At 70.3% G+C, this 56,379-nt stretch carries 49 protein-coding genes and 2 pseudogenes (2 of these 51 running past the window's edge); 27 read left to right on the top strand and 24 right to left on the bottom strand.

Translation table 11 applies throughout. From position 1 onward, the window contains the following. A protein-coding gene (locus LJ657_RS11855) for an arabinofuranosidase catalytic domain-containing protein (protein WP_232648406.1) crosses the window boundary here: on the bottom strand, window positions 1-1,053 show its 5' portion. 405 nt of this gene lie to the left of the window's left edge; only the first 1,053 of its 1,458 coding nucleotides appear in the window; the start codon lies at window positions 1,051-1,053; its stop codon lies beyond the left edge, outside the window. 646 nt (window positions 1,054-1,699) lie between these two features. Here LJ657_RS11855 and LJ657_RS11850 point away from each other — a divergent pair. The 7 genes from LJ657_RS11850 (at window position 1,700) to araD (ending at window position 11,040) form a co-directional block, all read left to right on the top strand. Further along, window positions 1,700-2,713 (top strand): LacI family DNA-binding transcriptional regulator, encoded by a 1,014-nt coding sequence (locus LJ657_RS11850; RefSeq protein WP_232648432.1) that lies wholly within the window; start codon window positions 1,700-1,702, stop codon window positions 2,711-2,713. Window positions 2,714-3,113: 400 nt separating this feature from the next. Beyond that, window positions 3,114-4,229 (top strand): substrate-binding domain-containing protein, encoded by a 1,116-nt coding sequence (locus LJ657_RS11845; RefSeq protein WP_232648405.1) that lies wholly within the window; start codon window positions 3,114-3,116, stop codon window positions 4,227-4,229. Window positions 4,230-4,231: 2 nt separating this feature from the next. Next, complete coding sequence (locus tag LJ657_RS11840; RefSeq protein WP_232648404.1) at window positions 4,232-5,827, top strand: sugar ABC transporter ATP-binding protein; 1,596 nt, start codon at window positions 4,232-4,234, stop codon at window positions 5,825-5,827. Further along, a complete protein-coding gene (locus tag LJ657_RS11835; RefSeq protein WP_232648403.1) occupies window positions 5,824-6,843 on the top strand; it encodes an ABC transporter permease in 1,020 nt (339 codons plus the stop codon). The genes LJ657_RS11840 and LJ657_RS11835 overlap by 4 nt, the downstream gene beginning before the upstream one ends. A 210-nt stretch (window positions 6,844-7,053) precedes the next feature. Next, window positions 7,054-8,736: a ribulokinase gene (araB, locus tag LJ657_RS11830; RefSeq protein WP_232648402.1), complete on the top strand. Its 1,683-nt coding sequence runs from the start codon at window positions 7,054-7,056 to the stop codon at window positions 8,734-8,736. A 26-nt stretch (window positions 8,737-8,762) separates the two neighbouring features. Beyond that, window positions 8,763-10,280: an L-arabinose isomerase gene (gene araA, locus LJ657_RS11825; RefSeq protein WP_232648401.1), complete on the top strand. Its 1,518-nt coding sequence runs from the start codon at window positions 8,763-8,765 to the stop codon at window positions 10,278-10,280. Window positions 10,281-10,311: 31 nt separating this feature from the next. Continuing rightward, complete coding sequence (gene araD, locus LJ657_RS11820; RefSeq protein ID WP_232648400.1) at window positions 10,312-11,040, top strand: L-ribulose-5-phosphate 4-epimerase AraD; 729 nt, start codon at window positions 10,312-10,314, stop codon at window positions 11,038-11,040. 559 nt (window positions 11,041-11,599) lie between these two features. Here the strand turns inward: araD and LJ657_RS11815 are convergent. The 3 genes from LJ657_RS11815 to LJ657_RS11805 form a co-directional block, all read right to left on the bottom strand. After that, a complete protein-coding gene (locus tag LJ657_RS11815; protein WP_232648399.1) occupies window positions 11,600-13,198 on the bottom strand; it encodes an AMP-binding protein in 1,599 nt (532 codons plus the stop codon). Between the two features lie 127 nt (window positions 13,199-13,325). Continuing rightward, the gene (locus tag LJ657_RS11810) at window positions 13,326-13,700 is read right to left on the bottom strand and encodes a MazG-like family protein (protein WP_232648398.1); all 375 of its coding nucleotides are present in this window, start codon (window positions 13,698-13,700) and stop codon (window positions 13,326-13,328) included. A gap of 22 nt (window positions 13,701-13,722) precedes the next feature. Continuing rightward, window positions 13,723-14,289, bottom strand: a complete 567-nt coding sequence (locus LJ657_RS11805; RefSeq protein WP_232648397.1) for a DoxX family membrane protein — start codon at window positions 14,287-14,289, stop codon at window positions 13,723-13,725. 157 nt (window positions 14,290-14,446) lie between these two features. Between LJ657_RS11805 and LJ657_RS11800 the strand changes: the two genes are divergently transcribed. The 3 genes from LJ657_RS11800 to LJ657_RS11790 all read left to right on the top strand — a co-directional run bounded on the left by LJ657_RS11800 (window position 14,447) and on the right by LJ657_RS11790 (window position 17,228). Further along, window positions 14,447-14,773 carry a nuclear transport factor 2-like protein gene (locus LJ657_RS11800; protein ID WP_232648396.1) on the top strand — a complete coding sequence of 109 codons (327 nt, stop codon included), beginning with the start codon at window positions 14,447-14,449 and terminating at the stop codon, window positions 14,771-14,773. Window positions 14,774-14,829: 56 nt separating this feature from the next. Continuing rightward, on the top strand, window positions 14,830-15,810 hold the full coding sequence (locus LJ657_RS11795) for an aldo/keto reductase (RefSeq protein ID WP_232648395.1): 981 nt from the start codon (window positions 14,830-14,832) through the stop codon (window positions 15,808-15,810). 269 nt (window positions 15,811-16,079) lie between these two features. After that, on the top strand, window positions 16,080-17,228 hold the full coding sequence (locus LJ657_RS11790; RefSeq protein WP_232648394.1) for a D-alanyl-D-alanine carboxypeptidase family protein: 1,149 nt from the start codon (window positions 16,080-16,082) through the stop codon (window positions 17,226-17,228). A 248-nt stretch (window positions 17,229-17,476) separates the two neighbouring features. Here LJ657_RS11790 and LJ657_RS11785 read toward each other — a convergent pair whose 3' ends face one another. Next, window positions 17,477-18,253, bottom strand: coding sequence for an SDR family oxidoreductase (locus tag LJ657_RS11785; RefSeq protein ID WP_372487901.1), 777 nt, complete (start codon window positions 18,251-18,253; stop codon window positions 17,477-17,479). A 151-nt stretch (window positions 18,254-18,404) separates the two neighbouring features. Between LJ657_RS11785 and LJ657_RS11780 the strand changes: the two genes are divergently transcribed. From LJ657_RS11780 to LJ657_RS11765, 4 genes are all read left to right on the top strand, one after another. Then, on the top strand, window positions 18,405-19,703 hold the full coding sequence (locus LJ657_RS11780; RefSeq protein ID WP_232648392.1) for a multidrug effflux MFS transporter: 1,299 nt from the start codon (window positions 18,405-18,407) through the stop codon (window positions 19,701-19,703). Continuing rightward, entirely contained in the window at window positions 19,655-20,842 is a 1,188-nt protein-coding gene (locus LJ657_RS11775) for a serine hydrolase domain-containing protein (RefSeq protein ID WP_232648391.1), read from the top strand. The genes LJ657_RS11780 and LJ657_RS11775 overlap by 49 nt, the downstream gene beginning before the upstream one ends. A 149-nt stretch (window positions 20,843-20,991) precedes the next feature. Then, window positions 20,992-21,987: a small ribosomal subunit Rsm22 family protein gene (locus LJ657_RS11770; protein WP_232648390.1), complete on the top strand. Its 996-nt coding sequence runs from the start codon at window positions 20,992-20,994 to the stop codon at window positions 21,985-21,987. A gap of 146 nt (window positions 21,988-22,133) precedes the next feature. After that, window positions 22,134-22,868 (top strand): bifunctional DNA primase/polymerase, encoded by a 735-nt coding sequence (locus LJ657_RS11765; protein ID WP_232648389.1) that lies wholly within the window; start codon window positions 22,134-22,136, stop codon window positions 22,866-22,868. A 125-nt stretch (window positions 22,869-22,993) separates the two neighbouring features. Here the strand turns inward: LJ657_RS11765 and LJ657_RS11760 are convergent, their stop codons facing one another. Genes LJ657_RS11760 through efeO form a run of 4 tightly spaced genes read right to left on the bottom strand, consistent with a single transcriptional unit; the run spans window position 22,994 to window position 27,263 of the window. Next, window positions 22,994-23,995 (bottom strand): SCO2278 family lipoprotein, encoded by a 1,002-nt coding sequence (locus LJ657_RS11760; protein WP_232648388.1) that lies wholly within the window; start codon window positions 23,993-23,995, stop codon window positions 22,994-22,996. Next, complete coding sequence (gene efeU / locus LJ657_RS11755) at window positions 23,955-24,827, bottom strand: iron uptake transporter permease EfeU (protein ID WP_232648387.1); 873 nt, start codon at window positions 24,825-24,827, stop codon at window positions 23,955-23,957. The genes LJ657_RS11760 and efeU overlap by 41 nt, the downstream gene beginning before the upstream one ends. A 3-nt stretch (window positions 24,828-24,830) precedes the next feature. Continuing rightward, the gene (gene efeB / locus LJ657_RS11750) at window positions 24,831-26,108 is read right to left on the bottom strand and encodes an iron uptake transporter deferrochelatase/peroxidase subunit (RefSeq protein ID WP_232648386.1); all 1,278 of its coding nucleotides are present in this window, start codon (window positions 26,106-26,108) and stop codon (window positions 24,831-24,833) included. 15 nt (window positions 26,109-26,123) lie between these two features. After that, window positions 26,124-27,263, bottom strand: coding sequence for an iron uptake system protein EfeO (efeO, locus tag LJ657_RS11745; protein WP_232648385.1), 1,140 nt, complete (start codon window positions 27,261-27,263; stop codon window positions 26,124-26,126). A 363-nt stretch (window positions 27,264-27,626) separates the two neighbouring features. Here efeO and LJ657_RS11740 point away from each other — a divergent pair, with 363 nt between their 5' ends. Beyond that, the gene (locus tag LJ657_RS11740) at window positions 27,627-28,283 is read left to right on the top strand and encodes a PhzF family phenazine biosynthesis protein (protein ID WP_232648384.1); all 657 of its coding nucleotides are present in this window, start codon (window positions 27,627-27,629) and stop codon (window positions 28,281-28,283) included. A gap of 98 nt (window positions 28,284-28,381) precedes the next feature. On the opposite strand, the gene LJ657_RS11735 is transcribed toward LJ657_RS11740, so the two are convergent. Together LJ657_RS11735 and map are read right to left on the bottom strand one after the other, a co-directional pair. Next, window positions 28,382-29,029 carry a biliverdin-producing heme oxygenase gene (locus LJ657_RS11735; RefSeq protein WP_232648383.1) on the bottom strand — a complete coding sequence of 216 codons (648 nt, stop codon included), beginning with the start codon at window positions 29,027-29,029 and terminating at the stop codon, window positions 28,382-28,384. Window positions 29,030-29,171: 142 nt separating this feature from the next. Continuing rightward, window positions 29,172-30,029, bottom strand: coding sequence for a type I methionyl aminopeptidase (gene map, locus LJ657_RS11730; RefSeq protein WP_232648382.1), 858 nt, complete (start codon window positions 30,027-30,029; stop codon window positions 29,172-29,174). Between the two features lie 58 nt (window positions 30,030-30,087). Between map and LJ657_RS11725 the strand changes: the two genes are divergently transcribed. Beyond that, on the top strand, window positions 30,088-30,318 hold the full coding sequence (locus LJ657_RS11725; RefSeq protein ID WP_232648381.1) for a hypothetical protein: 231 nt from the start codon (window positions 30,088-30,090) through the stop codon (window positions 30,316-30,318). Here LJ657_RS11725 and LJ657_RS11720 read toward each other — a convergent pair. Then, window positions 30,319-31,676 (bottom strand): annotated as a pseudogene (locus LJ657_RS11720) (MFS transporter). 268 nt (window positions 31,677-31,944) lie between these two features. Continuing rightward, entirely contained in the window at window positions 31,945-32,547 is a 603-nt protein-coding gene (locus LJ657_RS11715; protein ID WP_232648380.1) for a hypothetical protein, read from the bottom strand. A gap of 79 nt (window positions 32,548-32,626) precedes the next feature. Here LJ657_RS11715 and LJ657_RS11710 point away from each other — a divergent pair. The 3 genes and pseudogenes from LJ657_RS11710 (at window position 32,627) to LJ657_RS11700 (ending at window position 34,675) form a co-directional block, all read left to right on the top strand. Next, a pseudogene (locus LJ657_RS11710) lies at window positions 32,627-33,681 on the top strand (sialidase family protein). 37 nt (window positions 33,682-33,718) lie between these two features. Further along, window positions 33,719-34,435 (top strand): NADPH-dependent F420 reductase, encoded by a 717-nt coding sequence (gene npdG / locus LJ657_RS11705; protein WP_232648379.1) that lies wholly within the window; start codon window positions 33,719-33,721, stop codon window positions 34,433-34,435. Between the two features lie 54 nt (window positions 34,436-34,489). After that, a complete protein-coding gene (locus LJ657_RS11700; RefSeq protein WP_232648378.1) occupies window positions 34,490-34,675 on the top strand; it encodes a hypothetical protein in 186 nt (61 codons plus the stop codon). On the opposite strand, the gene LJ657_RS11695 is transcribed toward LJ657_RS11700, so the two are convergent. Together LJ657_RS11695 and LJ657_RS11690 are read right to left on the bottom strand one after the other, a co-directional pair. Further along, on the bottom strand, window positions 34,665-35,462 hold the full coding sequence (locus LJ657_RS11695) for a site-2 protease family protein (protein WP_232648377.1): 798 nt from the start codon (window positions 35,460-35,462) through the stop codon (window positions 34,665-34,667). The two genes, LJ657_RS11700 and LJ657_RS11695, sit on opposite strands and share 11 nt — an antisense overlap. A gap of 141 nt (window positions 35,463-35,603) precedes the next feature. Further along, on the bottom strand, window positions 35,604-37,007 hold the full coding sequence (locus tag LJ657_RS11690; protein ID WP_232648376.1) for a recombinase family protein: 1,404 nt from the start codon (window positions 37,005-37,007) through the stop codon (window positions 35,604-35,606). A 175-nt stretch (window positions 37,008-37,182) separates the two neighbouring features. Here LJ657_RS11690 and LJ657_RS11685 point away from each other — a divergent pair, with 175 nt between their 5' ends. Together LJ657_RS11685 and LJ657_RS11680 are read left to right on the top strand one after the other, a co-directional pair. After that, window positions 37,183-37,623, top strand: coding sequence for a DUF6578 domain-containing protein (locus LJ657_RS11685; RefSeq protein ID WP_232648375.1), 441 nt, complete (start codon window positions 37,183-37,185; stop codon window positions 37,621-37,623). Between the two features lie 14 nt (window positions 37,624-37,637). Beyond that, entirely contained in the window at window positions 37,638-41,558 is a 3,921-nt protein-coding gene (locus tag LJ657_RS11680; RefSeq protein ID WP_232648374.1) for an AfsR/SARP family transcriptional regulator, read from the top strand. Window positions 41,559-41,585: 27 nt separating this feature from the next. Here LJ657_RS11680 and LJ657_RS11675 read toward each other — a convergent pair whose 3' ends face one another. The 3 genes from LJ657_RS11675 to panB form a co-directional block, all read right to left on the bottom strand. Further along, complete coding sequence (locus LJ657_RS11675) at window positions 41,586-42,401, bottom strand: ABC transporter permease (RefSeq protein ID WP_232648373.1); 816 nt, start codon at window positions 42,399-42,401, stop codon at window positions 41,586-41,588. Continuing rightward, the gene (locus LJ657_RS11670) at window positions 42,398-43,423 is read right to left on the bottom strand and encodes an ATP-binding cassette domain-containing protein (RefSeq protein WP_232648372.1); all 1,026 of its coding nucleotides are present in this window, start codon (window positions 43,421-43,423) and stop codon (window positions 42,398-42,400) included. The genes LJ657_RS11675 and LJ657_RS11670 overlap by 4 nt, the downstream gene beginning before the upstream one ends. 250 nt (window positions 43,424-43,673) lie before the next feature. Further along, window positions 43,674-44,549: a 3-methyl-2-oxobutanoate hydroxymethyltransferase gene (gene panB / locus LJ657_RS11665; protein ID WP_232648371.1), complete on the bottom strand. Its 876-nt coding sequence runs from the start codon at window positions 44,547-44,549 to the stop codon at window positions 43,674-43,676. 190 nt (window positions 44,550-44,739) lie between these two features. Between panB and LJ657_RS11660 the strand changes: the two genes are divergently transcribed. The 4 genes from LJ657_RS11660 to LJ657_RS11645 all read left to right on the top strand — a co-directional run bounded on the left by LJ657_RS11660 (window position 44,740) and on the right by LJ657_RS11645 (window position 49,591). Next, window positions 44,740-46,329, top strand: a complete 1,590-nt coding sequence (locus tag LJ657_RS11660) for an MFS transporter (protein WP_232648370.1) — start codon at window positions 44,740-44,742, stop codon at window positions 46,327-46,329. Window positions 46,330-46,392: 63 nt separating this feature from the next. Next, window positions 46,393-47,034: a TetR/AcrR family transcriptional regulator gene (locus LJ657_RS11655; RefSeq protein ID WP_232648369.1), complete on the top strand. Its 642-nt coding sequence runs from the start codon at window positions 46,393-46,395 to the stop codon at window positions 47,032-47,034. Between the two features lie 187 nt (window positions 47,035-47,221). After that, window positions 47,222-48,271 carry an endonuclease/exonuclease/phosphatase family protein gene (locus LJ657_RS11650; RefSeq protein ID WP_232648368.1) on the top strand — a complete coding sequence of 350 codons (1,050 nt, stop codon included), beginning with the start codon at window positions 47,222-47,224 and terminating at the stop codon, window positions 48,269-48,271. Window positions 48,272-48,373: 102 nt separating this feature from the next. Further along, window positions 48,374-49,591 (top strand): MFS transporter, encoded by a 1,218-nt coding sequence (locus LJ657_RS11645; protein ID WP_232648367.1) that lies wholly within the window; start codon window positions 48,374-48,376, stop codon window positions 49,589-49,591. A 136-nt stretch (window positions 49,592-49,727) separates the two neighbouring features. On the opposite strand, the gene LJ657_RS11640 is transcribed toward LJ657_RS11645, so the two are convergent. From LJ657_RS11640 to LJ657_RS11620, 5 genes are all read right to left on the bottom strand, one after another. After that, window positions 49,728-50,411 carry a hypothetical protein gene (locus LJ657_RS11640; protein ID WP_232648366.1) on the bottom strand — a complete coding sequence of 228 codons (684 nt, stop codon included), beginning with the start codon at window positions 50,409-50,411 and terminating at the stop codon, window positions 49,728-49,730. A 10-nt stretch (window positions 50,412-50,421) separates the two neighbouring features. Next, window positions 50,422-51,051, bottom strand: a complete 630-nt coding sequence (locus LJ657_RS11635; protein ID WP_232648365.1) for an HINT domain-containing protein — start codon at window positions 51,049-51,051, stop codon at window positions 50,422-50,424. Then, complete coding sequence (locus LJ657_RS11630; RefSeq protein WP_232648364.1) at window positions 51,051-52,238, bottom strand: ricin-type beta-trefoil lectin domain protein; 1,188 nt, start codon at window positions 52,236-52,238, stop codon at window positions 51,051-51,053. Before LJ657_RS11630 ends, LJ657_RS11635 begins: the two co-directional genes overlap by 1 nt. A 298-nt stretch (window positions 52,239-52,536) precedes the next feature. Beyond that, window positions 52,537-52,896: an ATP-binding protein gene (locus LJ657_RS11625; protein ID WP_232648363.1), complete on the bottom strand. Its 360-nt coding sequence runs from the start codon at window positions 52,894-52,896 to the stop codon at window positions 52,537-52,539. Next, window positions 52,893-53,117, bottom strand: coding sequence for a hypothetical protein (locus tag LJ657_RS11620; protein ID WP_232648362.1), 225 nt, complete (start codon window positions 53,115-53,117; stop codon window positions 52,893-52,895). The genes LJ657_RS11625 and LJ657_RS11620 overlap by 4 nt, the downstream gene beginning before the upstream one ends. 116 nt (window positions 53,118-53,233) lie before the next feature. Here LJ657_RS11620 and LJ657_RS11615 point away from each other — a divergent pair, with 116 nt between their 5' ends. Together LJ657_RS11615 and LJ657_RS11610 are read left to right on the top strand one after the other, a co-directional pair. Continuing rightward, window positions 53,234-54,097 (top strand): helix-turn-helix domain-containing protein, encoded by an 864-nt coding sequence (locus LJ657_RS11615; protein ID WP_232648361.1) that lies wholly within the window; start codon window positions 53,234-53,236, stop codon window positions 54,095-54,097. After that, a complete protein-coding gene (locus tag LJ657_RS11610; RefSeq protein WP_232648360.1) occupies window positions 54,069-54,347 on the top strand; it encodes a DUF397 domain-containing protein in 279 nt (92 codons plus the stop codon). The genes LJ657_RS11615 and LJ657_RS11610 overlap by 29 nt, the downstream gene beginning before the upstream one ends. Window positions 54,348-54,482: 135 nt before the next feature. Here LJ657_RS11610 and LJ657_RS11605 read toward each other — a convergent pair whose 3' ends face one another. Beyond that, on the bottom strand, window positions 54,483-56,379 hold the 3' portion of the coding sequence (locus tag LJ657_RS11605) for an NAD(+) synthase (protein WP_232648431.1). Its footprint extends 116 nt past the window's final position; only the last 1,897 of its 2,013 coding nucleotides appear in the window; the start codon falls outside the window, past its right edge; the stop codon is at window positions 54,483-54,485.

The following is a 56,379-nucleotide window of genomic DNA, read 5'->3' as shown; positions in this document are numbered from 1 at the left end:
GTAGGCGGTGCCGGTGACCGGGAAGGTCTGGGCGGCCTGGGTGTAGCCGACCGAGACGATGTTGGACTGCACGGCGTTGTCCGCCGCGTCGGTCGGGTAGCCCGCGGTCATGACGCCCTCGAAGAACGAGCCGTCGGACCAGTTGCTGTCGTCACCACCGGTGCCCAGGACGATGGCGCCCTCCTTGGACATCGGGATGTAGCCGCCGGTGGTCGGCAGGCTGCCGTTGTAGTCGGTCTTGAGGGAGCCCGACTGGGCGTTGCCGTCCTTGATGGCGTAGGTGCTGGTGCCGTTGTTCTTCAGCAGCGCCGTGACGAACGCGCTGGAGTTGCCCGTGTTGTTGCTGTTGGTGCCGTTGCCGCCGGCGAACAGGCCGTTCTCCAGGTCGCCCATGACCCAGGGGCCGGAGCCGGAGCAGGGCGAGAACCAGCACTCGGTGCCGAAGTTGACGGCGTCCATGTGGCCGTTGCCGGTGTCCTTGCTGTTGGTCTCGGCGTTGCCGTAGTCGAAGCAGCAGTTGCCGTCGACGTGGTGGCCGCTGGTGACCATGTAGGTGCCCTCCGGCTGGCTGCCGGTGGCGACGCCGTTGGTGCTGTTGTCGCGGTAGCCGACGCCCGCCTGGACGGAGACGCCGTAGACCTTGTGGCCGCCGGCCGTCACGGGCAGGGCGTTGGCGATGGCACCGACGTCCTGCCCGCCGTTGCCGCCCGGACCCTCGACGGTGAGGTGGTTGCCCTTGCCGCTCTGGTCGAAGATCTCGGTGATGACGCACTCGGTGCCGGAGCAGAAGGAGTCCTGGGCCGCGGCGTTGGCGTAGCCGCCGGCGCTGAGCGTCCCGATGTTCGTCGTGGCGTTGTCGGAGAGGCGCTTGACCTGGTAGAGCGCTCCGCTGTACGAGGCGAGCAGCGCCCGCGTGGTGCTGTGCGCGGCGACACAGGGCGTGCCCGCGGCGGCGTAGACGTCACACGGGAGGGACGAGGCGGCCTGGGCCGTGCCCGCGGTGCCGATGGTCGCGGCCAGAATGCCGGCGACGAGTGCGAGAACCGCACCCACCACCCTCAGGCGGAGACCTGCCAGGTGTCTGACTATCACTGTGAACCTCTTCCGTCTTGCGTTCTTCGCCGGCCCGGCGTCACGTGCGCAGGGAATTGTGGGCGCTAACAATCGAGGCTGTCGGATGCCACCGCTCATCCGAACTGTCTGGGGATGGAGAGGGGAGGCGAGATGGGCGGAGCGCTTGCTGCTCTGATCGAGCCGTGTCGCCGGGCGTGATTCCGCAGGTGAGAGGGGTGGTCTCCATCGGGGCGTTGCGCACGTGGCGTTCTGGGGCGGTGGGGGTGATCGCCCGGTCTCGCGACTCCGTCTTTTTACGCCGGGATGAACAGCAGGTCAACTCTGTTGAGCAGTCAAGAAAGTGGAAACAGTAGGTGTGAACTCCGTCTGTTTCGGCATCCGTGCTTGGCCCGGTGGATCTCCTTCTGAGGTCGAATCCGCTGGTCACCGTGCCATTGGCGCTCTGGTGGCTCCGTCGGTACGCCGAGAACGAGCCGTTCGGAAGCCTTGACCCCGGCGGATTGTGTGCGCTAACAATTCCTCCGCAGCGGGTCGACTCTCACTCGGAGGAGCACCCGATCGGAAACATCGGAAACAATGGCAGCGACGAAGGGGGTGGATCGTGGACACGGAACGCGCACCGGTGATGTCGGACGTGGCCCGGCTCGCGGGCGTCTCGCACCAGACCGTCTCGCGGGTCCTCCATGACCACCCGAACGTGCGGTCCGCCACCAGGGACAGGGTGCTCGCCGCGGTCCGCGAACTCGGCTACCGCCCCAACGCCGCCGCCCGCACCCTGGCGACCCGCCGCACCCGCACCCTGGGTGTCATCAGCTTCAACACCACGCTGTATGGCCCGGCCTGCATGCTCTACGGCATCGAACAGGCGGCCAGGCAGCACGAGTACTTCGTCACCGTGGCCGCCGTCGGCGCTCTCGACCGGCGTTCGGTACTGGACGCCGTCGACCGGCTTCGGGGCCAGGGCGTGGAGGGCATCGTCGTGATCGCGCCGCAGACCGCCGCGGTCGGCGCGCTGGCGAACGTACCGCCGGACGTGCCCCTGCTCGCGGTCGGCTGTGGCACCCACACCGAACTGGCCTCGGTCGCCGTGGACAACGAAGCGGGCGCCGAGCTCGCCACCAACTACCTGCTCGACCTCGGCCATCGCACGGTGCACCACCTGGTCGGGCCGCGTTCCTGGCTCGACGCGCAGGAGCGAGAGGCCGGATGGCGCAGCGCCCTGGAAAAGAGGGGCGTTCCGGTGACCGAACCGCTGGCCGGCGCCGACTGGACGGCCGGCACCGGATACGAACTCGGTCGACGGATCGCCGCCGACCCCGAGGTCACGGCGGTGTTCTGCGCCAACGACCACATGGCCCTCGGTCTGCTGCGGGCCCTCCAGCAGGCGGGGCGCAGAGTGCCCGAGGACATCAGCGTCGTCGGGTTCGACAACATGCCGGAGACCGAGTACTTCGGCCCCTCGCTGACCAGCGTCCACCAGGATTTCGACGAACTCGGCCGACGTGCCGTACGCGCGCTGATCGAGACCGTCGGCGCCCCCGAGGCAGGGCTCCCGGCGGCTGACGAGACACCTCACATCGTCATCCCGCCCACGCTCGTGGTGCGCACCTCGGCGACCCGCCCCCGCGCCCGCCCCTGAAAGGGAGGTCCGAAATGGGCCGTTACCGGTCGGCATGACCGCCCGCGCATCCGGCAGTGATCACATCACACGCCGGGACGTCCACCCGACGTCAGCCACGGACCAGCTGCAACTCGGCCACCAACCAGTGTAGTTGGGCACGTTCCTGACTCGCTGTCAGTCATTCACGCATCGCCGTCCGCCCGACTGCACCTCGATCAGCACGGCGACAACCGCTCCGTCGGCGCCACCGGCATGCCTCGACCGGTCTCCGGACGGGGCGCGACCCGTCAGCCACTTTCAGCCCGCACCGTCAGCCGCTTTCCGCCCGCATCCGCTCCCGGCCGTGGGCCCTCTCCCTACCCCGACACGCCTAGAAGGGCGCTGATCAGCCATGCTCCGTACCAGAAGGTCCCGCACCGTGGCCGCCGCGACCGCGGTCCTCATCTCGCTCGCCGCGGCGGGCTGCTCGAAGAACGCCAGCGGCTCCGACGCCTCCAGCCCGGCCGCCGGCAAGGCCGCCGCCCCGGTCACGCTGGCCGGTTCGGTCACCTTCAACCAGACGAGCCTCGCCAAGCTCGACGCGGCGCTGAAGGCCGATCTGGCCGGCAAGGACCTGTCCAAGGTCGACATCGCGATGGTCGTGAACGTGGCCGCCGACTACTGGAAGGCCGGTCAGGTCGGCTTCCTCAAGGGCTGTTCCGACCTCGGCATAGCGAAGAGCAAGTGCACCTACTTCGCCCCGCCCAACGGCAAGTTGACCGAGCAGAACTCGGAGCTGGAGACCCTGCGCTCGCAGGGCGTCACCGGGTACTCGATCTCGGCCATCGACCCGACCTCGGCCGCCGGCACCATCCACACCGACGTCCAGAAGGGCATCGGCGTCCTGGCGATCGACTCGCCGCTGCCGGGCACCGACGCCGCCTCGCTGTACCTGGGCACCCCGAACTACACCGCGGGCTTCCAGGCGGGCACCGCGATGAAGCAGGTGCTGGGCGGCAAGGGCAAGGTGGCCATCCTGGTCGGCTCGCTCACCGCGTCGAACGCCACCCAGCGCATCGCGGGCTTCGAGGCCGCGCTCAAGGGCACCAAGATCACTGTCGCCCAGAAGGTCAACGACAACCTCCAGGCCAGCACCGCGACCTCGGACGCCGAGACCATCCTCGCCAACAACCCCGACGTCAACGGCCTGTACGGCGTCTACTCCTACGACGGCCCCGCGCTGGCGCAGGCGGTGACCTCGGCGGGCAAGACGGGCTCGGTGCACATCGTCTCCGACGACTCCGACGCCCAGACGCTGAAGTTCATCAAGTCCGGCGTGATCTCCGGCACCGTCGTGCAGATGCCGTACCAGCAGGGCTACACCGGGGCGTACCTCCTGGCCGCGGAGAAGGTGCTGGGCAAGGCCAAGACGATGGAGATCGTCAAGCCCTACCTGGAGAAGGACGGTTCGACCCTGAGCTCCGGCGTGGGCCTGGTCACCCAGTCCGACCTGAGCGCGTACCAGTCCCTCGAGTCGCAGCTCGGGATCGGCTGAGCATGACGGCCACGAAGAACGCCCCGGACCGCGCGGTCACCGCGCGGCTGCGGGGAGTGCACAAGTCGTACGGGCCGGTACGCGTCCTGGACCTTCCGGAGCTGGACCTGTACGCCGGGCAGGTGATCGGTGTGGTCGGCGAGAACGGTGCCGGAAAATCCACACTGATGGGCACGTTGGCCGGCTCGGTCCACCGGGACGGCGGCGAGATCCTGGTCGACGGCGAGCCCCTCGTCGCGGGGTCCACGGAGGCGGCCGGGCAGCTCGGCATCGCCATGGTCTCCCAGGAGTTCCCGCTGGTCGGGCAGCTCTCGGTGGCGGAGAACCTGCTGCTGGGCCGCCGCCCGCGCCAGTCCCGGCGGCGGTTCCTGGTGGACGGTGCCGCGCAACGGGCCGAGGCGAAGGCGATGCTGGCGGAGATCGGCCTGTCGGCGGAGACGATCCCGGTGGGCCGGGAGGTACGCACCCTTCCGGTGCCGACCCGCCAGATGATCGAGATCGCCAAGGCCTGGGGCCGCGAGCCCAAGCTGCTGATCCTGGACGAGCCGACCTCCTCCCTGGGGCCGGTCGAGGCCGAGATGGTGCTGGGCCTGGCCCGGCAACTGGCCGAACGCGGCGGCACGGTGCTGTTCATCGGGCACCGTCTCGACGAGGTGCGGGACATCAGCGACCGCGTCCTGGTGCTGCGCAACGGCAGGCTGGTGGCCGACCTCGAACCGGCCGAGGCCACCGAGGAACGGCTGATCCAGGAGATGGTCGGTGGTGAGGTCGCCCAGGGTGAGCCGAAGGCACCGCCGGCCACGAGCCCGGTCCTGCTGCAGGTCGAGGGCCTGACCGCGGACGGTCTCGGACCGGTCGACCTGGAGGTGCGCGAGGGCGAGATCCTGGGCGTGGCAGGGCTGATGGGCTCGGGCCGCAGCCGCCTGGTCCACACGATCGCCGGCGCGCAGCCCTCGACGGGTGGCCGGATGCGGCTGGGCGGCGAGGCATACCACCCCAAGGGCGCGGGCGACGGCGTGGCCGCCGGGATCGCGCTGATCCCCGAGGACCGTAAAGAACAGTCACTGGTCCTTTTCGCGTCGATCCGGTCCAACGTCGTCGTCTCGGTGCTCAAGCGGATCAGCACCCGCGGCCTGCTCGGGCCGGGCCGGGAGCGCGCCGAGGCGCGGAAGATCACCGAGAACGTCAACGTGCGGATGCAGTCGGTGGAGCAGCCGATCGGCTCGCTGTCCGGCGGCAACCAGCAACGCGCCATCTTCGGCCGGGCGTTCGCCGCCGAGCCGCGTCTGCTGCTGCTCGACGAGCCGACCCGTGGCGTCGACGTCGGCGCCAAGGCGGAGATCTACAAGCTGATCGACCGCGCGGCGGACCAGGGCATGGCGGTGGTGGTCGCCTCCTCCGAGCTGGAGGAACTGCTGTGGATCTGTCACCGCATCGCGGTGATGAACCACGGGCGGGTCGCCACGGTCATCGACCGGGCGGACGCCACGAAGGAACGGATCATGACGGCTGCGGCAGGCACCTCCCCCCTCGACCGGGCGGGGCCCGAACAGACCGAGCCCGACCAGGAACAACTGACGAACGGAGCCACAGCATGAGCGCGCAGAGCACGCTCGCCCCCGACGAGGTCGCGCCGCGTTCCCGTCCGGCCGTGTCGAGCCTCGCCCGTAAGCTCGCCGCCTCGCCGGAGGCCGGCGTCATCATCGCCTGCGTGCTGGTGTTCGCCGGGATCGCCGCCAACGCGGAGACGTACACCGCGGTGGGCAACCTCCAGGTGATGGGCCGCGACCTGTCACAGGTCGGCATCCTGGCGATCGGCGAGTCGCTGGTCATCCTGACCGGTGGCATCGACCTCTCGGTGGGCGCGCTGGCCGGCCTGGCGGGCATCCTGGCCGGCTGGATGAACGTCAACGAGGGCCTGCCCGCGCCCCTCGCGATCCTGCTCACGCTGGTCATCTGCGCCGGGGTCGGCCTCTGGCACGGCATCATGGTCACCCGCCTGAACGTGCCGCCCTTCGTGATCACCCTGGTCACCTACACCGTCGCGCAGGGCACGGCGCTCGCGATCACCAGCGGCTCGCCCATCAACAACCTCGACCCCATGTTCAGCAACCTGAGCCAGTACTACATCGGTCAAGTGCCGGTCCCCGCACTGTTCTTCGTCGGCGCGGCCGCCATCGCCTGGTTCGTGCTGGAGCGCACCTACGTGGGCCGGCAGATCTACGCCGTCGGCGGCAACAAGGAAGCCGCCCGGCTCGCCGGGATCCCGACCGCCCGCCGGATCACCTCCACCTACGTCGCCAGCGCCGCGCTGGCCGGTGTGGTCGGCATCATGGTGATCGGCCGTATGAACGTGGCCGACCCCTCGGTCGGCGCGGGCTGGGAACTGACCGCGATCGCCGCCGCGGTGGTCGGCGGGATGTCGCTCTCCGGCGGCGAGGGCCGCATCGCCGGCATCGCGGCCGGTGCGATCCTTCTGGAGTTCATCACCAATGGTCTGCTCGCGCTGAAGGTCAGTCCGTACGATCAGCAGGTGGTGCAGGGAGCGGTGCTCGGCATCGCCATTCTGCTCGACCGGGCGCGGGCGCGGTACTTCGGCAGGAGCCGGGGCTAGGCGCTCCGCTGGTCGCGCCGAAGTGCGGTGACCGCCGCGGGCCGCGATGCCGTGGTCCTTCTGCGGCGCCGTCGTGGCTGGTCGCGCCCACGCGACGGAGTCGCGAATCGGTGCAGTCCCGCGCCCCGTCAGGGCGCGGCTGCCGATCCGTTGTCTTCGGAAGATCGAACAGTGGTCGAGATATCGAAAATCTCTATGTGGAGGAGGCTGATGGTGAACGTCGGAGACGAGACGGTCGGGAACGCGGAACCCTGCGTCGTGGGCGTCGACTTCGGGACGCTGTCCGGGCGGGCCGTGGTGGTCCGGATGCGCGACGGAGCGGAGTTGGGGACGGCCGAGCACGCCTACCGGCATGCGGTCCTCGACCGGGAGCTTCCGGACGGTACCCGGCTGCCCCCGGACTGGGCCCTTCAGGTGCCGTCGGACTACGTCGACGTGTTGCGCCACGCCGTACCGGCGGCGCTCGAGGCCGCCGGTGTGCGGCCGGAGCAGGTGGTCGGCATCGGCACGGACTTCACCGCCTGTACGGTCCTGCCGACGCTCGCGGACGGTACCCCGCTGTGCGAACTGCCCGAGTACACGGCCCGTCCGCACGCCTACGTCAAGCTGTGGCGCCACCACGCCGCCCAGGGCCAGGCCGACCGGATCAACGCGCTGGCCGCCGAACGCAAGGAGTCGTGGCTGGGGCGGTACGGCGGGAAGATCTCCTCGGAGTGGGAGTTCGCCAAGGCGCTCCAGATGCTGGAGGAGGACCCCGAGATCTACCACCGTACGGAGCGGTGGGTGGAGGCGGCGGACTGGATCGTGTGGCGGCTGTGCGGCAGGTATCTGCGCAACGCCTGCACCGCCGGTTACAAGGGCCAGCTCCAGGACGGCGCCTACCCCTCCCGCGCCTACCTGGAAGCGCTCAACCCCGGGTTCGCCGACTTCGTGACGGAGAAACTGGAGCAGGAGATCGGCCAGTTGGGCGCGGAGGCCGGACGGTTGACGGCCGAGGCGGCGGCGTGGACGGGTCTGCCCGAGGGCATCGCCGTGTGCGTGGGCAACGTCGACGCCCATGTGACCGCACCCGCGGCCGGAGCGGTGGAGCCGGGGCAGATGGTGGCCATCATGGGCACCTCGACCTGCCATGTGATGAGCTCCGACCGCAACGAGACGGTGCCGGGCATGTGCGGCGTGGTCGACGGCGGCATCCTGCCGGGGCTGTGGGGCTATGAGGCGGGGCAGAGCGGCGTCGGCGACATCTTCGCCTGGTTCGTGCGCACCGGCTTCCCCGCCGAGTACGCCGAACAGGCCGCCGCCCTCGGCCGCGACGCGCACGAGCACCTGACCGCGCTCGCGGCCGGGCAGAAGGTGGGCGAGCACGGTCTGGTCGCACTGGACTGGCACAGCGGCAACCGCTCCGTGCTCGTCGACCACGAGCTGAGCGGTGTGGTCGTGGGACTGACCCTGTCCACCCGGCCGGAGGACGTCTACCGGGCGCTGCTGGAGGCCACCGCCTTCGGCACCCGCACCATCATCGAGGCCTTCGAGACGTCCGGGGTGCCGGTCGACGAGCTGATCATCGCGGGCGGTCTGACGAAGAACGCGCTGCTCATGCAGATCTACGCGGATGTCACCCGCCGTCCCCTCGGCGTCATCGGCTCGACGCAGGGGCCTGCTCTCGGCGCGGCGATGCACGCGGCGGTGGCGGCCGGGGCGTACCCCGACATCCAGGCCGCCGCGCGGTGCATGGGCAAGGCCGACCGGGGCGTGTACCAGCCCGACCCGGAACGCGCCGCGGCTTACGACTCGCTCTACGCGGAGTACCGGCTGCTGCACGACTACTTCGGCCGGGGCGTCAACGACGTCATGCACCGCCTGCGCCGTATCCGCGCCGAAGCGTCCGCGTGACCAGACCCGATGTGAAAGGAACTTCCATGACGAGCACAGCCCAGCCGTACGACAGCCACGAGGTCTGGTTCCTGACGGGCAGTCAGGGCCTGTACGGCGAGGAGACCCTGGCTCAGGTCGCCCACCAGTCCCAGCAGATCGCCGAACGCCTCGACGGGTCGAGCAGGATACCGCTGCGGATCGTGTGGAAGCCGGTCCTCACCGACGCCGACTCGATCCGCAGACTGTGCCTGGAGGCCAACGCCGCCGACCACTGCGTGGGCGTGATCGTGTGGATGCACACCTTCTCCCCGGCCAAGATGTGGATCGCCGGCCTGAGCGCCCTGGACCGGCCCGTGCTGCACCTGCACACCCAGTACAACCTGTCACTGCCCTGGTCCAGCATCGACATGCACTTCATGAACCTCAACCAGGCCGCCCACGGCGACCGCGAGTTCGCCCACATCGAGGCCCGTCTCGGCGTCAACCGCAAGATCGTCGCCGGGCACGCCACCGACGCCCGGGTCGTGGGCCGCATCGCCGCCTGGGCCCGGGCCGCGGCCGGCCGGCAGGCCGCCCGCACCCTGCGCCTGGCCCGCTTCGGCGACAACATGCGCGAGGTCGCCGTCACCGAGGGCGACAAGGTCGAGGCACAACTGCGGTTCGGCTTCTCGGTCAACACCTACGGTGTCAACGACCTGGTCGCCGTCGTCGACCAGGTCGAGGACAAGGCAGCCGCCCAACTCGCCGCCGAATACGTCGAGTCGTACGACGTCGTCCCGGCCCTGCGCCCCGGCGGCGTGCGCCACGACTCCCTGCTCTACGCCGCCCGCCAGGAACTCGGCCTGCGCACCTTCCTCACCGAGGGCGGCTTCACCGCCTTCACCACCAACTTCGAGGACCTCGGCGGCCTGCGCCAACTGCCCGGTCTGGCCGTGCAGCGGCTGATGGCCGACGGCTACGGCTTCGGCGGCGAGGGCGACTGGAAGACCTCCGCCCTGCTGCGCACCATGAAGGTCATGGGCACCGGCCTGCCCGGCGGCACCACCTTCATGGAGGACTACACCTACCACCTCGGCCCCGGCACCCCCCGGATCCTGGGCGCCCACATGCTGGAGGTCTGCCCCTCGGTGGCCGCCGAGCGCCCCCGCTGCGAGATCCACGCCCTGTCCATCGGCAACCGCGAGGACCCCGTCCGTCTGGTCTTCGACGCCGCCGAGGGCCCCGCCGTCGTCGTCGGCCTGTGCGACCTCGGCGACCGCTTCCGGCTGACCGCCAACGCCGTCGACGTCGTCGCCCCCAGCCAGCCACTGCCCCAGCTCCCGGTCGCCCGGGCCGTGTGGCAGCCACGCCCCTCGCTCGCCGAATCCGCCGAGAGCTGGCTGCTGGCAGGCGCACCCCACCACACCGTCCTCAGCTCGGCCGTCGACCTCGAGACCCTCAGCGACTACGCCGCCATGGCCGACGTCGAACTGCTCACCATCGACCAGGACACCACCTCGGACCAGCTCGCCAAGGAAATCCGCTGGAACGCCGCCTACCACCGCCTCGCCCAGGCCCTGTGAACAGGCAGGCCCCGTGAACAGGGAAGGGATCATGCCCACAGCCGTCCAAGAGAGCCTGCGCCAGGAGGTACTGGAGGCGAACCTCGCCATCCCCCAGGTCGGCCTGGCCACGCTGACCTGGGGAAACGTCAGCGGAGTCGACCGTGAGGCGGGGGTGTTCGTCATCAAGCCCTCCGGAGTCCGCTACGAGGACCTGACCGCCGACCACCTGGTGACGGTACGCCTGTCCGACGGCGCCGTCGTCGACGGCGACCTGCGCCCCTCCACCGACACCGAGACCCACCGCTGCCTCTACCTCGCCTTCCCCTCCATCGGCGGCATCACCCACACCCACTCCACCCACGCCGTGGCCTTCGCCCAGGCCGGACGCGACATCCCGGTCCTGGGCACCACCCACGCCGACACCTTCAACGGGCCGGTGTCCGTCACCCGCAACCTCACCGAGGAGGAGTGCCTGAGGGACTACGAGTACAACACCGGCCGCGTCATCGTGGACCTGCTCGACGGCGACGACCAGCGGGCCGTCGAGGTCCCCGCCGCCCTCGTCGCAGGCCACGGCCCCTTCACCTGGGGCGCCACCGCCCGCAAGTCCCTGGAACACGCGATCATCTGCGAGGCCGTCGCCGACATCGCCCTGCACACCCTCTCCCTCAACCCGTCCGGCCCGCCCCCACCCCACCTCCTGAACCGCCACTACACCCGCAAACACGGCCCCGACGCCTACTACGGCAACCCGGACATGACGCCGACCTCCAGCTGACCGGCGTACTTCACCGTCGGCGCGGTCGGGCTGTACTGCGCGTACAGCCCGACCGGCCCGGTCCCGCCGCAGCGGCGGCCCCACCGCCGCCTCCAGATACCCCGCAAACCCCTCCGCCGACGGCAGCACGGACGGGCACCGCATGCCCCAGCCGGCTGTGCCCCGGACAGAAGCCGTACGCCATCAGGCCCGGCTCACCCGCCTCGTCCTCCGCCAAGCCCAAGTCGGTGAAGAGGCCGGTCAGATAGGTGATCCGGCGCTCGGTGACCTGGCGCAGCGCGGCCGCGACCTGGGGTGGTCGGTGCTGGCCAGGAGTGAGAGTTCGAGGGGGTCGGCCGTACCCGGCCCGGTGACCCGCCGGAACAGGGCGCGCAGGCGGTGCTCTAAGGGCCGACGCCTTCCCGGTTGCCGCTCGCGAGGACGGCGAGGTGCTCATGGAGGTGAGCGCGGGCGGGCTGGATGCCTGGGCGTCGATCGTCGTGGATGGCGAGCACGTGCTGCTGTGCAGCTCCGGGAGGACTCCGCACCCACCGCAGGCTCGCCCTAGCGGCCCGGAACGTCAGCCAGGCAGTCGCCCCGCGACGTAGTCCTCCCGGAGCGCGTTCTTGCGGATCTTGCCGGAACCGGTCAGTGGGAAGCCGTCGACGAAGACCCAGGTGCGGGGCGTCTTGTGCGGGGCCAGATGGGCGCGGACGTGGTCGAAGAGCTCCTTCTCGCCCACCGTGTGATCCGAGTTGAGGCGGATGAAGGCCGCGACGCGTTCGCCCCAGACCGGATCGGGCACGCCCACCACCGCGGCCTCCCCGACGGCGGGATGCTCGGCCAGCACCTGCTCGATCTCGCGCGGGTAGATGTTCTCGCCACCGCGGATGATCATGTCCTTCAGCCGGCCGTCTATACGGCAGTAGCCGCGCTCGTCCATCGAGGCCAGGTCGCCGGTGTGCAGCCAGCCGTCGGCGTCGACGGCGGCGGCCGTCGCGTCCGGGGCGTCGAGGTAGCCGGTCATGACGTGGTAGCCGCGGGTGCAGAGTTCGCCGGTGACGCCTGGCGGTACGACCGTTCCCGCCGCGTCCACGATTTTCACCTCGGTCAGGGGGAGGGGCCTGCCGACCGTGTGGGCGCGGTCGTCCGGGGTGTCGTCGAGGCGGGTGATGGTGATGCCCGGGGAGGCCTCGGTCTGGGCGTAGATGATGGCCATCGGCACACCGAAGGCCTGCTCGATCCGGCGGACCAGCTCGGGCGGGACGGAGGCGCCGCCGGACAGCATGTACCGAAGGGACGAGAGGTCGGTGCGGGGGAGCGCCGGGTGTTCGAGCATGGCGATGAGCATCGTCGGCACGCCTCCCATCACCACACAGCTCTCGGACTCGGTGAGTTCGAGCATCAGGCCCGGCTCGAAGTGCGGGGGCAGGACATGGGTGCCCAGGCTGATGATCGAGGCGAGGGTGGCCAGCACGCAGCCCGCGGTGTGGAACAGCGGCATCGGGTTGAGCGCGGCCTCGCCCGGCCGCAGCCCGAAGGTGCGGACGTAGGCCAGTCGCGCGTTGTTGGTGATGCCGCGGTGGTGCAGGACCACGCCCTTCGGGACGCCGGTCGTGCCCGAGGTGTACTGGATCTGGGCCGGTGACGAGGCGTCGACCTCGGGCAGCGCGCGGTCGGGGGAGCCCTCGGCGCAGAACTCCGCCCAGTCCTCGAACAGGACGTTCGTGCGCAGGTCGGGCAGGTCGGCGCGGATGCCGGCCAGGGTGCGGGCCATCGGGTTGCCGCGGTACTCCCGGCGCAGGAAGACGCCGGCCGCGCGGGAATGGCCGAGCACGTGCCGCAACTCCGCCTCGCGCAGGGCCGGGTTGACGGTCACCAGGGTGATGTCCGCGAGAGCGGCGGCGAGTTCGAGGATCACCCACTCCGGGATGTTGTTCGCCCACACCGCCACGCGCTCGCCCGCCGAGAAGTGTCCGAGCAGGGCCCGCGCCGCGCGCTCGGCCTCGTCGAGCAGTCCGGCGTACGTCCACCGGCGGCGCCCGGCGGGGTCCGGCACGCCCTCGACCAGGGCGACCGTATCCGGGGCGAGCCGGGCGGCGCGGCGCAGCAGTGATCCGACGGTCTCGTCCAGGAGTTCCTCGCCGGGCTCGCCCGCCCGGTATGACGTCGCCACCATGTCAGCCCCCTGGTCCGGTATGCCGTGGCCGGCCGGCCACCGCGCCAGTATTCAGGACCCGGGGCTGTGTGAAGCAACCGGTGCGGGCCAAGTCCCGTACCGGGCACGACAGTTGCGCGGGATCCTGCTACTGCCGGGCCTCACCGGCCGCGGACGGACCGAGGGAGCGTGCGGTGACCTTCGCCAGATGCCGGGTGAACACCTCCCGGGTGTCGGGCGTCAGCGTGCGCAGCGCCACCAGAGCCGTGATGACGACATCGCAGAGCTCACCCTGGACCTCCTCCCAGGTGTGGGTGACCCCTTTGCGCGGGTTCTGGCCGGTGGCGCCGATCACCGCCTGCGCCACCTCGCCGACCTCCTCCGACAGCTTGAGCATGCGCAGCAGCAGGCCCTCCTGGCCGCCGTGCGCACGGTTCGCGTCGAGCCAGGTCCACAGGTCGTCGACGGCTGTCCAGAGGTCGGGGGAGGCCGGAGTCTCGGAGGGAGGGGGCTGATCAGTCATGGGCCCAGCCTGCCCGCCCGGGTCACTCCCTGAACAGCGCCTCCTCCTCCGCGAACAGGGCCTCCTGCTCGTCCGGCTTCTTGTCCCGCAGCCGCTTGTTCCGCGTTCCCACGACCAGCGCCGTGGCCGCCGCGGTCACGCCGAGTGCCGTCGGGACCATCCAGCCGCGGTCGAAGACATGGCCGAGTGCGTGGTCGAGGGAGAGACGGCCGGGGCCGGCGACCGCGAGGCCGGTGGCGGCCAGGGCAAGGGTGGCCGCGTACTCGTAGCCGCCCTCCGCGTTGAAGAAGCCGTTGGGGGCGTGCACCGCGGACGCCCCGGCCATCGCGCCGGCCGCCGCCGCACCCGCCGCCGGGGTCGCCAGGCCCAGCGCCAGCAGCGTGCCCCCGCCGGCCTCCGCCAGACCCGCCGCCGTCGCGCTCGCCTTGCCGGGCGTGTAGCCGACCGACTCCATGAACTGGCCGGTCCCCTCGATGCCGTGTCCGCCGAACCAGCCGAACAGCTTCTGCGTGCCGTGCGCCGCCAGCACACCGCCGGCACCCAGCCGGAGCAGCAGCAGACCCAGATCACGCCGGTCGTAAGAGCTCATGATTTCTCCCGGAACAGACAGCGGGGACGTACAACAGGGACGGACGAACAGGACCACTCCCCTCCGCGTGTCCACCGTCGCACTCCTCACACCTCGCGGACCCGTCCGCGCAGCCGTTCGGGTGGCGGGTCCCGGCGGCCGGTGTGACTCTGCTGGCATGACGATTCAGCCAGCCAAACTCAGCGATCCGGCCGTCCGCGCGTTCGTCACCGCCGTCAACGCCCACGACCGCGACGCCTTCCTGTCCCTCCTCACCGAGGACGCGACCATGGCGGACGACGGCTCCGACCGCGACCTCGCCGACTGGATCGACCGGGAGATCTTCGCCTCCAACGGCCACCTGGACGTCGACAACGAGTCCCAGGGCGGTCGCGCCCTCCTCGCCCACTACCGCAACGACGCCTGGGGCGAGATGCGCACCCGCTGGAACTTCACCATCGAGGACGACGGTCGCATCTCCCGCTTCGAGACCGGCCAGGCGTAAGTCACGCGCACCACCCCTTGCCTTCGTGTGCGCTCCAACTCCTACCGTTCTCGGTCATGGAGACGAACAGGACCCTCGGTCGCAGCGGCATCGTGGTAAGCGCTCTCGGCTTCGGCTGCTGGGCCATCGGAGGCGAGTGGCAGAACACCGAAGGGCAGCCCCTCGGCTGGGGCAGGGTCGACGACGACGAGTCCGTACGGGCGATCCGGCGCGCCCTGGACCTCGGCGTGAGCTTCTTCGACACCGCTGACACCTACGGCACCGGACACAGCGAGCGCATCCTCGGCCGGGCCCTGGGCAAGCACCGCGCCGACGTGGTCGTGGCCACCAAGTGGGGCAACGTCTTCGACGAGGAGACCCGAACCCTCATCGGCCGCGACGACTCCCCGGCGCACGCCCGCCGCGCGCTGACCGCGTCGCTGAAGCGGCTGGAGACCGACTACGTCGACCTCTACCAGCTGCACATCTCCGACGCCGAGCCCGAGCGGGCCGCCGAACTCCGGGACCTGTGCGAGGAGTTCGTACGGGAGGGGCTGATCCGCGCCTACGCCTGGAGCACCGACGACCCGGCCCGCGCCGCCGTGTTCGCCGAGGGGGAGCACTGTGCGGCCGTGCAGCATGCGGCCAACGTGCTGCAGGACGCGCCCGAGATGTTCGCGCTGTGCGAGGAGTCGGGGCTCGCGAGCATCAACCGCAGCCCGCTGGCCATGGGATTGCTGGCGGGGAGGCGTCAAGGCGCCCTGGAGGCGGGCGACATCCGAAGCAAGCCGCCGGCCTGGCTCGAGGGCTTCAGCCAGGGCGCCGGAGCCGACCCGGACTGGGTCGCCCGTATCGACGCGCTCCGGGAGATCCTCACCAGCGGCGGCCGTACCGTCGCCCAGGGCGCTCTCGCCTGGCTGTGGGCGCGCAGTCCGCGCACCGTCCCGATCCCCGGCTTCCGTTCGGTCGCGCAGGCGGAGCAGAACGCCGGCGCGATCGCGAAGGGACCGCTCACCGACCGGCAGCTGGCCGAGGTCGACCGGATTCTCGGACGGTGAACGGCCCACGAACCCACCCGCAGCGGGCGGCCCTCACCCACGAGGGCCACCCACAGCGGAGAATCCTCGCCCCTCAGGGCGACGGAGGAGGTCAAAAGCCGGGGAGAAACCCTTTCCCCGGTCTTTCCCTTTGTGGTGGCCCGAGTAAAGGATGTACCAGACCTGAGCAAGTGGGGTGCCAGGTCAGAATTCCGTAAGACGGCTAATTCCTATGCCGTAGACGGCGTACTGCCAGGAAACTGCTGTTGAGTGGGTGTTACCGTCCCGGGATGCACGGTTCTTCTCCGCTGTCCCGGCGTGCTGCTCTCGGCCTGGCCGCAGCCGCGATTCCGCTTGCCGCCGCGACTCCCGCTTCCGCTGTCGGCACCGTCGTCGGCGGTGAGCGACTCGCCCGTAAGGGAATTCAGGTGAGCGGCGCCACAGGGCTGCCCGGTAAGCTCACCGCGAGTGCCTGGATCGTCGCCGACGGCGAGAGCGGAGAGGTACTCGCTTCGTTCGCCGCGCACCGGCGCCTTCCGCCCGCGTCCACGCTGAAGATGCTGTTCGCCGACACGGTGCTGAAGAAGTTCCAGCGGAGCGAGCGGTACAAGGTGATCGACGCCGACCTGGCCGACATCCCGGCCGGCTCCAGCCTGGTCGGGGTCAAGCCCGGGATCACGTACACCGTCGAGCAGCTGTGGCAGGGCGTCTTCCTCCGCTCCGGCAACGACGCCGTGCATGTGCTCGCCCATATGAACGGGGGAGTGGCGAAGACGGTCGCCGAGATGCAGGCCAAGGCCGAGGACCTGCAGGCCCTGGACACCCATGTGGTCAGCCCCGACGGCTTCGACCACAAGGGCCAGCTCTCCTCCGCCTACGACCTCACCCTCTTCGCCCGGCACGGACTGAAGAACGCCGACTTCCGCGAGTACTGCCACACCAGGACCGCCGACTTCCCGGCCGGCGGAAAGAAGACCTTCCAGATCCAGAACACCGACCGTCTGCTCACCGGCGCGTGGGGCTTGAAGACGTACGACGGACTGATCGGCGTCAAGAACGGTTACACCAGCAACGCCGGCAACACCTTCACCGGTGCCGCCACCCGCGGCGGCCGGACCCTGCTGGCCACCGTGATGCACCCGAAGAGCGGCTCCAACGCCGTCTACGAGGAGACGGCCGCGCTGCTCGACTGGGGCTTCACGCACGGCGGTTCGGCCGAACCGGTCGGCACGCTGGTCGAGCCGATCAGCGAGGGCGGAGCGAGGGTGACCCCCACCCGGAAGTCGGCCCAGGCGGCGGCCGGCGCCCCGGGCGCGGGGGCCGTGGACCCCTCGGCCTGGCGGTTGCTGGAGGGTGCGGGCGGCACGGTCGCCCTGCTGGCGGGCGGTGTGTGGGCGCTGCGCAGGCGCGGGAAGCGCGGCGGCAAGCACGCCAACTGACGTTGTGTGGCAGCCGTTCCACCCACCGGTGCGTACCTCGCGGTCCCACGCGAGATCCACCCCCACCCGGTGCGGTGGAACGGCTGCCATCCCCCCTCGGCATGGTCTGCCGTCCTACGGAACTGCACTCCCCCAAGTGTGAAGCTCTTGTGTAGGAGATTTGAGCATAAGTCCACGACCGGCTGCATTGGTGCGGACGCTCAAATTCCGGTTGTGCAAGTTGACGAGTTGAGGACCTGCCGGGTCGGTCAGCCGCGGCCCACGTACGGCATCGCGGTCGCCAGCACCGTCGCGAACTGCACGTTCGCCTCCAGCGGCAGCTCGGCCATGTGTCGCACCGTGCGCGCCACGTCGGCGACGTCCATCACGGGCTCGGGTGCGATCTCGCCGTTGGCCTGCAGCGCTCCGGTCTGCATCCGCGCGGTCATGTCGGTCGCCGCGTTGCCGATGTCGATCTGCCCGACCGCGATGCCGTACGGCCGTCCGTCCAGCGAGAGCGACTTGGTGAGGCCGGTGAGCGCGTGCTTGGTCGCCGTGTAGGCGACGGAGTTCGGCCGCGGCACATGGGCGGAGATGGAACCGTTGTTGATGATCCGTCCGCCCTGCGGGTCCTGCTCCTTCATCTGCCGGTACGCCGCCTGTGCGCACAGGAACGCCCCGTTGAGATTGGTGTCCACCACATGCCGCCAGGCGTCGTACTCCAGCTCCTCGACCGGCACCCCGCCGGGACCGAACGTCCCCGCGTTGTTGAACAGCAGGTCCACCCGCCCGAACCGCTCGACGGCGGCGGCGAACAGCGCGGCCACCTCCTCCGGCTGCGAGACGTCGGTCCGTACGGCGAGACTGGCGCCGCCCGGCACCAGCGCCGCCGTCTCCTCCAGCGTCCCGGGCCGCCGCCCCGCCAGCGCCACCGACCAGCCCGCGCGCAGCAGCTCCACGGCAACCGCCCGTCCGATGCCGGAGCCGGCGCCGGTCACCACCGCGATCCTCGGCTGCCCGCCCGTCCCCCGCTTCTCAGTCTCCATGGCATTCATGGGCCCGCAGCGTAGGCGAGGGTCCGGCATACGGGACGAGACCGTCCGCCATCCGGGTCGAGCGGTCTGACGGGCACGTGATATTCGGCACTGTGTGCGAGCTGAGATCATAGGGGCGTAGCACTCGGAGAGGGAGGGGCACATGCCCGAGCAGGGGGCGTCGAAACCGCACATAGAACAGGCGGCCGGACCGGGAGCGGAACCGGCCGCCGCCCGTACCGTTCCCCGTACCGGGCTGCTCGTCACCCTGATCCTCGGCGGCCTCACGGCGACACCGCCACTGGCCATGGACATGTATCTCCCCTCGCTCCCGGAGGTCACGAACTCCCTGCACGCACCCGCGGCCACCGTCCAGCTCACGCTCACCGCCTGTCTGCTCGGGATGGCGCTCGGACAGCTGGTGGCCGGCCCGATGAGCGACCGGTGGGGCCGCCGGCGCCCCCTGCTGATCGGCCTGGTCGCCTACGTCGTCTCGACCGTCCTGTGCGCGTTCGCGCCGACCGTCGAGCTCCTGGTCGCGTTCCGGCTCGCGCAGGGGCTGGCGGGCGCGGCGGGGATCGTCATCGCGCGAGCCGTGGTCCGCGACCTGTACGACGGCGTGGCGATGGCCCGCTTCTTCTCCACCCTCATGCTGATCGGCGGGGTCGCCCCGATCGTCGCGCCGCTGATCGGCGGGCAGATCCTGCGGGTGACGGACTGGCGGGGCGTGTTCGTGGTGCTCACGGTCGTGGGCACGGTGCTGACCGGGTTCGTCTGGGCGAAGCTCCCCGAGACCCTTCCCGCGGCCGAGCGGCACGGCGGGGGAGTCGGCGAGGCCCTGCACTCGATGCGCCGCCTCCTCGCCGACCTGCCCTTCACCGGTTTCATGCTGGCGGGCGGTTTCGCGTTCGCGGCCCTCTTCGCCTACATATCGGCCTCGCCCTACGTGATCCAGGAGATCTACGGCGCCTCCCCGCAGACGTTCAGCCTGCTGTTCGGCCTGAACTCGGTGGGGCTGGTGACCGTGGGCCAGATCAACGGAAAGCTGCTGGTCGGAAGGGTCCGGCTGGACCGGGCGCTGGGCGCGGGACTGCTCGCCGTCATCACCGCCGCGACCGCCCTCCTGCTGATGTCCACCGGTGTCTTCGGCAAGGTCGGCCTGGCGCCGGTCGCCGCGGCCCTCTTCGTCCTGATGTCCGCGATGGGCGTGACCCTGCCGAACGCCCAGGCCCTCGCCCTCATGCGCACCAAGCACGCAGCCGGTTCGGCGTCCGCGCTGCTCGGCACGTCCTCGTTCCTCATCGGCGCCGTCGCCTCTCCGCTCGTCGGGATCGCCGGAGAGCACACCGCCGTCCCGATGGCCGTCGTCCAACTGGCCGCAGCGCTGGTGGCACTGGCCTGCTTCGTGGGAATGTGCCGACCTCGGAACGGGCGTACCACCGCGGAAGGAGCGGGCAGCTGAGCGCACCGAGACTGCGTGGGGACAGTCCCGAACGGGCCGGACTCGACCCCGGCGAACTCCGCCGCCTCGTCCAGGAGGTCCACGACCTCACCACCGGGGACCGCCCCTGGGCCGCGGGCACCGTCGTCGTCGCAGGCCGCGGGCCGGTGATGGCGGTCGAGGAGGCTGCGGGCTGGGCCGTCAGATACTCGGCCTACGACCCCGACACCGACCGTGGCGTCGAACTGCCGCCCGAGGCCCGGGTCCCGATGACCGTCGACACACCCGTCGACCTGGCCTCCCTCACCAAGCTGTTCACCGCGGTCGCCGCCGTGCAGCAGATCGAGCGCGGCACGCTCGGCATCGACGCCCGGGTCGGCGCGTACCTCCCCGAGTTCCGCGCGGCCGTCCGGCACGGCATCACCGTACGGGAGCTGCTCACCCATACCTCCGGGCTGCGCCCCGAACTCCCGCTGTACGACTGCGCGGACGACACGGAGCGGCTGGCGAGGCTGCGGGCGGAGGCGCCGATCGGCGTGCCCGGCACGTACACGTACTCCGACCTCAACTTCCTCCTGCTCCAGTTCGTGCTGGAACGGATCACCGGCCGCACCCTGGACGTCCTGGTCCGTGAGGGGATCACCCGTCCACTGGGCATGCTGTCTACCGACTTCGGCCCCTGCCCCGGCGCGGCGGCGACGGAGGACCAGCGGCGGCCGTGGGCCAAGGCGGACCGGGGGATGGTGCGGGGGGTCGTCCACGACGAGAACGCCTGGGCGCTGGGCGGCATCGCGGGCCACGCCGGTCTCTTCTCGACCGCCCGCGACCTGGCGGTCTTCTCCCACACCCTTCTCGCGGGCGGCTCCTACGGCCCCGCCCGCATCCTGGGCACCGACTTCGTCGAGCTGCTGCTGACCCCGCCGGGTCTGGGGTTCGCCGTGGACCAGCCCTGGTTCATGGGCGAGCTGGCGGGGCGGGGAGCGGCGGGGCACACGGGCTTCACGGGGACGTCGCTCGTACTCGATCCGGCGACGGACACGTTTCTCGTTCTGCTGGCGAACACGGTGCATCCGCGGCGACGGGACCCCGACAGCCGCCCGAGAGCAGCGGCCGCGACCCGCCTCGCGAGGGCGGTGTACCGCAGCCCGTCCAGGGCTTGACCCTGGGCTGAAAGACCAAGCGCCGACGGGCGAAGATCAGCCCCGGCCGGTGAAAATTCAGCCCCTCCGGCGTTTGAGGAGCGGGGGTCCGGGGGCCGGCCCCCGGACCGGGACGGGTAGGGGCGGCGGGGGCGAAATAGAATCGTCGGGTGAACGACCCCGCACCCCCGGCCGAAACCCTGCGCCGCAGCCTGGCCACCCTCCTCGACGGCCTCCCGCCCAAGCAGGCCACGCAGGCAGTCGACCGCCTCATCGCCAACTACCGCGGGGCCACCCCGACCGACGCCCCCATCCTCCGAGACCGCGCGGACGTGGCCGCCTACGCCGCCTACCGGATGCCCGCCACCTTCGAGGCGGTGCACGCCGCACTGGCGGCGTTCGCCGACGCCACGCCCGGATGGACGCCCGGCAGCCACACCGACGTCGGCGGCGGCACCGGCGCCGCGACCTGGGCCGTCACCGCCACCTGGGACGGCATCCGCCCCGTCACCGTCCTCGACTGGGCCGAACCCGCCCTGACCCTCGGCAAGGAACTCGCCACCGCCAACCCGGCGCTCCAGCAGGCCAGTTGGCGACGCGCCCGCATCGGTGCCGCCCTCACCCTCGAAGCCACGGACCTCCTCACCGTCTCCTACGTCCTCAACGAGCTGACCGGAGCCGACCGCGCCGCCCTCGTCGACGCCGCCGCGGCCGCCGCCCAGGCCGTCGTGATCGTCGAGGCCGGCACCCCCGCCGGCTACGCCCGCGTCATCGAGGCCCGCGACCGCCTGATCGCCGCCGGCTTCCACGTCGCCGCGCCCTGCCCGCACAGCGCCGGCTGCCCGATCGTCCCCGGCGAGGACTGGTGCCACTTCGCGGCCCGGGTCAGCCGTTCCTCCCTGCACCGCCAGGTCAAGGGCGGCTCCCTGCCGTACGAGGACGAGAAGTTCGGCTACGTCGCCGCGGCCCGCTTCCCGGTGTCCCCGGCGACCAACCGCGTCGTACGCAAGCCCCAGATCCGCAAGGGCCAGGTCCTCCTGGACCTGTGCGAGACCGAACCGTCCCTCGGCCGCACCACGGTCACCAAACGCCACGGAGACCTGTACAAGGAGGCCCGGGACGCGGCCTGGGGCGACTCCTGGCCGCCGCACACCCCTCAGCCGTAGCACCTCGACCTCACGGACACAGTCGTCAGTACGCACTGCACGGTCTTGCCCCTCGTACCCCGGATGTCCCTTCTGGTACCCCGGAGCACGGTGCGGTGGGACCATAGGGCATGCTGGTCCGCACGACAGCAAGGCGAGGGTGATAGATGAGCGCGGAGTCGGACGGCCGGAACGGCCGGCAGGGCAAACTCTCCCAGTGGCTGCGTGGCCGCCGCCCGAAGGAGACCGGCGCCGACGACGCCCGCCGTGAGGCCCTGCTGCTCGCCGCCGCCGGAGCGGGCCTGCCGCTCGCCCCCGCCGCGCACCCCGCCCCCGGCTACCGCTGCTCCTGCGACCGTGTGGGCTGTCCCACCCCGGCCCGGCACCCCGTGTCGTTCGCCTGGCAGACGCAGTCCACCACCGACCGCGCCCAGATCGAGCGCTGGGCCCGCCACCAGCCGCAGGCCAACTTCATCACCGCCACCGGCATGGTGCACGACGTCCTCGACCTGCCCCTGGAGGTGGGCCGCGAGGCCCTGGAGCGGCTGCTCGCCGCCGGTATCGAGGTCGGACCCGTCGCCGAGAGCGACGACGGCCGGCTGCTCTTCTTCACCCTCACCCGCGGCACCCCCGAGGACGAGGACGAGTGGTGGCCGTGCGAGCTGGACTGCCACCCCGAGACGGTGGACGAGCACCCCGGACTGCGCTGGCACTGCCGCGGCTCCTACGTCCTCGTACCGCCCGCCCGGCTGCCCGGCGACCAGAGCGTGCACTGGGTACGCGGCCTGGAGCACCCGCTGCCGGATCCTCTGAGCCTGCTCGAGATTCTCACCGACGCCGGTGCGCGTTACGCGGGCGAGGAGCCCGACCACGCGAGCGCGGCCTGGCCCCTGCGCCAGTAGGCGCTCCGCGATGGGCCGTTGTTCGTCTGCGGCGCCGTTGGGGGCGGTCGCGCCCACGCGGCGGTAGCCGCAGATCCAACACGGCCCCGCGCCCCTTTCGGGGCGCTACCGAACCGCTCGGCGTCCTACGACCCCTGTGCGGACGTCAGTCCCTCCAGTCGGGACAGGATCGACACCTGGCCGCTGCCCGAGCCCTGTCCCGGGTCCAGGGCCACTGCGTTGGACATGTACTCCAGCGTCAGCGACTGCTTGGTCTCGCCGGTCGTCAGCGCCTTCACGCTCGCGGTCTGGGTGGGGATCGAGGTGCCCTCGAAGGCGGTCTGCTTCTCGTAGCGGCGGTTGGTGAAGAACACCAGCGCACCACCGTCCACCGTGCGCAGCGCCAGCGGGGCGTAGTCGCCGCTGATCAGCGGCTCGTCGATGAACTGCGTGACCAGGCCCGGCTTCTTCTCCTGCTTCTTGCGCTGCGCGCGCCACTGGTCGGTGTGCTCACCCGAAGCGAAGGTCTTCCCGCCGCTCTTCAGGTATGCCGCGTAGTCCTTGCTCAAGTCCCCGGGCGGGACGGCGAATCGGGTGGAGTTCGCCGGTACGGCCTCGGCCCAGCCGTCCGCGTCCTTCTTCACCTTCGGCAGCGTGCCCGGGCGGATGAGCGTCAGATACGCCACCTTCCACGGCCGCCCCAGACCGTCGCGGTTGAACACCAGCAGCCAGTGCAGGGTGCCGCCCTTGTTGCCCTGCGCCTCCGCGACGAACCAGCGGGGCCAGCCCGCCTTCTTGGGGATCGTGTACGTCACGTCGGTCAGCTTCAGCGGCGTGTGCGCCGGATTGCCGGACGGGCTGAGCGCGTGACCGGCCTTGAGACGGGCCGCGTCGATGTCGCCCAGGGCGCCCGTGACATGGTCGGCGTCGAGCGAACCGTCGTACGCCTTGTCCGCCTTGTTGTACGCGGACGTGAACTGTTCGAGCGCCTTGGCCGCCTCGGCGCGGGTGGTGGAGGGGAGCACCTCGCGCTCCCCGTGCACCACCACGCAACCACTCGCCGTCAACGACAAAGCGGTCAGCGAGGCCGCAAACAGTGCGCTTCGCTCAAGCCTGCGGAGCCTTCGAGGGCCGCGATCCCTGCTCATCAGGTGTCTTCACCTTCCCCTTCCCGGAGGCGAACCCTACCGGGGCGAAGAACAGCGCGAGTGTCGGGATCAGGTACAGCAGCCACACCGTGACCTGGAGGACGGTCGGGTCCGGCTGGAAGTTGAAGACGCCCTTGAGGAGGGTGCCGTACCAGCTGTCCGGCGGGATGGTGTCGCTGATGTCGAAGGCCAGGTGCGTCAGACCGGGGATCCAGTCGGCCTCCTGCAGGTCGTGGAAGCCGTACGCCAGCACACCCGCGGCCACCACGACGAGCATGCCGCCGGTCCAGGTGAAGAACTTCGCGAGGTTGATCTTCAGGGCGCCGCGGTAGAACAGCCAGCCCAGGAAGACCGCGGTGGCGAGGCCCAGTGCCACGCCGACCAGCGGGCGCGGGGTACCGTCGCTGGCCGCGTGCACCGAGGCCCACACGAACAGGGCGGTCTCCAGGCCCTCACGGCCGACGGCGAGGAACGCGGTGGCGACCAGCGCGCCCGTGCCCATCGCGAGGGCCGCGTCCAGCCTGCCGTGCAGCTCCGACTTCAGATGCCGGGCGGTGCGCCGCATCCAGAAGACCATCCACGTCACCAGGCCGACGGCGACGACGGAGAGCGAGCCGCCGAGGGCCTCCTGCGCCTCGAAGGTCAGCTCCTGGGAGCCGAATTCGAGGACGCAGCCGAAGGCCATCGCGATCAGCACGGCGATGGAGATGCCGATCCAGATGGGCCGGATGGCGTCCCGGCGGCCCGTCTTGACCAGGTAGGCGATGAGGATGCAGACGACCAGGCTGGCTTCGAGCCCCTCGCGCAGGCCGATCAGGTAGTTGGAGAACACGTCTCACGCCTCCTTGGAGAACAGCGTGCTGCCCCACCAGTCGTCCTTGTCACGGACGCCGGGCGGAACGGCGAACACGGCCGAACCCACGTGCTGGATGTACTCGTTGAGGGCGTCGGTCGCCGAGAGCCTGCGCTGCAACGGGATGAACCCCTTGCGTACGTCCCGCTGGTAGGCGAGGAAGAACAGGCCCGCGTCGAGGCGACCGAGGCCGTCGGTGCCGTCGGTGAAGGAGTAGCCGCGGCGCAGGATCGTGATCCCGTCGTTGGAGTCGGGGTGCGCGAGACGCACATGCGCGGTCGGCTTCATCGCCTTCAGGAACGGCTTGTCGTGCTCCTTGGCCTTGCCGACCGGAGCGCCCTCGCCCTTGTCCCGGCCGAAGACGTCCTCCTGCTCCTGCAGCGAGGTGCGGTCCCAGGTCTCGATGTGCATCCGGATGCGCCGCGCGACAAGATACGACCCGCCGGCCATCCAGTCGGGACCGTCCTTCTCACCGACCCACACGAACTTCTTCAGCCGGTCCGTCTCCGTGCCCGCGATGTTGCGGGTGCCGTCCTTGAAGCCCATCAGGTTGCGCGGGGTCTGCGCGTCCGGGGTCGTCGACGAGGTCTTGCCGAAGCCGAGCTGCGACCAGCGGATGTTGACCTTGCCGAAGCCGATGCGGGCCAGGTTGCGGATCGCGTGCACGGCGACCTGCGGGTCGTCCGCGCAGGCCTGGATGCACAGGTCGCCGCCGGTGCGGTTCCTGTCGAGGTTCTCGCCGGGGAACTGCGGCAGGTCCACCAGCGCCTCGGGCCGCTGGTCCTTCAGCCCGAACTTCTCGAACAGCGACGGCCCGAAGCCGATGGTCAGCGTCAGCCGCGAGGGCTTGAGGCCCAGCGCCTCACCCGTGTCGTCCGGCGGGGCCTCGGCGAGACCGCCGTACGCGCCCTCTCCGACGGCCTTCCCGCCGGTCATCCGGCGCGCTGCCGCCGTCCAGTCCTTCAGCATCTGCACGAACTCGGCGCGGTCGTCCGTCTGTACGTCGAACGCGGCGAAGTGCAGCCTGTCCTGTACGGGCGTGGCGATGCCGGCCTGGTTGGCGCCGTGGAAGGCGACCGCGGCCCCGGCCTCGGCGGCCGTCGGGTCCACGTCGTTGCCGGCGCTGGTCATCGCGACCGCGCCCCCGGCCGCGGCGGCACCGAGCGCGAGCCCGGCACCGCCCCAGCCGATCAGCGAACGCCGGGAGGGCGCCTGGGAGTTGCCGGCCTCGGTGGCGGCGGCTTGCTGGATCTCCGTCATGGTGTTGTCCGTCCCCTACTTCACGACGGCGGCGGCGAGCTTGGACAGCGGCTCCGCGAGCGCGTTCACCGCGTCCGAGAGCTCCTTGCGCTGCTCCTCGGTGACCTTGTCGTACGACACGAAGCCGTCCGAGGTCTTGTCGGTGCGGTACTTGTCGAGCAGCGTGTTCAACGTGGCGAACTGCTTGTCGAGCTCGGTGGCCAGCGCCTTGTCGCTCTTCTGCGCGACCGGCTTGAGCAGTTCGTACGCCTGCTGCGCGCCCTCGACGTTGGCCTTGAAGTCGCTCAGGTCCGTGTGCGAGTAGCGGTCCTCCTCGCCGGTGACCTTGCCGGTGGCGACCTCGTCGAGGAGCTCCTTGGCGCCGTTGGCCATGGAGGTGGGGGTGATCACGGCCTTGCCGACCCGCTGCTGCCAGTCCAACAGATCGGTGACCAGCTGGTCGGCGAGGGTCTTCTGCTCGGCGCCGATCTTCTTGTCCTGCCACAGCGCCTTCTCCAGCGCGTGCCAGCCCGTCCACTTCTGGCCCTTCTCCAGGCCGTCGGCGCGGGTGTCGGTCTTCGGGTCGATGTTGCCGAAGGACTCGGCGATCGGCTCGGTGCGCTCCCAGCCGACCCGGGAGGGGGCGTAGGCGTCCTGGGCGGCCTTGAGGTCGCCGGCCTTGATGGCCTTGGCGAAGACCTCCACCTTCGGGAGCGTCGCGTCGGCCTGCTCCTGCGCCCACTCGCGGTAGTCGGCAACGGCCTTGTCCAGCTTGGGGTTCCGCTTGGCGGTGGCGCCGGAACCGGTGACGGTCAGCTTCTGCCGGACGCCATGGCCCTTCATACCGGGCCGGCAGGCGATCTCGTACTCGCCCGCCTTCACCTCCGCGGTCAGCGTGTACTTCGTACCGGACCCGATGTTCTCCTTCTCGGAGACGATCCGGTCGTCCGGGAAGAGGATCTCGACCTCGGTCGCCTTGGAGCCCTTGTTCTCGATCTTCAGCGTGACCTGTCCGGCCGGCACCGACTTGGTGGAGGTGTCGCACTTGGAGTCGGCGGCGGTCACCTGGACCGCGGCGTCCCCGTCGCCCTTGCTCTTCTCCGTGCACCCGGTGACGGCGGTCAGCGCCGCCGCGGTGGCGACGGCGGTGACGACGGAGAGTCTGGCGGCTCGCATGCAGGCTCCTGAGGCTGGCGAAAATCGCGTGTCGAGGCTCACGCAGGGATGGTGAGGCTCACCTAACTTATCTAAGGCTTGCCTGCGCGATACCCGGCCATGCGGTGATTCAGCTCTCATGGACGCCGTATGGGCACGGCCCGATCACGGTGGCCTAAAGCGCATCCCAAGTAACAGTCAAGGAAACTTCTAGGAATCCGCTTCGGTGCCTGCTCGGCGAAGTCCCCCGGCCGCCGACCGTCGGCCGTGACACGGTCGGCGCACGGAATCGCGCCCCGGTGCGCGCAGGCGGAGCCGAGCCCCTGATCGTGCAACGCGACGGCGAGCGCATCCCCTTGACGCGCCCAGTGTTTCAATTCCCCCGTGACCGACTACGACGTGCTCCGCGTCTTCTGCGCCCCGAACGGCGGCTACGGCAACGAACTCGGCGTCGTCCGCGAGGGATCCGTCATGCCCGACCGGACGGAACGACAGACGTTCGCCGCGAAGCTCGGGTTCAGCGAGACCGTGTTCGTCGACGACCCCGAGCGCGGCGTCATCGACATCTACACCCCGACCCTGCGCCTGCCCTTCGCCGGCCATCCCTGCGTCGGCGCGGCCTGGCTCCTCGACGTGCCCGAACTGGTCACGCAGGCCGGCCTGGTCGGCGCCCGCCAGGACGGCGAGTTCTGCTGGATCGAGGCCCGGGTGGAGTGGGCCCCGCCGCGCACGATCCGCCAGTACGCCACGGCCGCCGAGGTCGACGACCTGCCCGTCCCGCCGAAGGGGGAGTGGGTCTACGCCTGGGCCTGGGAGGACGAGCCCGCGGGGCGGGTCCGCGCCCGCGGCTTCCCCGGCCGCGACGACGGCATCGACGAGGACGAGGCCACCGGGGCGGCCGCCCTGTTGCTCACGGACCGGCTGGGGCGGGCGCTCAATATCACGCAGGGGGCGGGGTCGCAGATCCTTACGGCTCCGCAGCCGTACGGGTGGGTCGAGATCGGGGGGCGGGTGTATCTGGAACGGCAACCGGAGCGCTGACGACAAGCCCGGTCCGCATCTTTCAGCCGGTCCGGCGTTTGAGGACGAGGCCGTTCAGGCCGAAGCGGGGGTCTGGGGGCGGCAGCCCCCAGTGACGGTCACGCGGACAGGCGGAACTCTTCGCCCAACGCCCGGAAGACCCCGGTGTTCAAGGCGAACGCCGACTTGCACTCGGCCACGATCCGCTGTTTCTCCAGATCGTCCGCCCGGACGCCGTCTAGCAGCTCCCGGTAGTCCCTCTTGAACGCCGCCGGGTTGCCGATCCCCTCGAACACATAGAAGCGGACCCCGTCGCCCTTCCGCTCGAAGCCCCACGTCTTCTCCGCCGTGCCCCGGATGATCTGCCCGCCGGAGAGGTCCCCCAGATACCGGGTGTAGTGGTGCGCGACGTAGCCGCCGGGCCACTGCTCGGCGCACTCCCGCACCCGGGCCGCGTACGCCTGCGTCGCCGGCAACGCGCTCAGTCCCGTCCGCCACCCGGCACCCCGCAGATGCGCCAGGTCCCGCTCCAGCGCCGCCAGCCGGAACAGCTCCGGCCGGATGAAGGGCCCGGCCACCGGGTCGGACGCCAGCCGCTCGGCTCCGGCCTCCAACGCCTCGTACACGAACCACAGTTGCTCGGTGTAGCGCGCGTACGCGGCCACGCCCAGCCGGCCGCCCAGCAGGTCACTCATGAACGTCGAGGTCTCCGCCTCCATGTGCTGCTCGTGGGAGGCGGTGCGGATGACGGTCGAGAAGGAGTCCATGAGCCTCATCTTCTTAGGTAAGGCTTACCTAAGTCAACACTCTTCCCGACTCCTCGTCGGTAAAGTTGCCGACACTTTGTCGGTAAAAGCGTACAAGAAAAGACCCGCCCCGGCAGCAGGGCGGGTCTTCGAAGACCGATCGCTACGGCAGCGTGAGGATCTCCGCCCCCGACTCCGTCACCACCAGCGTGTGCTCGAACTGGGCCGTCCGCTTCCGGTCCTTCGTGACGACCGTCCAGCCGTCGTCCCACATGTCGTACTCGTGCGTCCCGAGCGTCAGCATCGGCTCGATCGTGAACGTCATCCCGGGCTGGATGACCGTCGTCGCGTGCGGGCTGTCGTAGTGCGGGATGATCAGGCCCGAGTGGAAGGACGAGTTGATGCCGTGGCCCGTGAAGTCACGCACCACGCCGTAGCCGAAGCGCTTGGCGTACGACTCGATGACGCGGCCGATGATGTTGATCTGCCGGCCCGGCTTGACCGCCTTGATCGCACGGTCGAGGGACTCGCGGGTCCGCTCCACCAGCAGCCGCGACTCCTCGTCGACGTCCCCGACCAGGTACGTCGCGTTGTTGTCGCCGTGCACGCCGCCGATGTACGCCGTCACGTCGAGGTTGACGATGTCCCCGTCGCGCAGCACCGTCGAGTCCGGAATGCCGTGGCAGATCACCTCGTTGACCGAGGTGCACAGGGACTTGGGGAAGCCGCGGTAGCCGAGCGTCGACGGGTAGGCGCCGTGGTCGCACATGTAGTCGTGCGCCACCTTGTCCAGTTCGTCGGTGGTGACGCCGGGCGCGATGAGCTTCGCCGCTTCCTCCATCGCCCGCGCGGCGATCCGGCCGGCGACCCGCATCGCCTCGATCGTCTCGGGCGTCTGCGCCTCCGGCCCGGTGTACGGCGTCGGAGCGGGCTTGCCGACGTACTCGGGACGGCGGATGTTTCCGGGTACGGAACGGGTGGGGGAGAGCTCCCCTGGTACGAGCAGCGACTGGCCAGACATGCCAGCGAGTCTAACCAGCGGGCGTGGGGGAACATGTCGGAGGCGAGAGGAGCAGGTCATGCCCTTGTTCAAGAAGCGCACGGTCGGCAAACCCGGCGAGTGGTACTACTGCCTGAAGCACAAGAAGGCCGAGGAGGGGCCGGAGTGCCCCGCCAAGGAACGTTTCGGGCCGTACGCCTCCCGGCAGGAGGCCGAGCACGCGATGCAGACGGCGCGCGAGCGCAACCTGGAGTGGGAGAACGACCCCAAGTGGCGCGACACCCCGGCCGGAACCCCTGACGACGACTGATCAGGCCGGCGCCGTCGTGTGCGCCGGTGCGGCTGCCGTCCGCTGGTCGCGCAGCCGCACCGCGTGCTCGTTCGTGCGCACGTCGTACGTCATCAGCCTCGGCAGGCACAGCGCCAGCAGCCCCACCGCGCCCGCGCACAGCAGTCCGCCAGACCAGACGGACGCCCGCACTCCCCACCACGCGGCGAGACCGCCGGAGCGGACCTGGCCGACGGTCGGCCCGACCGAGTACGACAGCAGCTCGATCCCGGCGAGACGGCCGCGCAGCTCGTCCGGGATCGTCTGGTTCCACATGGCCCCGCGGAAGATCCCGCTGACCATGTCGCAGCCGCCGGCCACGGTCAGGAACAGCAGCACGAGCCATACGTTGCCGACGACGCCGGCGGCCGCGACGGCGAGGCCCCACAGCGCGGCCGACAGGACCACCATCCGCCCGTGCCGGTGCACGCGTGAGGTCCAGCCGCCGGTCAGGCCCACCAGCATCGACCCGAACGGGACCGTCGCGTACTCCCCCACTGCCTTAAGGGCGTGGGGGGACCCCCATGTCCCAGCGCCCAGTTCGCGTCCAACTCGTCGGCGAGGAAGGGCAGTACGGCGAGCGGCATCGCCAGGAACATCGCGGCGAGGTCGACGGCGTAGGTACCGAGGAGTTCCTTGCGGCTCCAGGCGTAACGGGCGCCCTCCGCGATCGCCTTGAGCGACGGCTTCGCGGCCTCGTACGAGGCGGGCGAGGCGGCGATACGGACGATGAGGACCACGGAGACGACGAAGGTCGCGAGATCCGCGCCGTACGCCCAGCCGAGCCCCGCGTACGCGACGACCACGCCCGCCACGGCCGGGCCCGCGACACCGCCGACCGTCCAGCGCAGGGAGTTCAGCGCGCCGGCGGCGGGCATGTGCTCGTGGGCCACGATCCGCGGCCAGAGCGAGTCGATCGCCGGACGCTGGACCGAGACGAGCGCGGAGGACAGGGCGGCGACGACGTACAGCGGCCAGACGGCGGGGCGCGGGAGCAGGGCATTGGCCAGCAGCACCCCGCTGAGCATCCCTTGCCCGGCCTCCGTCCACACGATCAGCTTCCGCTTGTCCAGGGCGTCGGCGAGGGCGCCCCCGTACAGCCCGAACACGAGCAGCGGCAGCAGCTCCACGGCCCCGATGGCACCGACCGCCGCCGCCGACCCGGTGAGCTCCTTCAACTGCACAGGCAACGCGACGAACGTCAGAAAACTCCCGAAGTTCGACACCGTCCCCGACACCCACAGCCGCCGGAAGTCGACGGAGGCCCGCCAGGGGGCGAGATCGGGGAGGAGGGCGCGTAGGCGGGAGGGGGGCGGTTCGGAGGCGTCGTCGGTGGTCACGAAACGCCATGGTCGGCGGGGCGCCCGCCACGGGCAACCGCTTTTCGCCCCCGCCGCCCCTGCCCGTCCCGTACCGGGGGCCAGCCCCAGGACCCCCGCTCCTCAAACGCCGGAGGGGCTGATTTTCAGCCCGTCCGGCGTTTGAGGACGAGGCCGTTCAGGCCGAAGCGGGGGTCTGGGGGGCGGCAGCCCCCAGGGACGGGACGGGTAGGGGCGGCGGGGGCGGCTGCATCGATCAGCGGCTCCGCCGCGGGCCCAGGGCGGGAGATCACCAGCGAGCAGGCGGCGGCGCAGTCAGCTGCTCCGCCAGCCGGTACAGACGGTCCCGCAAGCGCCGGTTCCCCCGCGGCGCCGGCAGCGCATTCTCCCCGGCCGCCGCGCTGACCAGGTGCTGCACGGTGTCCAGGTCCAGCTCGGCCCCCTCCGGCACGGCCAGCGACTCATGGGCCATCGAGGCGAGCTCACCCTCACCGGGCCCGAGCACCAGCACTGTCGCCCCGGCCCGCCGCACGTCGTGCACGCGCTCCAGGAGCGGGCAGTCCGCCCCGGCGGGCGACACCACCAGCAGCGTCTCGCCCCGCCGAGCCGCCGCCAACCGGCCCAGCCCCACCGCCAGATGCGCCGGATCCGACGGGCACGCGCCGTGCCGTACGAGAGTCGGCGTCAGCTCCGGTGTCCCCGACCACGCGGCCTCGTCCACCAGATGGGCCGCCAGATGCCATGGCTCGTACTCCTGCGTGCCCACCAGCAGCAGCCCCCCGCCGTGCGACACCACCGACCCGCGCAGCGCCCCTGCGAACCGCCGCGCGGTCCCCAACCACTCGGTCCCGGCGAGCACTTCACGCAGCAACGCGACACGTACGGCGTCCATGCCTGCGCATCCTGCACCAGCCGGCCACCTGTGACCCGGCGTTCACCGTGAATTCGCCCGTCCTGGGGACAGTGCGCGGATGACAGTAGCCACCGTTCCCTTCCGTGCCGGCAGTGAGGGATACGCGAGTTACCGGATCCCGGCGGTGGTCGTCACCGCCAAGGGCACCCTCCTCGTCTTCTGCGAGGGCCGGGCCGAGTCGGCGAGCGACCACGGGCACATCGACATCGTGCTCAAGCGCTCCACGGACGGGGGCCGCACCTGGGGCCCGCTCCAGGTCGCCGCGAACAACGGCACCGACCTCGCCGGCAACCCCGCCCGGTGGTCCTCGACACCGGCCGTGTCCTCCTCGTCCACGTCCGCAACGCCGCTTCCGCGACCGAGGAGACGATCCGGCTCGGCAAGGTGAAGGACGCCGACGGCCGCCGTGTGGGTGCAGCACAGCGACGACGACGGCCTGACCTGGTCCGAGCCGGCCGAGATCACCAAGTCCGTGAAGAAGGCGGGCTGGCGCTGGTACGCCACCACCCCCGGCCACGCCCTCCAGCTCGGCACCGGCCGTATCGTCGTCCCCGCCAACCACAGCCTCCCGCCCACCGGCCCCGACCGCGGCACCGAGCCCCAGTACAGACCTGGTCCATCGGCTACCTCGACGACAACACCGACGGCTGCATCAACGCCAACGAGACCACCGCCGCAGAACTCCCCGACGGCAGGGTCTACTTCAACACCCGCAACGACTCTGGATCTTCCCACCACCCCGCCCGGTCTCCGGGCAACCGCGCCGACGCCCACTCCGAGGACGGCGGCAGGCCCCTGCGCCTCCCCTTCCGCCCCCAGCCCGGCCTCGAGGGCCTGGTGTGCGAGGGCAGCCTGTCGCAGCTCCGCGACCCGGACGTCCTGCTCTTCTCCGGCCCGGCCTGCCCCGACGCCCGAGCCCTGATGACCGTCCGCGCTTCCACCGACAACGGCACGACCTGGCGCCCGGTGTACACGATGGACGGTCTGCCCGCCGCGTACTCCGACCTCGTCCGGATCGACGCCTCGACCGTCGGAATCCTCTACGAGACCGGGGACTTCGTCGCCTACGAGAGGATCGTCCTGCGGCGGCTGCCCGTGACGCGGCTCACCTGACCGTCGGGGCCGGTCGGGGCGGACGTAAAGTCGGCCCATGACCTCTACCGACAGTGCTGCACAGACCCCCGCGAAGGCCCCCGTCAAGGATCCCTGGGACCTCCCCGACGTCTCCGGGCTCGTCGTCGGCGTCCTCGGCGGGACCGGGCCGCAGGGCAAGGGCCTCGCCTACCGGCTGGCCAGGGCCGGCCAGAAGGTGATCATCGGCTCGCGTGCCGCCGAGCGCGCCCAGGCCGCCGCGGACGAGCTCGGGCACGGCATCGAGGGCGCCGACAACGCCGACGCCGCGCGCCGCAGCGACGTCGTGATCGTCGCCGTACCGTGGGACGGTCACGGCAAGACCCTGGAGTCGCTGCGCGGGGAACTGGCCGGCAAGCTCGTCGTCGACTGCGTCAACCCGCTCGGCTTCGACAAGAAGGGCGCCTACGCGATCAAGCCGGAGGAGGGCAGCGCGGCGGAACAGGCCGCCGCCCTGCTGCCGGACTCCCGGGTCGCCGCCGCCTTCCACCATCTGTCGGCCGTGCTGCTCCAGGACCCCGAGATCGACGAGATCGACACCGATGTGATGGTGCTGGGAGAGGAGCGCGCCGATGTCGAGATCGTGCAGGCGCTGGCCGGCCGCATCCCCGGCATGCGCGGCATCTTCGCCGGCCGGCTGCGCAACGCCCACCAGGTCGAGTCACTGGTCGCCAACCTGATCTCGGTGAACCGGCGGTACAAGGCGCACGCCGGGCTCCGCGTCACGGACGTATGAGCGCATGGGGGACACTGGTCGCCGTAGCAGTGTCCCCCGAAGGAGCCGACTGAAATGCCCCGCCTTGGTCTCTATGCCCTGATCGTCTGTGTGCTTGCCGTGGCCGCGGCCCTGGTCTCCTTCGCACAGGGCAGCTGGCTGGGGGTCGTGTGGGTGCTGCTGGCCGGGCTGTCCAGCAACATGTGCTGGTACTACTTCAAGCGGGGCCGGGCCGAGCGCGGGTCCTCCGTCAGGGGCTGACCGAGCAGAACTCGTTCGTGCCCTGCCAGAAGCGGTAGAGCGACTGACCGCAGTACGTGGAGAAGTCGCCGATCCCGAGGCTCCTCAGGATCGAGTCGATCACGTCGAAGAACTGGGTGTTGATCGACGGCACCCACAGCAGCGCGAAGACGAACAGCAGGCCGAACGGCGCGAAGGGTTCCACCTGCCGCTTGATCTTGTACGACAGCCAGGGCTCGATGACGCCGTAGCCGTCCAGGCCGGGCACCGGCAGGAAGTTCAGAATGGCGGCCGTGACCTGGAGCAGCGCGAGAAAGGCCAGCGCGAACTGGAAGTCACGCGGCACGCCGTCCAGCGCATGCAGCCAGAACGGGGCGGTGCACACCGCTGCGAACAGGACGTTCGTCAGCGGGCCGGCCGCCGAGATGAGACTGTGCCGCCAGCGGCCCTGGATGCGGTTGCGCTCGATGAACACGGCGCCGCCCGGAAGCCCGATCCCGCCCATGATCACGAACAGTACGGGCAGCACGATGCTCAGCAGTGCGTGCGTATAGGCGAGAGGATTGAGGCTCAGATAGCCCTTTGAACTGACCGTGATGTCCCCGCTGTGGAGGGCGGTGCGGGCGTGCGCGTACTCGTGTAGGCAGAGCGAGACGATCCACGCGGCCGTCACGAACAGGAACACGGCTATACCGGGCTGCTCGGCGAAGCCGGTCCAGGTGGCCCATCCCGTGACCGCTGTTATGGCGAGGATTCCGACGAAGACGGGGCTGATCCGCTGGCCCCTCGCGCGCGAGGTGGTGGTCATGGCAGGGCTCCTGGTACGTGGCGGCCGATCCGGGACGAGCTTCGACCGTAATGGTGAACATGGGGACAACGTCTCGCGAGGCTGTGAGTTCCCCCGGAGGGAGACTGGCGAGACCAATGCCCATCCGTCGTGGGACCTCGACTACGCCACAAACTTGGCAAGCTGTTTCTGGAAGTCTTCGGGAATCTCCGGAACATGGCCGCCGTGTTCTCGCGGGTGACATCTCACCGTGATGCCGGCGTGGGTCAAGTCCTCGCCGATCTCTGTGATCGCCATGCTCCGCCACCGCTCGGCGATGGTCGTGCCGAGTGGCACGAACTGCCATCGATCCTCATGGGCTTCGTATGACGGAAACCTCGACCCGTCTTTGGCCTCAGCTCGTTGGACGTATTCACGGCGGGTGACAGGCGTATCTCCGATTGCACGAACCAGCATGTCCAGGACGGGGGCGATGATTTCCTCGTTGGGCAGGAACACGTAGCCGGGACAGGCCGGGGAGCCGACGCGTGAAAGGCAGCGGATCTTTTCGGTGACCCGATAGGTCCCGTCGTTGCGTCGTTTCCTGGTCGTGTGCAGCTGAAGGTTCTTGCCGCACCCACCACACTTGATCACGTTGAGGAGTGGGGTCCTGGGTGTTGCGGAACGTCGGCTGAGCGGAGACGCGGAATCGGCCAGGGCGTCCTGAAGGCGGTCGAAGGCCCCCTGGTCCAGTACGCCTTCGGCTACACGGATGGGACGGCCGTCCTGATCGTGAACCAGCACGCGCCTCTTGTACTTCTTGCCGGGAACATCCTCGCTGCGTGTCTTCCAGCCCAACAGGGTGGGGGAGGTGAGGATTCCCTTCAGCGTGCGGGGATACCAGACGAAGTCCTTGCCTGACTTGTTGCGCTGGTATGTGTCCGCGGGCGCAGGGACCCCCCGTTCTTCGAAGGCCCGGCAGATGGCATTGATCGGTTCGCCGCCGATGACGCGTCCAGCGGCTTCCCGGACGATGTCGGCTGTTTCCGGGTTGACCTCCAGGTAGCGGGCGCCGTCTCTCGCGTACGTGCGATAGCCGAAAGGTGGTGAACTGCCGCCCCATCGTGTGGACGTGAGCAGGTGTGCACGCGATGAAGCGACCCGCTCGGCGGCGGCGTGCGCTTCCATCTGGGCGAAGGTGGCGATCATGGTGGCTGTCGCCTTTCCCGTCGGACTTGTGAGATCGAACGGTTCGGTGGCAGACACCAGCCCCTTGCCCCCGTGGCGTTCAGCCCACTCGATCATCTGGTGCAGGTCACCGACTCGGCGAACGAATCGATCGAGTCGCCAGAAGACGATGACGTCGAATTCCGGGGCACGGTCGTCGAGCCACCGGGACAGTTCTGGACGCTTCCATGGCGGCACCGCGGTGGCGGAGACGGAGAGATCTCTGGCAACTCCGACGACCTCCCAGCCGCGAAGCTCACAGAAGGACCTGCATTCGTCGATCTGGCGTTCAGGGCTGGTCGTCGATTCGGTCTGGACGGTCAGCCGGACGGTGATGAGTGCCCTCGGAGGTCTTCTCATGGAATCGGAGGCTAACCTATGTGTATCTAAGCTGCTGAGAGTTCTATAAATTAGCCCTCTGGGCCGTGGCAGTGTGCAAGGGGAAGTCCTTCAGGATCACTGGGCAAAGCGAGAATGGCCCGGCGCGCGCCGAAAACGTCTCGCGGTCGCCCGTCGGTTCCGGGAGGCTGTGGGCATGGGGCTGCGGCAGGTGTTCTACGAGAGCTGGCAGATGGAGTGCTGCGGCACGCCGTTCACGGTGGGCGACGAGGTGGGCTGGCGGCTCGCGCCCATGGCGCCGAAGGATGTGCGGACCTGGGGCTGGGACGAGGCGCGATACGCCGGGCTGCACCGGGTCGAAGACCACGGCGGGCGGGGGACGAGCACCACGGGCCGGGTCCAGGCCATCCACGTCGTGCACCAGGTGTACGAGGAGAACGGGCCGGGCTCGCGCACCTTCGAACCGGTGCCCGGCGAGCGGTCGCTGGAGCCCGTCGACACCTGCCCGAAGTGGTTCACGCGCGGCAAGCCCTCCACTGGGCCGGGAGGCCGCAGCCGTAGGCGGGACGCGGTCGGTGTCCTCGTCGCCCTCGATGTTCCGGGCGCCGCGCCACCGGAACCCCGTGACCCGTTCTGACGCCTCCGGAGACAATGGACCCCGTGCGCTATCGCATCCTCGGCACCACTCAGGCGCTCCGCCCCGACGGCACCCTCGTCCCGGTCGGCGGGGCGCGGCTGCGTGCTCTGCTGACCGTGCTGGCCCTGCGTGCCGGGCGTACCGTGCAGGCCGGCGTCCTCATCGACGAGGTGTGGCGCGATGATCCGCCCGCCGACGCGTCGGGTGCGCTGCAGGCGCTGGTCGGCCGGCTGCGCAGGGCGCTCGGTGCGGACGCAGTCGCCTCGGCCGAGGGCGGCTACCGGCTCGCCGCCCGGCCCGACGACGTCGACCTGCACCGTTTCGAGCGGCTGACCGGCGAGGGCACGCGCGCGTTGGCCGACGGCGACCCCGCCAAAGCGGCCGTCGTCCTCGACGACGCCCTCGGCCTGTGGCGCGGGCCCGCCCTGGCCGACCTCCCCGACCGCACCGCGGAGGCGGCCCGCTGGGACACCCGCCGCCTCGACACCCTGCGCACCCGCCACACCGCCGCCCTCGCCCTGGGCCACGCCGAGCAGTCACTGCCCGAACTCACCGCCCTGTGCGACACCCACCCCCTCGACGAGCCCCTCCAGGCCCTGCGCCTGCGCGCCCTGCGCGACGCGGGCCGCACGGCGGAGGCACTGGCCGCGTTCGAGGACGTACGGCGGCGACTTGCAGACCTGCTGGGAGCGGACCCGGGGAACGAACTGAGGTCCCTGTACGGGGAGTTGCTGCAGCCGGAGGCGCTGGCCGCCCCGGCACACGGCCACGGCACCGGCGCCCCGTCGGTCGGCCCCGGGCGGACGTTCGGCGAGCCGTCGGCGGGTGCGGCTGGTGGAAGGCCGGTGGGTCCGGCGTCCGGTCCGGGATTCGCGGGCGACGGCGCGCGGGCCGGTGGGTCCGCCGCCGGTGAGCGGTCGGCAGGTCCGGCGGGTGCCGCCGGCCGTGGTCCGGCCGGTGCGGCGTCCGGTTCGGGACTCGTGGCCGATGGCGTGTCGGCCCATGGGTCTGCTGTGGGGGATTCGTCGGCTGGTCTGCCAGGCGCTGCCGGCCGTAGTTCGGCCGGTCGTTCGTCCGGTTCGGGACCCGCGGGCGACGGTGTGCGGGCCGATGGGGCCGCCGTTGACGAGTCAGTGGCGGGTCGGCCGGGTGCTGCCGGCCGTAGTCCGTCCGGTGCGGCGTCCGGTCCCGGACTCGCGGCGGACGATCGGCCGGTCCATGGGTCCGCCGTCGGCGAGTCGTCGGCCGGTCGGCCGGGTGCTGCCGGTCGCAGTCCGGCGGGTCCGGAGTCCGGTCCCGGACTCGTGGCCGACGGACGGTCCGACCGTGGGGCAGCCTCCGCATTTCCGGCGGCTTCCGCGGACCTCGGCCTCGGCCCGGCCAACCCCGTGGCGGAGACCCCCGGCTCCGACACCCCGGCCTCCCCGCCCCCGGGCAACCTCCGCGCCCGCCTCACCTCCTTCGTCGGCCGGGAGGCCGATATCGAGGCCATCCGCGGCGATCTCGCGGCGGCCCGGCTGGTCACGCTGCTGGGACCCGGCGGGGCGGGGAAGACGCGGCTGTCGCAGGAGGCCGCCGAAGCCGTGCGGTACGCGGCCCGGGACGGGGTGTGGCTGGCCGAGCTCGCGCCCGTCGACGACCCGGACGCCGTACCGGAGGCCGTGCTGACCGCCGTGGGGGCCCGCGAGACCGTGCTGTACGGCGCCGGGGCCGAGGCGATGCGGGCGGCAGGGGCCGAGCGGCACGACGATCCCGTCGAGCGGCTCACCGAGCACTGCGGCCGACGGCGCATGCTGATCGTCCTCGACAACTGCGAGCATGTCGTCGACGCCGCCGCCCGGCTGGTGGAGGAGCTGCTCGAACGCTGCCCGCAGCTGACGGTGCTGGCCACCAGCCGTGAACCCCTCGGCGTACCGGGGGAGTTGCTGCGCCCCGTGGAGCCGCTGCCCGAGCCGGTCGCGATGCGGCTGCTCGCCGACCGGGGCGCCGCCGCCAGGGCCGGCTTCCGTGTCGACGAGGACCCCGAGGCGTGCGCCGAGATCTGCCGCCGGCTCGACGGGCTGCCCCTCGCGATCGAGCTCGCCGCCGCCCGGCTCCGTATGCTGACGCCCCGCCAGATCGCCGACCGGCTCGACGACCGCTTCCGGCTGCTCACCTCCGGCAGCCGCACCGTCCTGCCCCGCCAGCAGACCCTGCGCGCGGTCGTCGACTGGTCCTGGGAGCTCCTCGACGAGGAGGAGAGGGAGGTGCTGCGGCGGCTGTCGGTCTTCGCGGGCGGCTGCGATCTCGCCGCTGCCGAGGCCGTCTGCGGTCCCGCGGCACTCGAAGCCCTCGGTTCGCTCGTCGACAAGTCCCTCGTCGTGGCCGCCCCTTCGGGCGACGGAGGCATGCGCTACCGGCTGCTCGAAACCGTAGCCGAGTACGCCGGCGAGCACCTGGACGAGACCGGGCGGCGCCCGGAGACCGAGCGCGCGCACCTGACGTACTACCGCGAACTCGCCCGCACCACCGACCCGTTGCTGCGCGGTCCCGGCCAGCTGGCCGCCATCGGGCTGCTGGAGCGCGAGTACGAGAACCTGCGCACCGCCCTGCGCCACGCCGTCGCCGAACGCGACGAACAGGAAGGCCTCTGCCTCATCCTGTCGCTGGCCTGGTACTGGCAGATGCGCGACGCGCGCATCGAGGCCCGCAACTGGTGCGCGGAGGTCATGGCCCTCGGCCCCGACCCCTTCACCGCCCCCGCCCGGCGCGCCGAACCGGTCTGGCAGCGCTGCACCGACGTCGCGCCCCCGCTGTCCGGCGAACTCCTCGCCGAGGCCCGGCGCGGGGTCCACCTGGCCCATCTCGCCTGCATGGACACCGAGTTGGCGGCCTGGGAGTCCCCGCAGGCGAAGGAGAAGCTGCGCACCATGACCGAGGTGTACGAACCCGGCCTCCCGCAGACGTGCCGCACCCCCGGCCTGCTCTGGTTCTACGCCGTGATACTGACCGGGAGCGTGGACCGGCTGCCCGGGATCCTCGACGCCAGTATCGACACCTGCCGGGCCACCCCCGGCATGGAGTGGGAACTCGCCGCCACCCTCCAGATGCGCGCCAACCTCCTCGCCAACCGGAGCGACTGGGCGGGCGACGCGCAGCGCGACGCCGACGAGTCGCTGGAGATCTACCGGCGGATCGGCGACCTGTGGGGCACCGCCGAGGCGCTGTCCGCCCGCGGCGAGGCCCATGAACGGATCGGTGAGTACGCGGCGGCCGCCGCCGACTACGAGGCGGCGATGGAACGCGCCGAACGGCTCGGCGCCCGCGCCCAGGTGGCGGTACTGGGCGCCAGGCTCGGCAGCGCCCTGCTGGAGGCGGGCGAGACGGAGCGGGGCGAGCAACTGCTGCGCGAGGTGATCGAGCGCAAGGACGGCTCGGGCAACGAGGCCATGCCCGCCGCCCGGATGTTCCTCGCCGGGCGGCTCGCCATGGTCGGCCGGATCGCCGAGGCGCGCGAGCAACTGCGGCTGCTGCGCGAGGAGTTCAGGATCGCCACCTTCGTCATCTTCGATGCGTTCATCCTCGGCTCGGAGGCCTTCGTGGAGGCGGCCGACGGCAACTACGAGCTCGCCCTGGACAAGACCCGCCAGGCGCTGCAGCGGGCCGGTGACCCGCTGTCCACGGCCATCGCCCCGCACATGCGGCCCTTCTACCTGGCCCTCGCCGCGATCGGCCTCGCCGGGGCCGACGGCGGCAGCCGGGCCCGGGACGCAGCCCGCTGTATCGGCGCCGCGCGGGCGCTGCTGCCGGCCAGTCATGTCGCGACGTCCATGGAGCGCGAGGTGTACGCCCGGGCCGAACGGCACGCGCGCGCCGCCCTCGGTGACGAGGCGTACGAGGCCGCCCACGCCGAGGGCGGCAGCCTCTCCCCGGAGGAGGCCGCCGCCCTGGTCTGACGCGCACCGGAGCACACCTGTGCTGCGTCAGCTCTTGGTACGGAACTTGTGGATCGCGTACGGCGCCGCGACCGCAGTGATCACCACGGACCAGCCGAGCGTCACCCACAGGTCGTGCGCGACCGGGCCGCCCACCATCAGTCCGCGCGCCGCGTCGGCGAGCGTGGACAGCGGGTTGTAGTCGGTGAAGGCCCGCAGCCAGCCCGGCATCGTCTTCGTCGGCGCGAAGATCGACGAGCCGAACTGCAGCGGGAACAGCACCAGGAAGCCCATCGCCTGCACGGACTGCGCGTTCTTCAGGACCACGCCCAGGGTGAGGAACACCCACATGATCGACGAGGCGAACACCGCGGACAGGCCGACGGTCGCGAACAGACCGGCCCAGTTGTTGATGTCGAACCCGACCAGCACGGCGACGATCATCAGCACGGTCGTGGCGAACAGCATGCGCGCCAGCTCCACCGCGATCTTCGCGAACAGCACCGAGCCGCGCCCGATCGGCAGGGACCGGAAGCGGTCCATGACACCGGAGTTGAAGTCCTGGCTGAAGCCGGTGCCGACGCCCTGGGACAGCGACATGCTCATCATCGCGATCATGCCGGGGATCACGTACTGCACGTACCCGTGCTGCCCGCCGCCCAGCGCCTGCCCGATCGAGCCGCCGAAGACGTACACGAACAGCAGGGTGAAGATCACCGGCATCAGCAGCGCGTCGAACATCGACTCGGGGTCCTGCTTGATCCACAGCAGGTTGCGGCGGATCAGGGCGCCGGTGTGGCGCAGATGGCCGCGCAGCGGGATGCGGGCGTCGGTTGCTGTCACTGTCGCTGTGGCGGCGCTCATACGGCGACCTCCTCAAGGGCGTTGGTGGGTACGGCGTCCCGCGGGGCACTGGCGCGGTGGCCGGTGAGGGACAGGAACACCTCGTCCAGGCTGGGCAGTTCGGTGGTGATGGAGCTGATCGTGATGCCCTGCGCGATGACCACGCCGGCCACCGCGGTCAGCTGTTCGTCGCTGAGGATCGGGACGAGCACGGAACCGCTCTCGGTGTCGACGGTCGTGGTGGCGAGCCCGGTGATGCCGAGCTCGTCGAGGGTGGCGGCGAGCGGCCGCAGCTGCTGCGGATCGGCGGGCCGCACCCGTAGCGTCCGTCCTCCCACCTTGGCCTTCAGCTCGTCGATCGCACCGCCCGCGATGACCTTGCCGCGGTCCACGACGGTCAGCTCGGTGGCGAGCTGCTCGGCCTCCTCCATGTACTGGGTGGTGAGCAGCACGGTGACCCCCTCTGCGACCATCCGCTTGACCTCGTCCCACACCTCGTTGCGGGTGCGCGGGTCGAGTCCGGTGGTGGGCTCGTCGAGGAAGAGCACCTCAGGCCGCCCGATCATCGAGGCCGCGAGGTCCAGCCGCCGCCGCATACCGCCGGAGTAGGTGCTCGCGGGCCGCTTGGCGGCGTCGGTGAGCGAGAACCGCTCCAGCAGTTCGTCGGCACGCGCGCGTGCCTCCTTGCGGGGCAGGTCGAGCAGCCGCCCGATCATGTAGAGGTTCTCCCAGCCGGGGAGCTTCTCGTCGACGGAGGCGTACTGCCCGGTGAGGCCTATCACCCGGCGCAGCTGCCGGGGCTGCCCCAGGACGTCGTATCCGGCTACGGTCGCCTGTCCCGAGGTGGGGGCGAGCAGGGTGGACAGGATCCGCACGAGGGTGGTCTTGCCGGCGCCGTTCGGCCCGAGCACACCCATCACGGTGCCCTCGCGCACATCCAGGTCGACGCCGTCCAGCGCCTTGGTCTCGCCGTAGTGCTTGACCAGCCCCCGCACGGTGACGGCGGTGTTTCCGCCGCTGGGGTTGTTGTCGATTCGTGTCATGCCGATGACGGTGTCAGGGCCGACCGACAAAGCACCGACAGGTCACCGACACCCACCGACAAGTCGCCGACACCGGCATTTCATTTCAGCCCGTCCGGCGTTTGAGGACGAGGCCGTTCAGGCCGAAAGCGGGGGTCTGGGGGCGGCAGCCCCCAGGGACGGGACGGGTAGGGGCGGCGGGGGCGAGCACACAAAACGGCAGCCCGTCGACGGGGGAAGATCGACGGGCTGCCTCTGTGCCGCTGTGGCTCTAGTGGACGGAGTTCTCCTCCGACGGGAACGCCCCGCCGACGACATCCTCCGCAAACGCCTTCACCGCGTTCCCCATGACCTCACGCAGGTCCGCGTACTTCTTGACGAACTTCGGCACCCGACCGGAGGTCAGCCCGAGCATGTCCGTCCACACCAGCACCTGCGCATCCGTCTCCGGACCGGCCCCGATACCCACCGTCGGAATGTGCAGCACCCGCGTCACCTCGGCCGCCAGCTCCGCCGGTACCAGCTCCAGCACGACCGCGAACGCGCCCGCGTCCTGCACGGCCTTCGCGTCCCGCAGCAGCTGCTGGGCCGCCTCCTCGCCGCGCCCCTGCACCCGGTAGCCCATGGCGTTGACGGACTGCGGGGTCAGCCCGATGTGGGCCATGACCGGGATGCCGGACTCCACGAGGAGCCGGATCTGCTCGTGCGAGCGCTCGCCGCCCTCCAGCTTCACGGCGCCCACCCCGGCGTCCTTGACCAGCCGGGTCGCCGAGCGCAGCGCCTGCACCGGGCCCTCCTGGTAGGAGCCGAAGGGGAGGTCGCCGACGACCAGGGCGCGCTGGGTGCCCCGTACGACGGCGGCCGACAGCATGGTCATCTCGTCCATGGTGACGGGCACGGTGGTCTCGTACCCGAGGTGGCAGTTGCCCGCCGAGTCGCCGACGAGGATCACCGGGATGCCGGCCTCGTCGAAGACGGACGCGGTCATCGCGTCGTAGGCGGTGAGCATGGGCCACTTCTCGCCGCGTTCCTTGGCGAGGGCGATGTCGCGAACGGTGATACGGCGTGTGCCCTTGCCCCCGTACAGCGTCTTGCTGCCGTCGGAGGACCTGTCCTGGACAGTCTGGGCAGCCGAAAGTTGCGTCATTGCAACGGCTCCTTCAGTCATCTCGAGGCGCCCTGACGGCGTCCCCGGATCACCCCCATGGTGGCACTTCGTGCCAGCCAGGGCCAGAGGGAACTCCGTCACGTACCGCACGCAGGAGCGGGCGTAAGGCCCAGGTAAAAGATTTACGATACGGCACCGTCTCGTATCGGAATTCACCTAACCTGGGGGCATGACGACTCCACCCGTTCCCGCACCCCGGATACCCGAGGCGGTGCACCGCCGCCGCTGGGCGATCCTCGGCGTCCTGATGCTCAGCCTGCTGATCGTCGTGCTCGACAACTCGATCCTGAACGTCGCCATCAAGACGATCTCCACCCCGGCCCCGACCGGCCTGGGCGCCACGCAGAGCGAGCTGGAGTGGGCGATCAACGCCTACACGCTCGTCTTCGCGGGTCTGCTGTTCACCGCCGGCCTCATCGGTGACCGGGTGGGCCGCAAGAAGGTGCTGCTCGGCGGTCTCGTCGTGTTCGGTGTCGGCTCCGCGCTCGCCGCCGAGTCCGGCTCGCCGGGCCAGCTGATCGCCTACCGCGCGCTGATGGCCCTGGGGGCCGCCTTCGTCATGCCGGCCACCCTCGCCGTCCTCATGAACGTCTTCGAGCGCGAGGAGCAGCCCAAGGCCATCGGCATCTGGGCCGGCGGTGTCGGTCTCGCCATCGCCATCGGCCCGATCACCGGCGGTGTGCTCCTCGACCACTTCTGGTGGGGCTCGGTCTTCCTCATCAACGTGCCGATCGTGCTCCTCGCGCTCGCCCTGATGGTCTGGCTCGTCCCCGACTCCCGCGACCCGAGGCCCGGCCGGCTCGACCCCGTCGGCGTCGCACTGTCCGTCGTCGGCCTGGTCCTGCTCGTCTACGGCATCATCAAGGGCGGCGAACTCGCCGACTTCACGGACCCCCAGGTGCTGGCGACCATCGCCGCCGGTCTCGTCGTACTCGCCGCCTTCGTCGTCTTCGAGAAGCGCAGCGACCACCCCTCCCTCGACGTCACGTACTTCAAGAACAAGGTGTTCTCGGCCGCCATGGCCGCCATCGCGCTGGTCTTCTTCGCGCTGATGGGCGTCACGTTCTTCGCCGTGTTCTACACCCAGAGCGTGCGCGGCTACTCGCCGCTGCAGTCCGGCCTGCTGATGCTGCCGCTGGCCGCCGCACAGATGATCTTCGCGCCGCGGGCCCGGCTGGTCGTCGACCGGTTCGGCAACAAGGTCACCACCGGGGTCGGACTGCTGTTGCTCGCAGGGATGCTCGCCGCGTTCGCGGGCTTCGAGGCGGACACCCCGATCTGGGTCCTGGAGGTCGTGTTCTTCCTCATGGGCGCCGGTATGGCCCACGTCATGACCCCCACAAGCGTCGTCATCATGCAGGCCCTGCCGCGCGAGAAGGCCGGCTCCGCGTCCGCGCTGAGCAACACCTTCCGCCAGGTCGGCGGCGCCCTCGGCATCGCGGTCCTCGGTTCGGTGCTGTCGACGGCGTACCGCACCGGCATCGAGGGCAAGCTGGGTCACCTCCCGGCCGGCCTGCGGGAGACGGCCGGCGAGTCCATCGAGGCCACCCTCGGGGTCGCGGCGAAGCTCGGCCCGCAGGGCGGGGCCCTGGTCACCCCCGCCGACGACGCCTTCCTGCACGCCATGCACGTCACCGCGCTGTGCGGCACGGTCGTCGCGATCCTCGGCGCGCTCGTGGCGTTCCTCTTCCTGCCCGGGAAGCCGCCGGCCCGTCAGGAGGGCAAGGAGGAGCAGGAGTTGGTGGCAGCGGCGGAATAGCGTCTTCCGCCGCACCGGGGGGCAACGGGGAGAATCGCTCCAGCACAACGAAGGGACGCAGAAGTGAGCCTCGCCGACAGTCCGGCCCCGCCCGGGGCGCCCGCACGGGGACGCCCCCGCAGTGAGGCGGTCGAAGGCGCCGTCATAGAGGGCGTACTGAAGCTCCTGGAGGACGGCGTCCCGCTCGCCGAACTCTCCATCGAGCGCATCGCCCGCACCGCGGGCGTCGGCAAGGCCACCATCTACCGCCGCTGGAACGGCAAGGAGGAGCTCTTCGTCGACGTCGTACGCGCCGCCGAGCCCCCCGACGCCGAGCTCCCGGGCACCTCCATGCGCGACGACCTGGTGGCCCTCCTGGAGCAGCGGCGGACGCGCGGCGTCATGACCCGCACCTCGGTGCTCCTGCACAACGTGTTCGCCCAGATGAAGAGCAGCCCGAAGGTCTGGGCCGCCTACCACGCGTCCGTCGTCCGGCCGCGGCGCAGACTGCAGATCGAGATCCTGCGCCGCGGTCAGCAGAACGGCGAACTCCGCGAGGACATCGACCTCGAGCTGGTCAACGACCTGATGGTCGGCCCCATGCTCCTGCGCACCGTCATGCGCCCGGAGGCGGACGTGGAGACCGACCTCTCCGAGGACCTGTCGGAGCGAATCGTGGACACCCTCCTCGAAGGACTACGACCCGTCAAATCCTCAACTACCTAGCCCGAATGTGCGCGTTGCGTCACAGAGGGCGCTTTCCGGGGCCGCGTTCGGAACTCCCTGCGCCGGGTTCGTCGTCCTCGTGCCCGTACGGCCGTCATGCGACGGCAGGGACGGGCTCGATCATCCCCTAGGGTTTCAGATACGGGGGGACGGACGGGTTGCACGGCAGGCAGTGAGGCGACGCGGTATGGCGCAGCAGGCGTATGTGGCGGAGACGGACAACGGCGGCTCGGGGCCCGAGCACCGGGGAGACCGGCTCCGGCGCCTGCTCAACCGTCTGGTCTCCGGATGGCGGGGCGACCCGAGAATCTGGCGCCGTGGCATCGTTGTCGCCGCGCTCGCGGTGATCCTCGCCCTGGTCATGCTGCTGCACGCCCGCATCCCCAACCGCATCGGCAACCTGGGCAGCCTCACCGAGACCTTCCTGCCCTGGCTGGGCCTCCTGGTCCCGGTGCTGCTCCTGATCGCCCTGGTGCGCAGGTCGGCGACCGCGCTGATCGCGGTCGTGCTGCCGGCGGCCGTATGGCTGAATCTCTTCGGCGGGTTGCTGACCGACAAGACCATCGGCGGCGGCGACCTGACCGTCGCCACGCACAACGTCAACGCCGACAACCCCGACCCCTCCGGTACGGCCCGTGACGTGGCCGCGTCCGGCGCGGACGTGGTGGCGCTGGAGGAGCTGACCGCCTCGGCGGTGCCGGTGTACGAGCAGGCGCTGGCCTCGACGTACAGGTACCACTCGGTGCAGGGCACCGTCGGCCTGTGGAGCAAGTACCCCATGACCGGGGTCAGGGCCGTCGACATCAAGCTGGGCTGGACCCGCGCCATGCGCGCCACGGTGACCACCCCCGAGGGACGGGTCGCGTTCTACGTCGCCCACCTCCCGTCGGTGCGGGTGAAGCTGGAGGCCGGGTTCACGGCCCGGCAGCGCGACACGAGCGCCAACGCGCTGGGCGAGGCCATCTCGCAGGAGCCGCTGAAGCGGAAGGTGCTGCTCGGCGACCTGAACGGCACGATGAACGACCGCTCCCTCAACGGCGTGACCTCCCAGATGCGCTCCACGCAGGGCGCGGCGGGCAGCGGGTTCGGGTTCAGCTGGCCGGCCTCGTTCCCGATGGCGCGGATCGACCAGATCATGGTCCAGGGCATCGAGCCGGTGACCTCGTGGACGCTGCCCAGGACCGGGAGCGACCACCTTCCGATCGCGGCCCGTGTGAGCCTCGCCACCGGCTCGTAACCTCCCGGAATACTGGGCCTGAGAGGTTTTGTTCCGTAACTGAACTTAAACTTGGTGCGGACACCGCTCCCCCTCTCACTTTTGAAAGGCACAGGCCACTTCATGCCTCTGGCCCTGCTCGCTCTGGCCGTCGGCGCGTTCGGAATAGGCACCACCGAGTTCGTGATGATGGGCCTGCTGCCCGATGTCGCGGACGACCTGCACGTCTCCGTCTCCACCGCCGGGCACCTGGTCTCGGCGTACGCGCTGGGCGTCGTCATCGGCGCCCCGCTGCTGGCCGCGGTCACCGCGCGGATGTCCCGCCGCACGGTGCTGATCGGCCTGATGGCGCTGTTCGTGGCGGGCAACGCACTGTCGGCGTTCGCCCCCGGCTACGACTCGCTGCTCGTCGCCCGCTTCCTGAGCGGTCTGCCGCACGGTGCCTTCTTCGGCGTCGGCGCGGTAGTGGCGACGGCGATGGTCGCGCCGGAGCGCAGGGCGCGCTCCGTCTCCCTGATGTTCCTCGGTCTGACGGTCGCCAACGTCGTGGGCGTGCCGGTCGCCACGCTGATGGGCCAGCACCTGGGGTGGCGGGCCACGTTCCTCGGTGTGAGCACGATCGGTATCGCCGCGATGGCCGCGCTGGCCCTGCTGATCCCGGCCGACCGGGCTACGGCCCCCACGATGGGCCTCCGCGGTGAACTGGCCGCCCTGCGGTCCCTGCCGGTCTGGCTGGCGCTCGGTACGACCGTGGCAGGCTTCGGCGCGCTGTTCGCCGCGTACAGCTACATCACCCCGATGCTGACGGACTCCGCCGGGTTCGCCGAGGGTAGCGTGACCGTGCTGCTGGCGCTGTTCGGCGTGGGCGCGACGGTGGGCAACCTGGTGGGCGGGCGCCTGGCGGACCACTCGCTGCGGGGGACGCTGTTCGGCGGCCTGGTCTCCCTGGTGGCGGTCCTCGGCCTGTTCCCGCTGCTGATGTCGACGCAGTGGAGCGCCGCCCTCGCGGTGATCCTGCTCGGCGCGGCAGCCTTCATCACAGGCTCCCCGCTCCAGCTGATGGTCATGGAGAAGGCGTCGGCGGCCCCGTCCCTGGCCTCTTCCGCGAACCAGGCGGCGTTCAACCTGGCGAATGCGGGCGGCGCCTGGATCGGCGGCCTGACGTTGGCGGCCGGCTTCGGCGTGACATCCTCGGCGCTCGCCGGTGCGGGGCTGGCGGTACTCGGCCTTGGGGTGGCTGGCGCGGCCTACGCGGTGGACCGCCGGCGCGTCCCTGCCGGGGGACGGGAGCGCGTGATCGCCTCCCACGTCCCGCAGGAGGCGGAGGCGCTTCACCGCTGAGGGCGGCGGGCATCGGGGGCGGCTGGTTCTCTTTCCTGGAGGCCTTGCCTTCTTCCGTCCCCAGAGGCTCCACCCTTCGAAAGAAAACCCCGCCAGGGATTGCCTGGCGGGGTTCGACCTCAGCGGTCTGTCGAGGTCACTCCTGGGTCAAGGCAGCCCGCAGGTAGGCGATCAGATCACCGGTCGGCACCTCGACCCAGTCCGCCCCGGGCACCCCGGGGCGGATGACCTCGTAACGCTCTTCCTTCGGCTCGTGCACCAGGACCTGACGGCTCGCTCCGTCGAACAGATCCACACACAGGCGGACGGCACCGTGCGAGATCGTCGGGAACATGTGCCGCAGTACCTCGTCCGCATGAAGGCGGCGCAGAAGGTTCCATTGCCGCCGGTGGAAGTCGGACGACAGAAGGTCGGCCCACTGCGAAGAAGTGGGCTCTCCCCTCTCGATCGCCCTGGCGAATTCGTCGAGTTCCAGGAACGTGAATCTCGCCGCCAACTCGTCGAACGGCACGCCTTCCCGCCATGCGACCACCGCCTCGACGAGCGACCCGAAGTCGTTCGTCGAACCGATCTCCCAATTGAATTCGGGAACGTCCCAGAGGATCCCGGGAATATGAACACGCACCCGGAATAGTCGCTCCTCGGTCGCGAGAACGACTGACATGGTGCCCCTTGCCGTCTCGATACCGATGATGTCGTCGGTGGGCGTGGGCACTGGCCAGATTTCGCCCCTGCCCAGCTTCGCGGCCTTTTTCATCGCCGATACGAGGCCGCCCTCAGCGGTCACGTCCGGGTACAGGTCGTTCTGGTGGGTATCCATGGCCGACTCCTCAGCAGTGGCAGTAACCGATGACGGAACCCTTCACTGGGCGAAGGTCTCCCTTCAGCACTGACAGATCCGGCATAGGTGTCGGGGCATCCAGCACCATGGCTCCATCTGGGCCCGACGGGGAGTAGAACTTGATCGAACTCCACGGGCGTTGACCATTGGCGAGTGCCCTCGCGATCATCGACATCTCGTAGTCCGTGGCACGTCCGGCCTCACCGGCCGTCAGGCCACGCTGGGCAGCATCTATGAAGGTTCCCTCGTTGGCCAGTCCCGTCATGTTGATGTGCAGCGCCACGCTCGGGTCCGCGATGGCCATTTCCGCAATACGTGCGAAGTCCCTCGGCGACACGTTGGAGAAGGTGGTGAACTTGTTCTCGGGCAGCCCGGCCCACTCGTCGAGCTTCCCACCGTTCTGCCACCCCAACGCCACCTTGCAGTTGTGGACAAGGACCGGAGTGGCGCCCGCCAGCACGAAGAACGTGTGCAGGTCGTCGACCGTGAGGTCGAAGACCCTCCGCGGAGTCAGGCCCGAGCGGTCTCGGAGGGCGGTCACCGGGTGGACGGAGCCGTCCGGGGTGCGCAGATGGTCGCCCACGCGCAGATCCGAAACCAGCGTCCACCCACGTTCCATCACGTAGACCCTGTGGCCGGCCGTGCTGGTTGCGCGGCCGAGCCGTTGCAGGTGTAGAGCTGGACGGGCGTGCCGCTGTCCTTCTTCGCGCCCTCGACGTCCAGGCACTTGCCCTGCGCGGCGTGCACCTCGATCACCGTCGGCGCGTCACCGACCGTGCCGGTTCCGCCGGCCGACCAGAAGTCCTGCCAGCGGGCGAGGCGGTCGGCGACCCAGGACTGACCGAGCAGGTCACCGAGCGTCTTGGAACCCGAGGCGAGAGCGGCGACGGCGTCCTTGTCGGCGGTGAGGATCTGGTTGCGCTGCGTGGCCTGGGACGCGATCTCCTGCTGCCACTCGGTGGCGGCGGTGGAGGTGACGTCACCCAGAACGCTGTCCGGGTCGATCGGGTTACGCCAAGCACAGGATGCGTACCGGGACTTCAGGTCCTCGACCGCGATACGGAACTCCGCGCTGTCCGGCTGCGGGGCGGTGCGGGGAAAGCCGCCGGAGGCGAGGAAGATCCGGGCGTCGTCCGCGCCCGCGCTCCGCCCCAGGCCTCCGTGCATCCACGTGAAGGCGTCCTGCTCGGCAAGCGCGCGATCGCGTTCGTCCCTCGGCAGGCCGGGGTCCGGGTCGGAGCCGTAGCGCGGAGTCCCCAGGGCGTCGACGGCCTTGAGGGTCGCCGCGTCCGTAGCGGGCGTGGAGTCCTTGTAGAAGTCCTCCTCGTTCTTCCAGAACCGGTCGGAGATCCACTTGGTCAGGCCGGTCTGTTCGTAGAAGCTCTGCTGGCCGTCGTTGCTGGTGCCCGGTGGCCAGTGGAAGCCGGTCTCGGTGAAACCGGCCGGGGTGTCCAGCCCGTTCAGGGGTTTCTGCCAGGCGTCCCGGAGGGCGTTGATGGTGTCCCGGTCCTGGGCTGCCTGAGCCTTGTCCTTGTCGTACGCCGTGGAGAGCGCCGTGTCCTGCCAGTGCTCGCGGTTGGCGAGAGTGTGCAGCTGCCCCGGTGTCTTGTTCAGGCCGTCCTGCGCGGTCGTCGTCATGGACGTGCCGCCCAGACGCAGGACGTCGGCCATCAGACACTGGTCCTGCCGCAACTGCTCGGCGGTGGTGTCCTGGTGCCAAGGATAGGAGTCACCCGCCGGCTCGGCGCCCAGGCCGGCCAAGCCGGGCTGAACCGCGAGACCGGCCAGGACGGCCAGAGCGGCCACGGAGGTGACAGCGGACGTGAGTCTTCGTGATCTTCGTGTTCCGGGCAGCCGGAACCACGGTCTGGGGTGCAAGGGAGCATCGTTTTCTGCGCTCAGCCGGGGATGCGGGCCGGAAAGGCGTACGACGGCATGGCGACGCGACCCCTCCCCGTGAGCGACGGCGTTCCCCCGGTCGCTGACTGATGTGCGCCCACGGAGTGGTCAGGCTCCGCGGATGCGCGGCATCACTGTAGGCATACACAGAAGTGTTGGTACAGGTGTTTCTGTGGGGTTTCTGTGTGCAGGGGTGAATGACCGACTACCGCCCCGGTGTGGCCAGCTCGCACCAGACCGTCTTGCGGTCCGCTCCCTGATCGACTCCCCAGCGCTGGGCGAGTACGTCGACCAGCGTCAGGCCGCGGCCGGACTCGGCCTCTGCGGAGGCGGACAGGAGGGTGGGCAGCGCGCGAGGGTCCGGGTCGGTGACCTCGATACGGGTGTGACCGAGGTCCGTGCCGGTGACGCGGACGGTCACGGGTGTGCCCTCGCCGAGGTGGTCGATGACGTTCGTCAGCAACTCCGTTGCGCACAGGCGGACTTCGAAGTCGTGGGTGCGGAGGTGGTGGCGCAGTTCCGGTACGGCCTTCGGGGTCGCGAGCAGGTCGAGTTCGAACGTCACTGCTCGGCTGCCGTCTTCCGGAGTGCGGCGGTCAGTGCCTGGGCCGTCGCGGTGTTGCAGTTCCCGAGTGCGATGAGGCCGGCGGGCGGTGTGTGCGTGCCCGCGAAGCTCGGGAGGTCGACGCGCAGGGAGGGCAACGTGATGCCGTGCAGGGCGAGGGCGGTGCGGAGGTTCTCGGCGCAGAGGGTGACGTCGTAGGCCGTGGGGGAGTGGTCGGGCATGGGGTGGGGCCTTCCTCTTCCTGTGCGTTGTGTGACGAACTCCTCACAGGTTGTCGTTGAGATCGCTACGGTGAAAGGGGTTTCGCGTTCGCGAGCGGGACAGCGGAAGGTGAACGATGGCACGACGCAAGGACATTGACGGCTCGATGAGCGTCCCGACGTTCTACGGCAAGGAGTTGCGGTGGAAGCGGGAGGCGGCGGGGCTGTCGTTGGAGGCGTTCCTTGAAGGCAGCTTCTACGGCAAGACGTACTTGAGCGACATCGAGCGCGGGGAGCGCCGGATGCCGTTGGATCTTGCCGTGCATGCGGACCGGGTGCTGGAGACGGACGGGTTCTTCGAGCGGCGGTGTGAGGATGTGCGGAAGGCGCGCAGGGTCGGGCATGCCCAGTACTTCGAGCAAGTCCTGGAGGCGGAGAAGCACGCCAAGACGATTGAGGAGTGGTGCCCCAGCCTCTTCCCGGGGTTGCTCCAAACCCCGGCCTACGCACGGGCGGTGGTCCTGGCGACTCACCCGCTGTCTCTCGATGGCGAGGTGGAGGAGAAGGTCAGCGCCCGGATGGCGCGTGCCCAGCTCTTCGAGAGGGATCACCACACCCCGGAGTACTGGGCGATCCTGCATGAGTTGCTGATCACCGACCCGATCCTGCCGCCCCAGAACATGGCAGAACAGCTGGACCGGATTGTGGAGTTGGCTGAGCGCCGCCGGATCACTCCGCAGCTTGTTCTGCGGAAGTGCGGCACGCATCCGTTCATGACAGGCACGGCGAAGATCATGACCTTCCCTGATGCCCCGCCGCTGTTCTACACGGAGTCGCTGCACAGCGGTGACACCATCGACGATCCGGCCCTCGTGGAGGAGTACCGCAGGTCGTACGATCGCCTCAGGGCCGTCGCACTGTCACCAGAGGCGTCCCTGGCCATGATCAAGGCAGCGGCAGAGGATTACCGAAATGGCAAGCAACCGGACCGACTTGAGTGATGCGCTCTGGCTCAAGAGCAGCTACAGCAATGGCAGCGGCGGAGATTGCGTGGAGGTAGCGAGCGACTTCCCCGGCGCCGCCCTCTGGCGCAAGTCGAGCTACAGCAACGGCAGCGGCGGCAACTGCGTCGAAGTCGCCGACAACATCCCCGGCCTCGTCCCCGTCCGGGACTCCAAGGCCCCCCAAGGCCCCGCCCTCATCCTCACCGCCGCTGCCTGGGCGCCCTTTGTCGCCTCGCTCAAGGGGTGAACTGGGCCAGGGGGCGAATCTTCAGCCCGTCCGGCGTTTGAGGACGAGGCCTCCTGGGGCCGACGGGGGTCTGGGGGCGCAGCCCCCAGGGCCGCGCGCCCCACCCACCCGGACCGGACCACCAGCCGCACCGGACTAGTCGAACCGGGAAAGATCCCGCAGCCAGACGGCCGCCGAACTGTCCGACGGCGCCCGCCAATCCCCCCGCGGCGACAGCGAACCCCCCGCCGAGACCTTCGGCCCATTGGGCATCGCCGAGCGCTTGAACTGCGCGAACGCGAAGAAGCGGCGGCAGAAGACCTCCAGCCACTGGCGGATCTCCGGCAGGTCGTAAGCCACCCGCTTGGCGTCAGGGAAGCCGGGCGGCCAAGCACCGGCATCGACGTCGTGCCAGGCGTGCCACGCCAGGAAGGCGATCTTCGACGGCCGGAAGCCGTACCGCAGCACATGGAAGAGCGTGAAGTCGTGCAGCGCGTACGGCCCGATCTTCGACTCCGTCGACTGCATCTCCTCACCCGGCACCAGCTCCGGGCTGATCTCGGTGTCGAGGATCGCCGCCAGGATCTTCCCCGTCTCCTCGTCGAACTGCCCGCTGCTGATGACCCATCGGATCAGATGCTGGATCAGGGTCTTCGGCACGCCCGAGTTGACGTTGTAGTGGCTCATCTGGTCGCCCACGCCGTACGTGGACCAGCCGAGCGCCAGCTCCGACAGATCACCGGTGCCCAGCACGATCCCGCCCCGCTGGTTGGCGAGCCGGAACAAGTAGTCAGTCCTCAGTCCCGCCTGCACGTTCTCGAAGGTGACGTCGTACACCGGCTCACCCGAGGCGAACGGATGCCCCATCTCCTGCAGCATCAGCCGCGCCGTAGGCGTGATGTCCAGCTCGGCCGCCGTGACCCCCAGAGAGCGCATCAGCGCGTGCGCGTTGGCCTTGGTGTGGTCGCTCGTGGCGAAGCCGGGCAGCGTCCAGGCCAGGATGTCGCTGCGCGGGCGGCCCGCGCGGTCCATCGCACGCGCGGCGACGATCAGTGCGTGCGTGGAGTCCAGGCCTCCGGACACGCCGATGACCACCTTCGGGCCACCGATCGAAGCCAGCCGCTGCTGCAGGCCCTCGACCTGGATGTTGTACGCCTCGTAGCAGTCCTGCGCGAGGCGCTCGGCGTCGGCCGGCACGAACGGGAAACGCTCCAGGCGACGGCGCAGCCCCAGGTCGGTGAGCGGCGGATCGAGCTCGAAGCCGACCGTGCGGAAGTCATCGGTCCGCCCGCGGTGCGTACGGCGGTTGTCGTCGAACGTGCCCATCCGCTGCCGCTCCTGGCGCAGCAGGTCCAGGTCGACGTCGGCGATCGCGTACTCGTCGCCGAGCGGGAACCGCTCGGTCTCGGCCAGCAGCGCGCCGTTCTCGTAGACCATGGCCTGCCCGTCCCAGGACAGGTCGGTGGTCGACTCGCCGAGCCCGGCCGCCGCGTAGACGTACGCGGCCAGACAGCGTGAGGATGCCGAGCGGCACAGCAGCTTGCGGTCCTCGGCCCGTCCGACCGTGATCGGACTGCCCGAGAGGTTGACCAGCACGGTTGCGCCGGCGAGGGCCGCCTCCGCGCTCGGCGGCACCGGCACCCACATGTCCTCGCAGATCTCCGCGTGCAGCACGAGCCCGGGGACGTCGTCGGCGGCGAACAGCAGGTCCACGCCGAACGGCACGGACTCGCCGCCGACGCGGATCGATCCACCCCGCTCGTCGGCGCCGTCGGCGATCTGCCGGCGCTCGTAGAACTCCCGGTAGTTCGGCGGATACGACTTCGGTACGACACCGAGGATGCGGCCGCGGTGCACGATCACCGCGCAGTTGTAGACCCTGTTGCGGTGGCGCAGCGGGGCCCCGACGACGAGGACCGGCAGCAGCCCCGCCGAGCCCGCCACCACCTCCCCGAGCGCCTTCTCGACCTGGTCGAGCAGGGCGTCCTGCAGCAGCAGGTCCTCGATGGAGTAGCCGCACAGCACCATCTCCGGGAAGACGGCGACCGCGACC

It is taken from the genome of Streptomyces guryensis (assembly GCF_021261325.1).
In the GTDB taxonomy this organism is placed as follows: Bacteria; Actinomycetota; Actinomycetes; order Streptomycetales; family Streptomycetaceae; genus Streptomyces; species Streptomyces guryensis.
This window is presented reverse-complemented; position numbering and strand designations above follow the sequence as displayed.

What these genes read in the sequence shown, in the direction of transcription:
- LJ657_RS11840 (WP_232648404.1), top strand. Translation starts at nt 4,232, where the DNA reads ATGACGGCCACGAAGAACGCCCCGGACCGCGCGGTCACCGCGCGGCTG.
- LJ657_RS11850 (WP_232648432.1), top strand. Translation starts at nt 1,700, where the DNA reads ATGTCGGACGTGGCCCGGCTCGCGGGCGTCTCGCACCAGACCGTCTCG.
- araA (WP_232648401.1), top strand. Translation starts at nt 8,763, where the DNA reads ATGACGAGCACAGCCCAGCCGTACGACAGCCACGAGGTCTGGTTCCTG.
- LJ657_RS11640 (WP_232648366.1), bottom strand. Translation starts at nt 50,411, where the DNA reads ATGGATACCCACCAGAACGACCTGTACCCGGACGTGACCGCTGAGGGC.
- LJ657_RS11685 (WP_232648375.1), top strand. Translation starts at nt 37,183, where the DNA reads ATGGGGCTGCGGCAGGTGTTCTACGAGAGCTGGCAGATGGAGTGCTGC.
- LJ657_RS11785 (WP_372487901.1), bottom strand. Translation starts at nt 18,253, where the DNA reads ATGGAGACTGAGAAGCGGGGGACGGGCGGGCAGCCGAGGATCGCGGTG.
- LJ657_RS11610 (WP_232648360.1), top strand. Translation starts at nt 54,069, where the DNA reads ATGGCAAGCAACCGGACCGACTTGAGTGATGCGCTCTGGCTCAAGAGC.
- npdG (WP_232648379.1), top strand. Translation starts at nt 33,719, where the DNA reads ATGACCTCTACCGACAGTGCTGCACAGACCCCCGCGAAGGCCCCCGTC.
- LJ657_RS11725 (WP_232648381.1), top strand. Translation starts at nt 30,088, where the DNA reads ATGCCCTTGTTCAAGAAGCGCACGGTCGGCAAACCCGGCGAGTGGTAC.
- LJ657_RS11815 (WP_232648399.1), bottom strand. Translation starts at nt 13,198, where the DNA reads ATGGTGGCGACGTCATACCGGGCGGGCGAGCCCGGCGAGGAACTCCTG.
- araD (WP_232648400.1), top strand. Translation starts at nt 10,312, where the DNA reads ATGCCCACAGCCGTCCAAGAGAGCCTGCGCCAGGAGGTACTGGAGGCG.
- LJ657_RS11735 (WP_232648383.1), bottom strand. Translation starts at nt 29,029, where the DNA reads ATGGACTCCTTCTCGACCGTCATCCGCACCGCCTCCCACGAGCAGCAC.
- LJ657_RS11650 (WP_232648368.1), top strand. Translation starts at nt 47,222, where the DNA reads ATGGCGCAGCAGGCGTATGTGGCGGAGACGGACAACGGCGGCTCGGGG.
- panB (WP_232648371.1), bottom strand. Translation starts at nt 44,549, where the DNA reads ATGACGCAACTTTCGGCTGCCCAGACTGTCCAGGACAGGTCCTCCGAC.
- LJ657_RS11810 (WP_232648398.1), bottom strand. Translation starts at nt 13,700, where the DNA reads ATGACTGATCAGCCCCCTCCCTCCGAGACTCCGGCCTCCCCCGACCTC.
- LJ657_RS11695 (WP_232648377.1), bottom strand. Translation starts at nt 35,462, where the DNA reads ATGACCACCACCTCGCGCGCGAGGGGCCAGCGGATCAGCCCCGTCTTC.
- LJ657_RS11805 (WP_232648397.1), bottom strand. Translation starts at nt 14,289, where the DNA reads ATGAGCTCTTACGACCGGCGTGATCTGGGTCTGCTGCTGCTCCGGCTG.
- efeB (WP_232648386.1), bottom strand. Translation starts at nt 26,108, where the DNA reads ATGACGGAGATCCAGCAAGCCGCCGCCACCGAGGCCGGCAACTCCCAG.
- LJ657_RS11635 (WP_232648365.1), bottom strand. Translation starts at nt 51,051, where the DNA reads ATGGAACGTGGGTGGACGCTGGTTTCGGATCTGCGCGTGGGCGACCAT.
- LJ657_RS11645 (WP_232648367.1), top strand. Translation starts at nt 48,374, where the DNA reads ATGCCTCTGGCCCTGCTCGCTCTGGCCGTCGGCGCGTTCGGAATAGGC.
- LJ657_RS11690 (WP_232648376.1), bottom strand. Translation starts at nt 37,007, where the DNA reads ATGAGAAGACCTCCGAGGGCACTCATCACCGTCCGGCTGACCGTCCAG.
- LJ657_RS11760 (WP_232648388.1), bottom strand. Translation starts at nt 23,995, where the DNA reads ATGAGCAGGGATCGCGGCCCTCGAAGGCTCCGCAGGCTTGAGCGAAGC.
- LJ657_RS11835 (WP_232648403.1), top strand. Translation starts at nt 5,824, where the DNA reads ATGAGCGCGCAGAGCACGCTCGCCCCCGACGAGGTCGCGCCGCGTTCC.
- LJ657_RS11715 (WP_232648380.1), bottom strand. Translation starts at nt 32,547, where the DNA reads ATGGACGCCGTACGTGTCGCGTTGCTGCGTGAAGTGCTCGCCGGGACC.
- LJ657_RS11615 (WP_232648361.1), top strand. Translation starts at nt 53,234, where the DNA reads ATGGCACGACGCAAGGACATTGACGGCTCGATGAGCGTCCCGACGTTC.
- LJ657_RS11780 (WP_232648392.1), top strand. Translation starts at nt 18,405, where the DNA reads ATGCCCGAGCAGGGGGCGTCGAAACCGCACATAGAACAGGCGGCCGGA.
- map (WP_232648382.1), bottom strand. Translation starts at nt 30,029, where the DNA reads ATGTCTGGCCAGTCGCTGCTCGTACCAGGGGAGCTCTCCCCCACCCGT.
- LJ657_RS11660 (WP_232648370.1), top strand. Translation starts at nt 44,740, where the DNA reads ATGACGACTCCACCCGTTCCCGCACCCCGGATACCCGAGGCGGTGCAC.
- LJ657_RS11675 (WP_232648373.1), bottom strand. Translation starts at nt 42,401, where the DNA reads ATGAGCGCCGCCACAGCGACAGTGACAGCAACCGACGCCCGCATCCCG.
- LJ657_RS11790 (WP_232648394.1), top strand. Translation starts at nt 16,080, where the DNA reads ATGCACGGTTCTTCTCCGCTGTCCCGGCGTGCTGCTCTCGGCCTGGCC.
- efeO (WP_232648385.1), bottom strand. Translation starts at nt 27,263, where the DNA reads ATGCGAGCCGCCAGACTCTCCGTCGTCACCGCCGTCGCCACCGCGGCG.
- LJ657_RS11765 (WP_232648389.1), top strand. Translation starts at nt 22,134, where the DNA reads ATGAGCGCGGAGTCGGACGGCCGGAACGGCCGGCAGGGCAAACTCTCC.
- LJ657_RS11795 (WP_232648395.1), top strand. Translation starts at nt 14,830, where the DNA reads ATGGAGACGAACAGGACCCTCGGTCGCAGCGGCATCGTGGTAAGCGCT.
- LJ657_RS11670 (WP_232648372.1), bottom strand. Translation starts at nt 43,423, where the DNA reads ATGACACGAATCGACAACAACCCCAGCGGCGGAAACACCGCCGTCACC.
- LJ657_RS11680 (WP_232648374.1), top strand. Translation starts at nt 37,638, where the DNA reads ATGGACCCCGTGCGCTATCGCATCCTCGGCACCACTCAGGCGCTCCGC.
- LJ657_RS11620 (WP_232648362.1), bottom strand. Translation starts at nt 53,117, where the DNA reads ATGCCCGACCACTCCCCCACGGCCTACGACGTCACCCTCTGCGCCGAG.
- araB (WP_232648402.1), top strand. Translation starts at nt 7,054, where the DNA reads ATGGTGAACGTCGGAGACGAGACGGTCGGGAACGCGGAACCCTGCGTC.
- LJ657_RS11700 (WP_232648378.1), top strand. Translation starts at nt 34,490, where the DNA reads ATGCCCCGCCTTGGTCTCTATGCCCTGATCGTCTGTGTGCTTGCCGTG.
- LJ657_RS11800 (WP_232648396.1), top strand. Translation starts at nt 14,447, where the DNA reads ATGACGATTCAGCCAGCCAAACTCAGCGATCCGGCCGTCCGCGCGTTC.